Source organism: Hylemonella sp. GW821-FHT12C09, assembly GCF_058807395.1.
This window is the reverse complement of sequence record NZ_JBXAQQ010000001.1, coordinates 1-54,328: the sequence shown is the minus strand read 5'-3', so window position 1 is coordinate 54,328 and position 54,328 is coordinate 1. Positions and strand designations below refer to the sequence as shown.

Here is a 54,328-nt window from a genome sequence, read left to right as displayed (position 1 = left end):
TGACCTTGTTGCGCTCCAGCGCGGCACTGAGCTGGCGCAGGGTGGCTTCGGCACCTTCGCGGATCTGCTCGGGCGTGGCGTCCTTGATGTTCAGGCCGGCTTCCAGGCTGTCGGTCACCGGCAGCAGGCTTTCGGCGAAGCTTTCCACGGCGAACTTGCGGGCCTTGGTGATCTCGTCCTCGGCGCGGCGGCGGGCGTTTTCGGCCTCGGCCTTGGCGCGCAGGAACTGGTCGGCCAGTTCAGCGCTTTTCGCCTTGAGTTCGGCCAGCTCGGCCTGGACCTGTGCCAGTGCCTCGGCATCGGTGCTCGCGGGGGCATGCCCCGGTTCTTGATCGGGGGTGGGGGTGGCTTGCGTGTCAGACATGCTTGGAAGGTTGGAAGGAAGGTCAGCCGCGGACATGGGGGCGTCGCCGACCATTTCAAGAGCGCTCCGACAGGAACCGGCCGCCGGGTGGCGGCCGGCAGGGGGGTCAGGCCAGGGCCAGCAGTTCGACTTCGAACTTCAGGGTGGCGTTGGGCGGAATCACGCCGCCGGCGCCGCGGGCACCGTAGCCCAGGGCTGCGGGGATGATCAGCACGCGGGTGCCGCCGATCTTCATGCCGGCCACGCCCTCGTCCCAGCCGCGGATCACCATGCCGCCGCCCAGGGAGAATTCGAAGGGGTCGTTGCGGTCCTTGCTGGAATCGAACTTGGCACCTTGGGTGCCGTTGTTGTAGAGCCAGCCGGTGTAGTGAACAGTCACCGTCTGGCCGCGGGTCGCCTCGGCACCCGTGCCGGGGATGGTGTCTTCGTACTGGAGTCCGGAGGGGGTGGTGGTGATGGCCATGGCGCGGTCCTTCTCGCTATTTATTTGATAGCTGACGGTGCCGGTCTGAAGCCCGCACGCCAGCTGGCGAAGGGCGAATTATGCCAGTTGGGCGCGATCCGGCGGCGCGGTTGCCGGCGCTTGGGGCTCAGCGCGCCTTGCGCGCCTGGCTGGCCAGCCATTTGCTGGCAAAGGCGGGCAACTCGCCCATGCGACGGGTCAGTTCGGTGCCGCTGGTGGTGAGCAGGTAGCCGTCGCTGCCGTGGTTGAGCAGGCCGGCCTCGCGCAGTTCCTTGATGCGGGTGTTCAGGGTGTTGGGGGTGATGCCGCCGACGCTGTCCTGCAGCAGGCGGAAGGTCTGGGCATGGCCGTCACGCAGGGCCCACAGCACACGCATGGCGTAGCGCGACTCCAGCAGAGCCAGCAGCTGACCAATGGCGGCGTTTTCCTTGTAGCTCATTCCACAGCACTCCTTGAAACGCCATGCCTGAGGCCTGGCGCACCCTCCCTGTGCCTGCTTGCCGCCGCTATACAGCAGACAGACGAGGCGAAGGCGGACTATAGCGCAGATTCCGGACTGCTACAAGATTAATAGCTAATGGGTTTTCTCGAAGCACGGAGGCGGCCGGTCGGAGGGCCGGGCGGCGTGAAAAATTGCATCAAATGTAGATTTTTTTCAACAGCTGCATGAGCATTTTCCGTTCGGCGACGGTCAGCCGGGCAGTGGTGGCTTCCTCCAGTTCGGACGCCGTCACCTCGGCCTGCTTCACCATCTTCTTGCCCGTGGCCGTCAGGTGCAGGCCCATGGCGCGGCCGTCGTGCGGGTGGGGCCGGCGCGTGATGAGCTCGCGTCTTTGCAGCTGGTTGATCATGCCCACCAGGTTGGGGGGCTGGATGTTGAGCGTGGTGCAGAGCTGGCGCGAGGTGATGCCCGGGTTGTGCGCGATCAGCGACAGCACGGAGAAGTCGACCGGGCGCAGGCCATAGACCGCCATATTGCGCAGGAAGGCATCGACGATGACCAGGGTGGCGCGGCGGGCGTTGTAGCCGACCAGGCTTTCCAGGTAGCTGGTATCGACCTGTTCGATGGCGGTGTCGGGGCTGAGTTTGCGAGTGGCCATGGTGGGGTGTTGGTTCAGGCGGCCGCCGGTGCCGGGGCGGCGGTTTCGGTGTCGGCCAGCTGCTGTTCGATGATCTGCAGATGCATGGCGAACGCGGGCAGCACCCAGGTCTGCAGGGCGTGCGCCGGGGCCAACCAGTGCGCCTGTTTGCTGGTGATGCGCGCACCGGCCCAGCCCAGCAAGGCCAGGGCCAGGGCCTGCAGGAAGTCGTCGGCGACCCAGTAGGCCAGGTCGGCGCGGTAGGTCGCGGCCTGGGCCAGGCGCACGGCCAGCTGGCGCAAGGCGTCGAAGCGCTGTTGCACTTCCAGGGGCAAGGGGTCCTCGGTCGCCAATTGATCGAACAGCGCGCCCAGCGCGTCGCCGCCGTCGGGCAGCACCTTGCGCAGCAGCAGGTCGATGGCCTGGATCTCGTTGGTGCCCTCGTAGATCATGGTCACGCGCGCATCGCGCACGATCTGCTCGATGCCCCATTCGCGCACATAACCGTGGCCGCCGAAGACCTGCAGGCAGGCGCTGGCGCCATGGAATCCCTGGTTCGTCCAGGCGGCCTTGAGCACGGGCGTGACCAGGCTGCACCAGCGCTGCGCGGCGTCGCGCCGGCCTGGATCGGCGTGGTGCCTGGCCGCATCCAGTTCGATGGCCGTACGGTAGGCCAGCAGGCGGCCGCCGTCGATCCAGGCGCGCTGGGTCGTGAGAATGCGCTGGATTGCGGGGTGGTCCTCGATCAGGCTGGTCTGCGTGGCACCGGGCGCGCGCATCTGGCGCCGCTCCTGCGCGTAGGCGCTGGCTTTTTGCCAGGCGGCTTCCAGCAGGCCGATGCCCTGCAGGCCCACGTGCAGACGCGCCGCGTTCATCATGACGAACATGGCGTTCAGGCCGCGGTGCGGTTCGCCCACGAGCCAGCCCGTCGCGTCCTCGAAACGCATCACGCAGGTCGGGCTGCCGTGCAGGCCCATCTTTTCCTCGATGCGCTCGCAGAACACGCCGTTGCGTGCGCCAGCGGGCAGCACCTTGGGCACGAGGAAGAGCGAGAGTCCCTTGGGGCCGGGCGCCGCATCGGGCAGGCGCGCCAGCACCAGGTGCACGATGTTGTCGCTGAGGTCATGCTCGCCGCCGGAGATGAAGATCTTGCTGCCGGAAACCAGGTAGCTGCCATCGGTCTGCGGCAAGGCTTTCGTGCGCACCAGGCCCAGGTCGCTGCCGGCCTGCGGCTCGGTCAGACACATGGTGGCCAGCCACTCCCCGGTGGCGATCTTTTCCAGGTAACGCGCCTTGAGTTCATCGCTGCCGTGGTGCTTGAGGCATTCATAGGCGCCATGCAGCAGGCCCGGCGCCATGGTCCAGCCATGGTTGGCCGCGCTCAGCATCTCGTAGAGCACGGCCTCCAGCACGGCGGGCAGTCCCTGGCCACCATCCTCAGGGGCACAGGCCAGCGCGGGCCAGCCGCCCTGCCAGAAGGCCTGGTACGCGGCACGAAAGCCCGGCGGCATGGTGACGCGACCGGCCTCGAACTGCGCACCGGTTTCGTCCCCCACGCGTTGCAGCGGCGCGATCTCGCTGGTGACGAACTTGCCGGCCTCTTCCAGCACCTGGCGCATCAGTGCATCGTCGACTTCGGCATACGGTGGCAGCGCCTGCAGCTGTGAGGGGGCATCGAGCACACTCATCAGCAGCTGCTGGATGTCATCGAGTCGGGGCTGGTAATCCATGGGCTGAACTTATTGGCAAATGAAGCTGCTCGCGTCTTCCAGCGAACCCTGGCCCTTGTAGCGCGCCACGGCCGGGTAGGCGCACAGGGGGCGGCTGCGCGTGGCAGACCAGTCTGCGGGCAGTTCGGTATTCACGCCGCCCGCATTGCCCGCGCCGCGCGCCGTGGCCGGCACGGCTTGAGGTGGAACACCCTGTTCCACCCACAGCACCAGCGGACCGAGCAGGTCGAACTGGTCGGTGGCCGGGCCGCCGCTGCAGTGGTTCATGCCGGGCACGGGGAAGTAGCGGGCGAAGTCGTCGACCGGGCCGCTCAGGGCCTTGCCCAGCCTCTCGATCCATTGCCGGGTGTCCTCGGCCGAGAACACCGCGTCACTCACGCCGTGGTAGAGCAAGATCTTGGCGCCGCGCGCGCGCAGCGGGGCCAGGTTGCCGGGCTGTTCATGGCCCGGGGGTGTCATGAGGGACAGGCCCGATTCCTTGTAGGTGGTGTCGGTGGCGTTGAGCAGCGCCAGGCGCGCGCCCAGGTCTTCCTTGAGCGCATCGACCCGGCCCGGTGGCACGCTGAACACGGTGCCCACCGACAGCGGGTCCAGCGCCAGCGAGTTCACGAACTTCCAGGTGCCCCAGTTGGCGCCGACCAAGCCATTGTCGTAGGGGAAGGGCGCATACAAGGGCTGGCCGCTGTTGCTGCGCGCACCGCTGAAGAGGGCGCCGATGATCTGCTTCTGTGCCGTGCTCAGGCACTGGCCATGGCGTTCGCCGCTGCAGCTGGGTACATCGGTCTGCAGATGGAAGCGGGCCTGGCAGGCCTGCACGTCCTGCACCAGACCGTCACGCGCGCCGTCCAGGGCGTCGCATTGGGCCAGGATGGCCTGGGCCACGGTCTGGCGCTCCTGCGGCGTGAAGGCACTGCTCAGGTCGGGGATGCGCCCCTGTGGCGCGAGGGGGTGGGGCGCGGTAGCACCCGGTGTGGCCAGGGTGCTGAACTGCTGGGCGCCCCAGAGCTGGGCCAGTGCGGCATGGGGCAGGCGGTAGCCCGGTGCGCCAATGAGGTAACCGTCGTACTGTTCGCCCACGCGCGCAGCCGTCACCATGGCGTGGCGCCCGCCGTTGGAACAGCCCCCGATGTAGGAACGGTCTGGTCCCTTGCCGTAGGCCGTGCGGATCAGCGCCTTGGCCATGGGCGTGAGCTTGGCCACGGCCTGGTAGCCGTAGTCCAGCCGCGCCTGTGGTTCCAGGCCGAAGACCGTGGTCTGCGCGCCGGTGTGACCAGCATCGGAGCTGATGACGGCAAAACCCTGAAACAGCGCGCCCGTCAGCGGCCCGCCGCCCAGCGCACCGAGCGCGGGCTGCACATTGCCATCCAGCCCGCCGTTGCCCTGGTAGTAGAAGCGGCCGTTCCAGGCCTGGGGCAGGCGCATCTCGAAGCCGATGGCGTAGTCGCGCCCGTCGCTGCCCTTGCGTTTGTGCATGCTGCCCTTGACCAGGCAGTGGGCCGGCATGGCTTGCGCGCCCAGCTTGAGCGCACCCTCGGCCACGGCTGTCACCGCATCGATCTGCGTCTGCTCATGACGGAAGCCGGCCAGCAGTCCTTCGCAGTTCTGCAGCGTGGCAGCGCGGCTGGCGCCCAGCACCGGCGGCGTGGCGGGCGGGCTCGTACTGCAGGAGGCCAGCAGCAGGGCGGCCGGCACGAGCAGCAGGAGGGGGCGGGGACGATGCTTCATGGGACAACTCCAGAAGTTCAGGGTTCAAGGCACAGGCAGCCGGTCCCGCCGGTAGGCGGGAGTAGCTTGTTGACGCGGACGCCGTAGCGGGAAACCGGGCCACGCGTGCAGCCCGGTCTTCATCAGGACTCGGACGTGAAGCCGATCTGCTTGACCAAGGGTCCCCAGCGCTCGTACTCGGCCTTCTGGTCCGCGGCCATCGCCTGCGGCGTGCTGGGGAAGGCGACGAGACCGACGAGCGCCAGTGCATCGACCACTGATTTGTCCTTCAGCGCCTGTGTGATGGCGGCATTGGCCGCGGCGATGGTGGCCGCCGGCGTCTTGGCGGGCGCGTAGAAGCCGAACCACTCTTCCGAGGTGATATCGGGGTAGCCGAGTTCGGTGAAGGTCGGGACGTCCGGCAGGTAAGGCGAGCGCTTGCGGCCCGAGGTGGCCAGCACGCGTACGCGGCCGGTCTTCATGTGCTGCAGGTAGTCGCCGCTCGGGTTCATCGCCGCGGCGATCTGGCCGCCGACCAGGTCGGTGATGCTGGGCACTGTGCCGCGGTAGGGGACGTGCTTGAGTTCCACGCCGGCGCGCATGCCCAGCAGTGCGCCCAGCAGGTGGGGCATGGAGCCGGCGCCCGGTGAGCCGTAGTTGGCTTGCGTGGGATTGGCCTTGGCCCAGGCGAGGAAGTCCTTCAGCGTCTTGACTTCCGCCGGCACGGCCGGCCCGACGGCCAGGCCGTGGAACATGATGGCGCCGATCGACACCGGTGTCACGTCCTCCGGCTTGTAGGCCAGCTTGGGATAGATGTAGGGATAGACGGACAGGGCCGACACCGGCGCCAGGGCCAGTACCGAGCCGTCGGCCGGCGAGTTCTTCAGGGTCTCGACCGCGATGCGTCCACCGGCGCCCGGCTTGTTTTCAACGAAGCCGGCGATCTTGCTGTACGGCGTGCCTCCGATCTTTTCGGCGACGCGACGTGCGACGCTGTCACCCGCGCTGCCGGCGGGGAAGCCGTAGAAGATCTTGACCTGGTCCAGCGCCTGCGCGAGGGCGGCGAAGGGCGTGAGGGCGCTGAGCGCTGTGGCGCCAGCGGCGGCCTGGATGAGTTGTCGACGTTGCATCATGGTTTGTCTCCTGTGCAGTGGTTGGTGATGGGAACGGGAACAGAAACTGTTTTCAGCGCGGCGCCATGCGCAGCGCGCCATCGAGGCGGATCACCTCGCCGTTGAGGTGGCCGTTGGTCACGATGTGGCAGGCCAGCTGGGCGAATTCCTCAGGGTGGCCCAGGCGCTTGGGGAAGGGGATGGAGGCGGCCAGGGTGGCCTGGACTTCCTCGGGCAGTTCCTTCATGAGCGGCGTGGCGAAGAGGCCGGGTGCGACGGTGCAGACGCGGATGCCGTGCTGGGCCAGGTCGCGTGCCATGGGCAGGGTCATGCCGACCAGGCCGCCCTTGGAGGCGCTGTAGGCCTGCTGGCCGACCTGGCCGTCGAAGGCTGCCACGGAAGCGGTGAACATCATCACACCGCGTTCGCCATCGTCCAGCGGCGCCAGCTTGACGCAGGCCGCCGCAAACAGACGGCTGATGTTGTAGCTGCCGACCAGGTTGACGTTGATCACGCGTGTGAAGTCCTCCAGCGGCGCGGGCGAACCGTCCTTGGCGACGATGCGCTTGGCGCTGCCGATGCCGGCGATGTTCATCAGGATGCGCGCCGGCCCGTGGGCCGCGGCGGCCTTGGCCAGCGCGGCGGTGACGCTGTCGGTGTTGGTGATGTCGCAGGGGCAGGCGACGCCGCCGATTTCGGCGGCGACCTTTTCGGCCAGCGCCGCATTGACGTCGAGCACGGCGACCTTGGCGCCCAGGCGCGCCAGTTCACGCGCCGTGGCTTCGCCCAGGCCGGAGGCGCCGCCGGTGACGAGTGCTGCTTGTCCTTGGATGTTCATTTCAGTGACTCAGATGAATGAGGGGATGTCAACCCAGAGCACCCGCAGAACCGGCTTTGCCGGGCTGCTGGGTGCGCCCCCTTTGAGGGGGAGGCGCCGAAGGCGCTTCGGGGGTGTTTCATGGTTGAGGTTTGAGAATGCCGGCGGCCGTGTCGTCGTGCAGGGCCTGCACGAGCGCATCGCGGTGCTTGAGCACGGCGCGCTGGTTGATGGAGCCCTTGTCGGTGACCTCGCCCTTGTCGATGGAGGGCGGCTCGACCAGCAGCAGGGCACGTGCGATGCGGTTGGCGCTGCCGGTGGCTTCCCGCGCCAGCTGGTTGATCACGGCCTGCAGGCGCTGGCGCACCGGTTCGCTGGCCAGCACGGCTTCCCACGGCGCATCGGCACCCAGGCCGCTGACGCTGCGGCAGGCAGGCGAGGGGAAGATCAGCGCGCCGACTTCCTTCATGTTCAGACCGGTGAGCACCACGTCCTGCACATAGGGCGCACCGGTTACGATGACCTTGGCGCGCATCGGCCCCACGCTCACGAAGGTGCCGGTGGAGAGCTTGAAGTCCTCGGCGATGCGGCCGTCGAACTTCAGGCCGCGGTGCACATCCTGGGGGTCGATCCACTGCACGGCGTCACCGGTGCACAGATACCCTTCCTCGTCGAACGCGTCGCGCGTGGCCTGCTCCGAACGCCAGTAGCCGGGCGTCACGTTGGGGCCGCGGTAGCGCACCTCGGTCTTGCCGTCCACGTCGATCAGCTTGAGCGTCATGCCAGGTACGGGGGTGCCGATGTCGCCGGCCTTCACGTTGGGACTGTTGGTGAACATGGCCGAAGGTGCGGACTCGGTCATGCCCAGGCCGGTGGCCATGACGATGCGCTCTCCCACCTCGGCCTCCGCCGTCTGGTGCAGGCTGTCCCAGACCGGCTGGGCCAGGCCGGCGCCGGAGTAGAAGAACATGCGCACGCGCGAGAGCAGCTTCTTGCGCAGTGCCTCGTCGGTCTTCATGGCCTGGGCGATCATTTCGAAGCCCGTGGGCACGTTGAAGTACAGCGTGGGCGCGATCTCGCGCAGATTGCGCAGGGTCTCGCCGATCAGCGCGGCGGTGGGCTTGCCGTCGTCGATGTAGAGCGTGCCGCCGTGTTTCAGTGTCAGGCCCACGTTGTGGTTGCCGCCGAAGGTGTGGTTCCAGGGCAGCCAGTCCACGAAGACCGGCGGCGCTTCGGCGATGACCGGCATGGACAGGGTGATCTGCTGCAGGTTGGCGCACCACATGCGATGGGTGTTGATCACCGGCTTGGGCATCTTGGTCGAGCCCGAGGTAAACAGGAACTTGGCGATGGTGTCCGGGCGCACGGCATGCATGGCGTCGTCCACGGCTGCCGTGGGTGCGGTGTTACGCAGCGTCTCGAAGGAAGAGGTCGCACGACCTTCGATGGTGCCCTGGGCCAGCACCACTTCGACATCGGTGCCCACGGTGGCGGCAATGGCGCGGCCATAACGCGCTCCGTCGGCGGCGAACACCAGGCCCGGGGTCAGCGTGGTGAGCACATGCCTGAGCTTGTCGTAATCCTGGCTGATCGTGGCATACGCGGGCGAGACCGGGCAGTAAGGCACGCCGGCGTAGAGGCAGCCCAGCGACATCAGCGCATGCTCCAGCGTGTTCTCGCTCAGGATCACCACGGGGCGCTCGGCACTGAGCTTGCGGTCCAGCAGGGCCTGGCCGATGCGGCGTGCGCCGTCCAGGGCCTGGGCATAGCTGATGCGCTGCCAGTCGCCGGTGCGGCCCTCGCCCAGCTGGGCCCGGCGGGCCATGAAGGTGCGCTCGGGCTCGGCCTCGGCCCAGTGCACCAGGAAGTCGCTCAGGCGGCGGGCGTAGGCGCCCAGCGGCAGCTCGGCTTGCACATAACGCGTGCCGGGCGCGCCTTCGCGCACCTGGACACGGGTCACGCCAAAAGGCACGGGGCGGTAGCGCGGGGTGGTCTTGGTCGTCTCGCTCATGGGTCGTTTCGTGTCGGGGGAGATGTCAGCCCTTGCTGACCTTGGCGGCCTTGCCGTCGAGAAAGGCGCGCACGCGTTGTTTGGCTTCGGGGGCGCTCTGGGCGATGGCAGCCATCATGGCCTCGGTCAGGAAACCCTGGTCGGCCGGCTGCTCGGCAATGCGTGGCAGGGCGTGGATGAGCGCGTAGTTGGTCAGCGGGGCGTTCTGCGCTACGCGCACGGCCAGTTCAAAGGCCTTGTCGAAGGCGCTGCCCTGCGGTACCAGGTACTGCGCCATGCCGATCTTTTCGCCGTCCTGCGCGTTGTAGACGCGGCCGGTCAACATCATGTCGGCCATGCGCGAGGCGCCGATCAGGCGCGGGATGCGCACCGCACCGCCGCCGCCCACGAAGATGCCGCGCGAGCCTTCGGGCAGGGCGTAGAAGGTGGATTCGTCAGCCACGCGGATGTGGCAGGCGCTGGCCAGCTCCAGGCCGCCGCCGACCACGGCGCCGTGCAGCGCGGCGATCACGGGCACCGGGCCGTATTGCACGCGCTCCAGCGCGGCATGCCACATGCGGGAGTGGTGCAGGCCCTGGCCGGCGTCGCGTTCTTTCAGTTCGCTCAAGTCCAGGCCGGCGCAGAAGTGCTCACCCTCGCCGTCGATGACGGCGGCGCGCACGCCTTCGGGCAGGTTTTCGAACAGGTCACGGATGGCCAAGATCAGCGCGTCGTTGAGCGCATTGCGCTTGGCGGGTCGCGTCAGGCGGATGACAGCAACTTCCTGCTGCTCGCCGCGGCGCTCGAAATGGAGGTCGGGGTTCTTCATATTGCGTTTCTTTCTGGAATCGATTATGGTTATGAAATATAACCAATTCAAGCGAGCGACACTCGCTTTTCATCAGTGTTTACCCTAGGATGTTGAGCTCGACATCCCCCGCCAGGAGACGGTCATGGACCACAAGAACCTCATCGCCATCGATGTCCACACGCATGCTGAAGTCAGCTGCTGGAACCCTTTCGACAACTACGGCGAGGAGTACGACCGCGCGGCGGACAAGTACTTCCGTTCCAACCGCCGCCCGACCATCGCCGAGACCATCGCCTACTACCGCGAACGCAAGATCGGCCTGGTGATGTTCACGGTGGACAGCGAGTCCCAGCTGGGCCGCCGCCGTATCCCGAACGAGGAGATCGCCGAGGCTGCCAAGGCCAACAGCGACATGATGATGGCCTTCGCCAGCATCGACCCGCACAAGGGCAAGATGGGCGCGCGCGAGGCGCGCCGCCTGATCGAGGAGCACGGCATCAAGGGCTTCAAGTTCCACCCCACGGTGCAGGGCTACCACCCCTACGACAAGATGGCCTGGCCCATCTATGAAGTGATCGCCGAGCACAAGATGCCGGCCATCTTCCACACCGGCCACAGCGGCATCGGCAGCGGCATGCGCTGCGGTGGCGGCCTGCGCCTGGAGTACAGCAACCCCATGCACCTGGACGACGTGGCGATCGCCTTCCCCGACATGCAGATCGTCATGGCCCACCCCAGCTTCCCCTGGCAGGATGAGGCGCTCTCCGTGGCCACGCACAAGCCCAACGTCTGGATCGACCTGTCGGGCTGGAGCCCCAAGTATTTTCCGAAGCAGCTGGTGCAGTACGCCAACACCCTGCTCAAGGACCGCATCCTCTTCGGTTCGGACTATCCGCTGATCACGCCCGAGCGCTGGATGAAGGATTTCGAGGAAGCGGGCTTCAAGCCGGAGGTGATGCCCGGCATCCTCAAGGGCAATGCGGTGCGCCTGCTGGGCCTCGCTTGAAGGTGCGTCAGGCGCGTGGCCTTGTCAGGCCGCGCCCGACCTGCTAAGGTCACCGGCAGTTCCCTGGAGACTTTCATGATCAGCAATTTCGAGCAGGTCCATAACTACTACGAGCGCCTGGTGTTCGAGGAAGTCCTGCGCCGTTCGGCCCGCTGGCCGGAGATGACCCCCGACATGCTGGCCGACGTGGCCTGCGTGGCCCTGAACCGATTGCCTGCGCGTTATGTGCGCCACGACGTGGACCTGATGTTCTACCTGACCGAACACGAGCGCCACGCCATCGAGCTCTCGCTCGAAGCCGCCCTCGACTTCGGCTACAACTTCGTCAAGGATCGCTCGGCCAAGGCCGTCGCATAAAAAAGGCGGCCCGCAGGCCGCCCGTGTTCTGGTACCGGCCTGGTGTCAGGCCTTGCCCCAGACTTCCTGGGCCGTTTCCACCACCAGGCGCAACTTGGCGCGCTGGTCTTCCACGGCAATGTCGTTGCCATGCACCGTGCTGGAGAAGCCGCACTGCGGCGACAGGCAGAGCTGGTCCATGGCGACGTATTTGGCGGCCTCGTCGATGCGGCGCTTGAGTTCGTCCTTGGTCTCAAGCTTGCCGAACTTGGTGGTCACCAGGCCCAGCACCACGATCTTGCCCGGGGCCAGGAAACGCAGCGGGCGGAAGTCGCCGCTGCGGTCGTCGTCGTACTCCAGGAAGTAGGCGTCGAGGTTCATCTCCTTGAGCAGGGCTTCTGCGACGGGCTCGTAGTTGCCCGAAGCCGCGTGCGTGCTCTTGAAGTTGCCGCGGCACAGGTGCATGGCCAGCGTCATGCCGGCCGGCTTCTGTGCCACCACCTTGTTGATGAACATGGCATAACGATGCGGCAGCTCGTTGGGGTCGTCACCGCGCTGGCGAGCCGCCTCGCGCATCTTGTCATCGCACAGATAGGCCAGGTTGGTGTCGTCCATCTGCACATAGGTGCAGCCCGCTGCTGCGAGTGAGCGCAGTTCGTCGCCATAGGCCTTGGCCACATCGTCATAGAAGGCCGGGTCCAGCTCGGGGTAGTGCTCCTTGCTGATGCCGGCGCGGCCGCCACGGAAGTGCAGCATGGTGGGCGAGGGGATGGTCACCTTGGCCACGGCGCCGCGGCCCGGGGCGATCTGGCTCTTGAGGTACTGGAAGTCGGCGAGCTGGATGTCCTTGACGTGGCGCACCTTGTCGATCACGCGCATCACGGGCGGGGCCAGCTCCTTGGTGCCGTCGGGCTTGACGATGGTCACGGGCACGTCGGTGCGCACGCCGCCGATCTGTTCCAGGAAATCGATGTGGAAATAGGTGCGGCGGAACTCACCGTCGGTGATGCTCTGCAGGCCCACGTCTTCCTGGAACTTCACGATCTCGGTGATGGCCTTGTCTTCCACCTTGCGCAATTGCTCGGCGGTGATCTCACCCTTGGCTTTCTGCTCGCGCGCTTCCAGCAGGTACTTGGGGCGCAGGAAACTGCCGACGTGGTCGGCGCGAAAGGGTGGTGTGGCACGCAGTGTCATGGTTTTCTCCTCTGTAGGGCGCACATTGAAGAGGGTGGGGGATATGCCCGGCTCATTCAGTATACGTACTATTGATCGGTTATAACCCCTGGGGTTTCAAGGCATCAGATATTTCACATTGTTATCGGACAGGCGCAGGCACGAGATATGCGTCTGACGTATCTTGAAGTCCGTCAAAGCTATCGAAGGAACGCAAATATGCGAGGCATGTCAACGATCACCAAACGAGCTGCCATCGTCCTCCTGGGGATGGCAGGCTGGCTCGCGGTATCGCAGGGCGCCCAGGCGCAGGACATCGTCATCGGCCAGATCGGGCCTTTCTCGGGCCTGCCGGCGCCCGATGCACCCCAGCTCAGCCAGGGGGCCAAGGCCTACTTTGCCCAGCTCAACAAGGCCGGCGGCATCAACGGGCGCAAGGTGGCCTTCTTCGAACTGGATGACACCTACAAGCCGGACGGTTTCGTCGCCGCGTTCGAGCAGGCCATGCAGCGCAGGCCAGTGGCGCTGATCTCGCCGGTCGGCTCGGCCTCGCTGCAGCGCATGTTTGCTGACAAGCTGCTCGACAAGCACGATGTTGTCATCATGAATGCCGTGCCGGGCGCGGAGCCCTTCCGCAACCCCGGTCATCCGCGCCTGTTTCATGTGCGGGCTGGCGACAAGCAGCAGATCGAGAAGATCGTGAACCACGCCCGTACCCTGGGCATACTCAAGCTGGCGGTCATGCACCAGGACATTCCGATGGGAACGGGGGGCGTCAAGGTGGTGGCTGACGAGGCGGCTCGCCTCACGGGCATGGACGTCAAGGGTTACCAGTCGGTCTTCAAGCCCGAAGAGCAGGCCAAGGCGGCCGAAGAGGTCTTCAAGTCCAACCCCCAGGGCGTCATCGTGATCGGGGCGCCGCCCTTCACGGCCGGCAGCGTGGCCGCCTTGCGCAAGGCCGGGGTGACGCAATCCATCTTCATCCTGGGCGATACGGCCCCCGGCATGCTGGCCAAGGTGGCGGGCGCCGAGCTGGCGCGCGGCGTCGGCATTGCCCAGATCTACCCGAACCCCAATGGCAGGACCAGGACCCTGGTGCGCGAGTTCCAGGCGGCCATGCAGGCGGCCCACCCCGACATCAAAAGCTACGCCGCTTTCCACATGGAGGGGTATCTCTCGGCGCGCATCCTGGGCGAAGGCATGCGGCGTATCCGGGGCGAAATCACCCCCACGGCCCTGGCCAAGAGCCTGCAGGCCATGGGCGAAATCGATTTCGACGGCTACCGCATTGATTTTTCCAAGGGCAATGCGGGCAGCCGCTTTGTCGACATCGCCGTGATGGACCAGGAGGGGCGGCTGCGTTACTGAGGTGCCGTGCACCGGTTCAATTGTCAACCCAGCCCGACGCCGGTCGGGCTGAGTTTTGTTTTTTCCGTGAATGTGAGCGGTTAAGATATTTCAAACTGCTATATCTATCAGTCTGAAATTTGACTTGCGCATGATCTGGTTTGAGGCGAAAGTAATGAACCTTCGCGATACTGGTTTCTTCTGCGTGCCAGCGGATCGGGTGCGTGAAGTCATAAAACCTATTTAGGAGCCTTACATGAAAAAGCGTGAGTTTCTGAGCGCATCCATCCTGGCGTTGGCGGCGGTTTCCTCCCCGGCCGTGCTGGCCCAGGACAACACCTTCAAGATCGGCCTGATCCTGCCCATGACCGGTCAGCAGGCTTCCACCGGCCGCCAGATCGAGGCGGCTGCCAAGCTCTACATGGCCCAGCATGGCGACACGGTCGCCGGCAAGAAGATCCAGCTGATCGTCAAGGACGACACCAGCGTGCCCGACGTCACCAAGCGCCTGGCCCAGGAGCTGGTGGTGAACGACAAGGTCAACGTGCTGGCCGGCTTTGGCATCACGCCCTCGGCCTTTGCCACCGCGCCGATCGCCACCCAGTCCAAGACCCCGATGGTGGTGATGGCTGCCGGTACGTCCAGCATCACCCAGTCCTCGCCCTACATCGTGCGCACCAGCTTCACGCTGGCGCAGTCCTCGGTCGCCATGGCCGACTGGGCGGTCGCCAAGGGCGGCATCAAGAAGGTCGTGACCCTGGTCAGCGACTACGGCCCCGGCCACGATGCCGAGAAGTACTTCAAGGACCGCTACCTCTTCAACGGCGGTACCGTGGTCGACACCCTGCGCGTGCCCATGCGCAACCCCGACTTCGCCCCCTTCCTGCAGAAGGTGCGTGACGCCAAGCCCGATGGCCTGTTCGTCTTCGTGCCCTCGGGCGCCGGCGCGGCCGTCATGAAGCAGTTTCTGGAGCGCGGCATGGACAAGGCCGGCATCAAGCTGATCGGCCCGGGCGACATCACTGACGACGACCAGCTCAACGACATGGGCGATGGCGCCCTGGGGGTGGTCACGGCGCACCTCTATTCGGCCCACCATCCCTCGGCCACGAACAAGAAGTTCGTCGAAGCCTTCAAGAAGGCCAACAAGGGCATGCGCCCGAACTTCATGGCCGTCGGCGGTTATGACGGCATGCACCTGATCTACACGGCGCTGAAGAACAGCAAGGGCCAGGGCGGTGGCGACGGCCTGCTGGCCGCCATGAAGGGCCAGGTCTGGGAAAGCCCGCGCGGCCCCATGTTCATCGATGCACAGACCCGTGACGTCGTGCAGAACATCTACCTGCGCAAGGTGGAGAAGGTGGGCGGCGAACTGCACAACGTGGAATTTGACGTGATCAAGGACGTCAAGGACCCGGGCAAGACGAAGTGATGCCCGACCCGTGGATGCCTCCGGTCAGGGGGTGTCCATGGGTTTTTTTTTGCCCTGACCGGACCTGACCCGAGCCATTCATGCTGACGATTCTGTTTGACGGCATTGCCTACGGCATGCTGCTGTTTATCCTGGCGGTCGGCCTGTCCGTGACCATGGGTTTGATGAACTTCATCAACCTGGCCCACGGCGCCTTCGCCATGGTGGGAGGCTACGCCACCGTGCTGCTGATGCAGCGTTATGACGTGCCTTTCCTCGTGTGCCTGCCGGTGGCCTTCGTGGGCGTGGCCCTGCTGGGTGCCGTGCTGGAGCGCACGCTCTACCGTCCGATGTACAGCAGGCCGCACCTGGACCAGGTGCTGTTCTCCATCGGCCTGACCTTCATGGCCGTGGCCGCCATGGACTACTTCATGACCTCCAGCCAGCAGATCATCCATCTGCCCGAGTGGCTCAAGGGGCGCACCGAGATCGGCGACGGCCCCTGGATGCTGGGCATGGGGCATTACCGGCTCTTCATCATCGCCATCTGCGCGGCACTCACCATCGGCCTGCAGTACATCCTGGCGAAAACCCGTTTCGGCAGCCGCCTGCGCGCATCGGTGGACGACCAGCGCGTGGCCGCCGGCCTGGGCATCAACGTCAACGTCGTGTTCCTGCTGACCTTCGCGGTCGGCTCCGGCCTGGCCGGCCTGGGCGGTGCGCTGGGCGCCGAGGTGCTGGGCATGGACCCGAGCTTTCCGCTCAAGAACATGATCTATTTCCTGATCGTCGTGGCCGTCGGTGGCACCTCGTCCATCACCGGGCCCCTGCTGGCCGCGCTGCTGCTGGGCATTGCCGACGTGGCCGGCAAGTACTACATCCCGCGCTTCGGCGCCTTCATCGTCTATTTCCTGATGATCGTGATCCTGATCTGGCGCCCGCAGGGCCTCTTTGTGCGCAAGGGGGGCAAGGCATGAAAAACGCAATGCAATCCCTTCATGACCTGCAGCGCTGGAAGCTCTGGGAGCCTGCCTTGTGGCTGCTGGCCCTGGCCTCTCCCTGGCTCCTGTCCAGCCACGCGCTCATCATCAACGAGATCGCCATCGTCGCGCTGTTCGCCGCGTCGCTGGACCTGATCCTGGGTTACGCGGGCATCGTGTCGCTCGGTCATGCGGCCTTCTTCGGCATGGGCGCGTATGCGGCGGCCCTGTTCGCCAAGCTGGTCATGCCCGACCCGCTGGTGGGCCTGGCCTTTGCCATTGCCGTGTCCACCCTGCTGGGCGCGGTCTGCTCGCTGACCATCATGCGTGGCACCGATCTCACCCGGCTCATGGTGACCATGGGCGTGGCCATGATCCTGATGGAGCTGGCCAACAAGCTGGACATCACCGGCGGGGCCGACGGCCTGCAGGGCGTCATCATGGGCCCGCTGCTCGGCCGTTTCGAATTCGACCTGCAGGGCCAGACGGCGGCCTGGTATTCCATCGGGGTGCTGCTGGTGCTGTTCGTGCTGGCGCGCCGGCTGGTGCACTCGCCGCTGGGCGGCACGCTCAAGGCCCTGCGCGACAACCGCTTGCGCGCCATGGCCATCGGCATTCCGGTGACCTCGCGCCTGGCCGTGATCTACACCATCGCCGCCGGCGTGGCCGGCGCAGCCGGTGGCCTGATGGCGCAGACCACGAGCTTTGCCTCGGTGGACCTGTTCGCCTTCGACCGCTCGGCCGACCTCATGCTGCTGGTGGTCATCGGCGGCACCGGCTGGCTCTATGGCGGCGTGGCCGGTGCCATCGTCTTCAAGGTCATGCAGGACTGGATTTCCTCCATCACCCCGCAGTACTGGACCTTCTGGATCGGCCTCTTCCTGGTGGTGCTGATGCTGGTCGGTCGGGACCGCCTGATCCGTCCCCACACCTGGTTCGGGGGCAAGAAATCATGAGTTCTCCTGAAATCGTTCTCTCCGCGCAGAACCTGGTCAAGCGCTTCGGCGGCATCACCGCCACCGGCAACGTCAGCCTGGACCTGCACAAGGGCGCGCGCCATGCGCTGATCGGCCCCAATGGCGCCGGCAAGACCACGCTGATCAACCTGCTGACCGGCGTGCTGGAGCCCACCGAAGGCCGCATCCTGCTCGAAGGGCAGGACATCACCGATCTGGCGCCGCACCAGCGCGTGCGTCGCGGCATGGTGCGTACCTTCCAGATCAACCAGCTCTTCGACACGCTCACGCCGCTGGAGACGCTGGCACTGACCGTCTCGCAGCACCGCGGCCTGGGCACGCGCTGGTGGCAGCCCCTGGGCAAGCGCCCGCAGGTGGTGGAGCGTTGCGAGCAGCTGCTCGAACAGTTCCACCTGACCGAGGTGATGAACCAGAAGACCAATGTGCTGGCCTACGGCAAGCGCCGCCTGCTGGAAATCGCCATCGCCCTGGCCTGCGAGCCGCGCGTGCTGCTGCTCGACGAGCCGGTGGCCGGTGTACCCGCGGGCGAGCGCGAGGAACTGCTGCAGACCGTGGCAGCCCTGCCGGCCGATGTGTCGGTGCTCCTGATCGAACATGATATGGATCTCGTCTTCAGTTTTGCCAAGCGCATGACCGTGCTGGTCAATGGCACCGTGCTCACCGAGGGCGACCCCGAGACCATCGCCAACGACCCGCAGGTCAAGGCGGTGTACCTGGGGCACGGCGAGGAGATGGCCCATGGCTGAGCTCCTCAAGGTCGAGAACTTAAGTGCCGGCTACGGCGAGGCCGTGGTGCTGAACAACGTGTCGGTGAGCCTGGACCCCGGCCAGACCCTGGCGCTGCTCGGTCGCAACGGCACCGGCAAGACCACCTTCATGAACACCCTGGCCGGCGCCACCCGCCAGCACGGCGGCAGCATCACCTTCGACGGTGTGGCCCTGCACAAGGTGCCGCTGCACCTGCGGGCCAAGGCCGGCATCGGCTGGGTGCCGCAGGAACGCAATATCTTCAAGTCGCTCACGGTGGACGAGAACCTCACCGCCGTGGCCCGCCCGGGCCCCTGGACGCCGGCGCGCGCCTACGAGATGTTCCCGCGCCTGGCCGAACGCAAGACCAACCTGGGCACCCAGCTCTCGGGCGGCGAGCAGCAGATGCTGGCCGTGGCCCGCGCGCTGGTGCTCAACCCCAAGCTGCTGCTGCTGGACGAGCCGCTCGAAGGCCTGGCGCCCATCATCGTGCAGGAACTGCTGCGCGCCATCCGCCGGATCACGCGCGAAGAAGGCCTCTCGGCCATCATCGTCGAGCAGCATCCGCAGGCCATTCTGGCCATCTCGGATGTGGCCGCGGTGCTGGACCGTGGCACCGTGGTGCATTCGGGCACGGCACAGTCGCTGCTGGACCAGCCCGAACTGCTGGACCGTCTGCTGGGCGTGGCGCGCTGATCGCCGCCGTTCTTTTTTCTACACAAGGAGATCACCCATGAACCTGCTGAATCGCCGTGCCCTCTTGGCTGTGCTGGCTGCAACCCTGACCTCCACCGGCTGGGCCCAAGCCTTCCCGAGCAAGCCCCTGCGCATCATCGTCCCCTTCGGCGCCGGTGGCGTGGCCGACCTGACGGCCCGCACCGTGGGCCAGAAGCTGAGCCAGACCCTGGGCCAGCCGGTGGTGATCGAGAACAAGCCCGGCGCCGGTGGCGTGGGCGCTTCCGACACCGTGGCCAAGTCGGCACCGGACGGCCATACCCTCCTGCTGATGTCCAACGCCAGCGCGGTCACCGCCACGCTGTTCAACAAGCTGCCCTATGACACGGTCAAGGACTTCACGCCCGTCAGCACCCTGGGCTTCTTCGACATCGCGGTGGTGACCGCGACCGAATCGAAGTTCAAGACCCTGGGGGAAGTGCTGGCCTATGCCAAGGCCAATCCCGGCAAGCTCAATGTCGGCAGCATCAATATCGGCAGCACCCAGAACCTGGCGGCCGAGCTGTTCAAGTCCAATGCGGGCGTGGATATGCAGATCGTGCCTTTCAACGGCACGCCGGCCGTTGTCAATGCGCTGCGCGGCGGCCAGATCGACGTGGCCGTCGAGATCGTCTCGCCCATCATGGGGCAGATCAAGGGCGGGGCCCTGCGTGCCCTGGCCATCACTGACACGGAGCGTTCGGCCCTGCTGCCGGATGTGCCAACCACCAAGGAAGCGGGCCTGCCCAACTACCAGGCCTCGTCCTGGAATGCGCTGGCCGTGCCCGCTGGAACACCCAAGGACGTGGTGGCCCGCCTGCACCGTGAGATTGCCGCGGCGGTCAAGGACCCCGAGGTCAGCAAGAGGCTGCGCGATCTGAACATCGAACCCCGCTCCAGCACGCCGGAGCAGACCCAGGCCTTCCTGCAGAGCGAAATCAAGCGCTGGGGTGATGTGATCGTCAAGGCCAACATCCCCCGCCAGTAAGACAGCCGGGCCCACCCGCGCAGGCCGTCGCCGAGTTGATCGGCGACGGCCTTTTTGCATCCGGCCTCACGTGCCGGTCTGCTGATTTGCTGTGGGTCAGCGATTGCCATGGGATTGATAGTCGTGATCTATTAACCCTAAAGCGCGATTAATTGATGCGTGGGATACTTCGCCCCGGTCAGATTCAGGGCGCCGTGCTTCCTGGTCAATACCTAGGAGAAACCACTTGAACACCACCCACACCACGCTGACTGTTCAGCAACGCCTGGCCGCTGGTTTCGGCCTCATCCTGTTGATCCTGGTCACGCTCAGCGTGATCGGCCTGGTCGAGGTGCGGCAGATCCGCGCCGCTCTGGAGGAAAACGCCAGCAAGAACTCGGTGATCCAGCGCTACGCGATCAACTTCCGCGGCAGTGCGCACGACCGGGCCATCGCCATCCGTGACGTCGCGGCTTCCACCTCGGACGAGGAGCTGCGCCGCGAGGTGGCCGAGATCGAACGCCTGAGCGCCTTCTACGCCGCTTCCGCGCGCCCGCTGGACCAGATGCTGGCGCAGGACAAGAGCCTGCCGCCGGAAGTTGGCCGCCTCTACGCTGGTATCCAGGGCGTCGAAGCCCGTGTGCTGCCGTTGATCGCCAAGGCCATCGAACTGCGCCGGGCCGGGCAGCGCGAGGAGGCTCAGCAGATTGTCTGGCGTGACGCCAAGCCCCTGTTCGTGCAGTGGCTGGCCAGCATCAACGCCCTGATCGACTTCGAGGAAAAGATCATCCAGGAACAACTGGCCCTGGCCCAGCGCGTGGCCGGCAGCTTCACCACCGTCATGCTGAGCCTGACGGCCATCGCCGTGCTGGTTGGCGCGCTGGCGGCCTTCCTGCTCTCACGCTCGATCCGCCGCGCGCTCGGTGCGGAACCCTGGGAGGTCAAGGCCGTGGCCGATGCCGTGCGCGCAGGCGATCTGGCCTCGCCCATCCGCGTGAACGGTGCGGCGGAGGGCAGCGTGATCGTGGCCATGCAGGCCATGCGCGACAGCCTGGTCAGCGTGGTCGGTGGGGTGCGCACCTCTTCGCAGCGCGTGGCCACGTCCGCGGCCGAGATCGATCGCGGCAACCGTGACCTGTCCAGCCGGACCGAAAGCCAGGCCAGTTCGCTGGAGCAGACCGCCGCCTCCATGGAGGAACTGGGCTCCACCGTGAAGCAGAACGCAGACAACGCCCGCCAGGCCAACCAGCTGGCCCAGACTGCCAGCACGGTGGCCATGCAGGGCGGTGAAGTGGTGGCCCAGGTGGTGGACACCATGAAGGGCATCAATGATTCGAGCAAGAAGATCGCCGACATCATCAGCGTGATCGACGGCATCGCCTTCCAGACCAACATCCTGGCGCTGAACGCGGCGGTGGAAGCCGCACGGGCCGGCGAACAGGGCCGTGGTTTTGCCGTGGTGGCGTCCGAGGTGCGCTCACTCGCCGGGCGCAGCGCCGAGGCGGCGCGCGAGATCAAGTCGCTCATCTCGGCCAGTGTCGACCGCGTGGAACAGGGCAGCGCCCTGGTGGACCGCGCCGGTGCGACCATGAACGAAGTGGTGGGCGCCATCCGCCGCGTCACCGACATCATGGGCGAGATCAGCACGGCCAGCGTCGAGCAGAGCCAGGGCGTAAGCCAGGTGGGTGAGGCCGTCACCTTGATGGACCAGGCCACCCAGCAGAACGCCGCCCTGGTCGAGCAGATGGCTGCTGCCGCCGCCGGCCTGAAGGATCAGGCCCAGGACCTGGTGCAGGCCGTTGCGGTGTTCAAGCTTGCCGACGACCGCTCGGGCATGCTGCAGCTGGGCATGGGCTGATCCGAGGGTTTTCCGGCGCCGCCGGTCCGGGCTCGCGGCCCGGAGCGGTGCCCTTGACGCTTACCAGCTGAACTTCTCGCCAGGCTCCAGGGGGATCACCTTGGTGGAGGTCTGGCCCAGGGCCTCCATGTACTGTTGCGGCGTGCCGCGGTTCAACGGGTTGGTGCCGTAGTGCATGGGGATGGCAAAGCGCGGCTTGATGAACTCCCGCGTGGCGTAGGCGGCATCCACTGGCGCGGTGGTGAAGTTGCCGCCAATGGGGATCAACAGCACGTCGGGCTTGTAGTACTCGCCGATGAACTTCATGTCGCCGAACAGGCCCGTATCGCCCATGTGGTAGATCTTCTGGCCGTTCTCCAGCTCGATGATGAAACCCACCGGCTCACCGCCGTAGTGCGACTCGATCTTGCCGGTCTGGGGGTTTTTCCAGGCAAAGAGCGAGGAGTGTTCGGCCTTGACCATGGTGATCTTCAGGCCCGGCACCTCTGGGAAGGGCACGATCGTGCCGCTCTTGTTCATGCGCGGCGTCAGCTCGGGCGGCAGCACGCCCAGGGTGTTGAGCACCATGTTCAGATCGCCCGGGGCGATGACCCGCGCCTTGTTCATCAGGGCCAGGTCCGGGGCGTCGGCGATGTGGTCGCCGTGGGCATGGGTGACGAGGATCAGGTCCACCTTGCCCAGTTTGCTCAGGTCCTTGTACTCGGCCGGCGTCTTGGGGTTGGGGCGCAGCCAGGGGTCGGTCACGATGACCTTGCCGCTGGGCGTGGTCAGGCGGAAGGCGGACTGGCCCAGCCAGAGCAGTTCAGCCTTGGCCTGGGTCGCCCCCGGTGCTGCCGGCTGCGGCGTGATGGCACAGGCGGCCAGCAGTGTGCTTGCGAGTACGGTAAACAGACGGAGCAGGGGCGTGCGCATGACTTGCCTTTCAGGTCGTTGGAGTCGTCGCGGCCGAGGTTAGGCGCGTCGGCCGGGCGGGGCAAGTAGGGCTAACGCTGGGCTGGGCTGCCACGTCACGATAGGCCCATCACAAATTGTGATGGGATCATGGGCTCAGAGCGTGGCTTCGATCAAGCGCCGCAACTCCGGCGTCACCTCGGGGGTCACGCCGAACCAGCGCGCAAAGGCCGGGCGCGCCTGGTTCAGCAGCATGCCCAGGCCGTTGACGGTGGGGTTGCCGCGTCGTCGTGCGGCGGCCAGCAGCGGTGTTTCCAGTGGCACATAGATGACGTCGCAGACCAGGGCGTGCTGGGGCAGCCGGTCGAGCGACAGGGGCAGCGGGTCCTGCCCCTTCATGCCCAGGCTGGTGCTGTTGACCAGCAGGGCTGCGCCGTCCAGTGCCTCTTCGCGCTGCTCCCAGGGGTAGGCGTGGATCGGCCCGCCGAATTCGGCGGCCAGGGCCTGGGCCTTGTCCAGGCCGCGGTTGCACAGTCGGATCTCCTTGGCCCCGCGTTCGGCCAGCGCGACCAGGATGGCGCGTGCTGCGCCGCCCGCGCCCAGCACGGTGACGGGGCCGGCGTCGGCGCGCCAGTCCGGCTGCGCATCGAGCAGGCTCTGGATGAACCCATAGGCGTCGTTGTTGTAACCGCTCAGCGTGCCATCGGGCTCGACGACGATGGTGTTGATGGCGCCGATGCGCGTGGCGAGCGGGTCGATGCGGTCCATCAGCGGCATGGCCGCCACCTTGTGCGGGATGGTGAGGTTGCAGCCGGCAAAGCCCAGGGCGCGCAGTCCGCGCACGGCGTCGGCCAGACGGTCGGGCATCACGGGCAGCAGCACGTAGTCGCCCTTGAGTTGGTGGTGCTGGATCCAGTGCTTGTGGATGGCGGGCGAGCGCGAATGCGCCACCGGCCAGCCCATCACGCCGGCGAGGGTGTAGTGCTTGTCAGTTGCCATGGTGTGGTTGGATTTCATGCGGGTGTGGGGGCTGCACCAAAGACTTCGCTGGCCACCTGCTGTATCAATTCCAGCATGGCCTGCTGCGTCATGGTCGTGGTGCGGCCTGCTGCCGTGGCCAGTGCCAGGCGGCTGGCCAGGCGGGGTTTATCGATGGGCCGCGCCTGGTAGGCCTCGGGCCGCTGCGTGGTGGCCAGCGCGTACTTGGGCAGCACGGCATAACCGGCGCCATCGGCCACCAGGTCCAGGATGGCGGCCACGCCGTCGATCTCCAGGCTGATGTCGGGCTTGCAGCCGATGCCGGCCATCTCGGTCTCCACCACCATGCGGATGGCGTTGGGCCGGCTCGGGATGACCAGGGGCAGGGCGCTCACTTCCTTGAGGCTGACGGGGTGCGTCGTGGCCTTGCCGCGGGGCGGGCGCAGGCCGATCAGGAACAGCTCTTCGTCCATCAGCGGCAGGGTGTTGAGTTCAGGGCTGGCCGGGGGGTTGTAGAGCAGGGCGATGTCCAGGCGCCCGGTCAGCAGGCCTTCCTGCATGGAAATCGTCAGGCCCTCGCTGATGGACAGCGCGGCACTGGGCAGACGCTTGCGGAAGGCGCGCGTGAGCGGCACCGTCAGCATGCGGGCGATGCTGGGCGGCAGGCCCAGGGCCACGCGCCCGGCCAGGGCGCCGCGCACACGGCCCAGGTCTTCGCGCGCGCGCTCCACCTGGTGCAGGATGCCGCGGCCGTGCTCCAGCAGCAGCTTGCCGGCGTCGGTGGTGGTGACACCGCGGCCGTTGCGCAGCAGCAGGTTCTGCCGCAGTTCCACCTCCAGCAGGCGCACCTGGCGGCTCAGCGCCGGCTGGGCGATGTTGAGCACCCCCGCGGCGCGCGTGAAACTGCCCAGCTCGGCGACGCGCACGAAATACTCGAGTTGTTTCAGGTCCATGGTTTGCGGGATAGCTTGCCATGGATTATGCCGAAATGCGATACCTGCTAGAAACCGCCCCGCCTTGGCACAGCGGGGCAGGGTGGCCACAATCGCTGTCTGTTCTTATCAATTCCCGGTCCCTCTTCCATGAGCGTTCCTATCCTGGGCATTTCCTCCATGGCGACCCGCCAGGTGCTGGCCGAACTGGTCGACGCCTACCAGCAGCACTCGGGTCAACGCGTGACCATCGAGTCGGTTGGGGGCGTGGATGCGGCCAGGCGCGTGGCGGCTGGCGAGGCCTTCGACGTCGTGATCCTGGCATCCGACGCGATCGACAAGCTCGTCGCCTCCGGCCATGTGCTGGCCGGCAGCAAGGTGGACCTGGTGCATTCGGGCGTGGCCGTCGCGGTGCGCAAGGGTGCCCCCCAACCCGACATCTCCAGCGAAGACGCGGTACGCCAGGCCATCCTGGCGGCGCGCAATATCAGCTACTCCACCGGCCCCAGCGGCGTGGCCCTGGCCAAGCTCTTTGAGCGCTGGGGCATCGCCGAGCAGATCAAGGACCGCATCGTGACCCCTCCGCCGGGCATCCCGGTAGGCAGTCTGGTGGCCAAGGGCGAGGTGGCCCTGGGGTTCCAGCAGCTCAGCGAGATGTTGAACCTCGAAGGTCTTCGTGTGCTGGGCCCGCTGCCGCCGGCCATCCAGATCACCACTACCTTTGCGGCCGGTGTCTGCGCCAGCAGCCAGCAGGCCGAAGCCGTGCGCGCCATGCTGGCCTATATGGCGTCGCCCGCTGCGGCCGTGGCCAAACGCCGCCAGGGCATGGACCCCGCCTGAACCGAATCTGAATCCCAGGAGACCGTTATGAAAAAACCCATGATCATCGACATCCACGGCCACTACACCACGGCCCCCAAGGCGCTGGAGAACTGGCGCAACCAGCAGATCGCCGGCATCAAGGACCCGGCGTCCATGCCCAAAGTGGCCGACCTCAAGATCAGCGACGACGAGCTGCGCGAGTCCATCGAGACCAACCAGCTCAGGCTGATGAAAGAGCGCGGCTCCGACCTCACCATCTTCAGCCCGCGCGCCAGCTTCATGGCCCACCACATCGGCGACTTCAATGTTTCAAGCACCTGGGCCGCCATCTGCAACGAACTCTGCTACCGCGTCAGCCAGCTGTTCCCGGACGCCTTCGTGCCCGCCGCCATGCTGCCGCAGTCGCCCGGTGTCGACCCCAGGACCTGCATCCCCGAGCTGGAGAAGTGCGTCCAGCAATACGGCAACGTCGGCATCAACCTGAACCCGGACCCGAGCGGCGGCCACTGGACCAGCCCGCCCCTGACCGACAAGCAGTGGTACCCCATCTACGAAAAGATGGTCGAGTACGACATTCCGGCCATGATCCACGTCTCCACCAGCTGCAACGCCTGCTTCCACACCACGGGCGCGCACTACCTGAACGCCGACACCACGGCTGTCATGCAACTGATCCAGGGTGACCTGTTCAAGGACTTCCCCACGCTGAAATTCATCATCCCCCACGGCGGCGGCGCTGCGCCCTACCACTGGGGCCGTTTCCGCGGCCTGGCGCAGGAGATGAAGAAGCCCCTGCTCAGCGAGCACCTGCTCAAGAACATCTATTTCGACACCTGCGTCTACCACCAGCCCGGCATCGACCTGCTGACCAAGGTGATCCCGGTGGACAACATCCTGTTCGCCTCCGAGATGATCGGCGCCGTGCGCGGCATCGACCCCGAGACCGGCGCCTACTACGACGACACCAAACGCTACGTGCAGGCCACACCGCACCTCAATGACGAGCAGCGTTTCAAGGTCTACGAGGGCAACGCACGCCGTGTGTTCTCGCGCCTGGACGCCCAGCTGAAGGCCAAGGGCCGCTGATTCACGAACCACACCACCGATACCGAGGAAACACCATGAGCGTCAACGCACCCCTGGGCATCGTCAAGCGCAACATCGTGCGCGCCGACGCCGCCGCTGTCGAGAAAATGGGCCAGTACGGCGTGGCCACCGTGCACGAGGCCCAGGGCCGCATCGGCCTGATGCAGACCTATATGCGTCCCATCTATTCCGGCGCCAGGATTGCCGGCCCCGCCGTGACCGTGCTGCTGCACCCGGGCGACAACTGGATGCTGCACGTGGTGGCCGAGCAGATCAAACCCGGCGACATCGTCGTCGCGGCCCTGTCCTCGCCCAACACCGACGGCTTCTTCGGCGACCTGCTGGCGACGTCCTTCAAGGCCCGCGGCGCACGCGGCCTGATCATCGACGGCGGTTGCCGCGACATCGCCGAGCTCAAGTCCATGGACTTCCCGGTCTGGAGCCGCGCCATCAGCGCCAAGGGCACCATCAAGGCCACGCTGGGTTCCGTCAACATCCCCGTGGTCTGCGCGGGCATGATCGTCAACCCCGGTGACGCGATCGTGGCCGACGACGACGGCGTGGTCGTCGTCAACGCCGCTGACGCGCAGAAGGTGGCCGACGCCGCCGCGGCCCGCGAATCCTTCGAGGGCGAGAAGCGCGCCAAGCTGGCTTCGGGCGTGCTGGGCCTGGACATGTACAAGTTCCGCGAGCCACTGGAAAAGCTAGGCCTGAAGTACATCGACTAAGTTCTCCGTCTGCACACCACAAGAGGGGACACGTATGAACATGCTGCGCAGAAGCTGCTTCCTGGGCCTGCTGGCCGCGCTCACGCTGCTGGCCGGCTGTGCCGTCACGCCGCCCCCGGCGCCCACGCCCCAGGCGCGCGCCGCGCTGGCACCCGACGGCAAGCTGCGCGTCGGTGTCTACTCGGGCAGCCCGACCTCGATGGTGACGGACAAGAACGGCAAACTCACGGGCGTGGCCTACGAACTGGGGCGCGAACTCGCGCGCTGGCTGAACGTGCCGCTGGAACTGGTGGAGTACAAACGTATCGCCGAAGTGCTCGAAGCCATGAAAAACGGCGAGGTGGACTTCACATTCACCAACGCCACCGAGGCGCGCGCCCGTGACATGAACTTCACCCTGCCCCTGGTCAGCCTGGAGCTGGGCTACCTGGTGCCGGCCGGCAGCCCGCTGCAAAGCGCCAGCGAGATCGATCGCGCAGGCATCCAGGTCGGTGTCAGCCAGGGCAGTACGTCCCAGGGTGTGCTCACGCGCACCTACAAGCAGGCCCGGGTAGTGCCGCAGCCCACCCTCAAGGCCGCCGCCGAGCAGCTGGCCGCGCGCAAGATCGATGCCTTCGCCACCAACAAGGGCATCCTTTACGAAATGGCCGACGGCCTGCCCGGCGCGCGCGTGCTGGACGGCCGCTGGGGCCTGGAGAACCTGGCCATTGCCACCCCCAAGGGGCGCGAGGCCGGCCTGTCCTACCTGAGCAGCTTCGCCTTGACCGTGCGCCGTGACGGCACCCTCCAATCGGCGATCGACCGCGCCGGCCTGCGCGGCACGGCCGAACCGGCCATGCGCTGAAAAGACCCAACATCATCCGAGAGAACCATGAGCAAACCCACCACAGGCCCCTTCGAAAAAACCAACGGCTGGATGGACTGGTACACCGGCCCCAGCAAACCGCGTTTCACGCTGCCCGCGGGCGCGGTGGACGCGCACTGCCACGTCTTCGGCCCCGGCGCCGAGTTCCCCTACGCGCCCGAGCGCAAGTACACGCCCTGCGACGCCAGCAAGGCGCAGCTCTTCGCCCTGCGCGACCACCTGGGTTTTGCGCGCAACGTCATCGTGCAGGCCACCTGCCACGGCGCCGACAACCGCGCCCTGGTCGACGCCTGCTTGTCATCCAATGGCAAGGCGCGTGGTGTGGCGACGGTCCGCCGCAGCGTGACGGACGAGGAACTGCAGCAGCTGCACGCCGCCGGTGTGCGCGGCGTGCGTTTCAACTTCGTCAAGCGCCTGGTGGACTTCACGCCCAAGGACGAGCTGCTGGAGATCGCCGGCCGCATCAACAAGCTGGGCTGGCACGTGGTGATCTACTTCGAGGCCGTGGACCTGCCCGAGCTGTGGGACTTCTTCACCGCGCTGCCCACCACCGTGGTGGTGGACCATATGGGCCGCCCCGACGTGAGCAAACCCGTGGACGGCCCTGAGTTCGCGCTTTTCCTGAAGTTCATGCGCGAGCACAAGAACGTGTGGAGCAAGGTCAGCTGCCCCGAGCGTCTCTCGGTGGCCGGCCCCAAGGCCCTGAACGGCGAGCAGGCGGCCTACCGCGACGTGGTGCCCTTTGCACGCAAGATCGTGCAGGAGTTCTCCGACCGCGTGCTCTGGGGCACCGACTGGCCGCACCCCAACCTGAAGGACCACATGCCCGACGACGGCCTGCTGGTGGATTTCATCCCCCACATCGCGCCCACGCCCGAGCTGCAGAAGAAACTGCTGGTGGATAACCCCATGCGCCTTTACTGGCCGGAGGAAGCCAAATGATTTTGCGGGACAGACCAGGATTTGCGCCGCAAATCTGCTCTGTCCTCAACTGATTGGAGGAATCTATGTCACTCGAAAAACCCTATCTGGACGTGCCTGGCACGACCATCTTCGACGCCGAACAGTCGCGCAAGGGCTACTGGCTCAACCAGTTCTGTATGAGCCTGATGAAAGCCGAGAACCGCGAACGCTTCAAGGGCGACCAGCGCAAATACCTGGACGAATGGCCGATGACGGAAGAGCAGAAGCAGGCCGTGCTGGCTGCCGACCTCAACAAGGCCATCTCCCTGGGCGGCAACATCTACTTCCTGGCCAAGCTGGGCGCCACGCATGGCAAGAGCTTCCAGCAGATGGCGGGCTCCATGACCGGCATGACCGAGGAAGAGTACCGCGACATGATGATCAAGGGCGGCCGCTCCGCCGAAGGCAACCGCGTCGTCGGCGAGAACGGTACCGCCCAGGCCAAGAACCAGCCGCAAGGCCATGGCACCGGCAAGCTCCTCTGAAAGAAAAGACATGGCCAAGATCACCGCATCCGTCTACACCTCGCATGTGCCCGCCATCGGCGCGGCCATCGACTTGGGCAAGACCTCCGAACCCTACTGGCAGCCCCTGTTCAAGGGCTACGAGCCCACCAAGCAGTGGTTCAAGGACCACAAGCCCGACGTCATCTTCCTGGTCTACAACGACCACGCCACGGCCTTCAGCCTGGAGATGATCCCCACCTTTGCCATCGGCACCGCCGCCGAGTTCCAGCCGGCTGACGAGGGCTGGGGCCCGCGCCCCGTGCCCACCGTCAAGGGCCATCCGGACCTGGCCGCGCACATCGCGCAGTCCGTCATCCAGCAGGACTTCGACCTCACCATCGTCAACAAGATGGACGTGGACCACGGCCTTACCGTACCCCTGTCCCTGGTCTGCGGCACGCCCGACAAGGCCAAATTCGAATGGCCCTGCCCGGTGATCCCCTTCGCTGTCAACGTGGTGCAGTACCCCGTGCCCAGCGGCCGCCGTTGCTTCGAGCTGGGCAAGGCCATCCGCAAGGCCATCGAGTCCTATGACGAACCGCTCAATGTGCAGATCTGGGGCACGGGCGGCATGAGCCACCAGCTGCAGGGCCCGCGCGCCGGCCTGATCAACAAGACCTGGGACAACGCCTTCCTCGACCGCATGATCGCCGACCCCGACGACCTGGCCGGCATGCCGCACATCGACTACGTGCGCGAAGCCGGCAGCGAAGGCATCGAACTCGTCATGTGGCTCATCGCCCGCGGCGCCATGGCCGACGTGGCTGGCAAGGGCAAGGCCCCCAAGGTCGCGCACCGCTTCTACCACGTGCCCGCGTCCAACACGGCCGTCGGCAACCTGATTCTGGAAAACCAATAAGAGGACTTTCGTCATGACCATCAAAGTCGCACTCGCCGGCGCCGGCGCCTTCGGCATCAAGCACCTGGACGGCATCAGGAACATCAAGGACGTGGAAGTCGTCTCCCTGATCAGCCGAGATCTTGAGAAAACCAGGGAAGTGGCCGACAGGTACGGCATCAAGCACGTCACCACCGATCTGGCCGACAGCCTGAAGATCAAGGAAGTGGACGCCGTCATCCTGTGCACGCCCACGCAGATGCACGCCGCGCAGACCAAGGCCTGCCTGGAGGCAGGCAAGCACGTGCAGGTGGAGATTCCCCTGTGCGACGTGCTCAAGGAGGGCGAAGAAGTCCTGGCCCTGCAGAAGAAGGCGGGCAAGGTCGCCATGGTCGGCCACACGCGCCGCTTCAACCCCAGCCACCAGTACGTGCACAAAAAGATCAAGGCCGGCGAGTTCAACATCCAGCAGATGGACGTGCAGACCTATTTCTTCCGTCGCACCAACATGAACGCCCTGGGCCAGCCGCGCAGCTGGACCGACCACCTGCTGTGGCACCACGCCGCCCACACCGTCGACCTGTTTGCCTACCAGTGCGGCAGCCCCATCGTGAAGGCCAATGCTGTCCAGGGGCCGATCCACCCGACCCTGGGCATCGCCATGGACATGAGCATCCAGCTCAAGGCTGCCAACGGTGCCATCTGCACGCTGAGCCTGTCTTTCAACAACGACGGTCCGCTGGGCACCTTCTTCCGCTACATCGGCGACACGGCCACCTACCTGGCCCGCTACGACGACCTGTTCAATGGCAAGGAAGAGAAGATCGACGTGAGCAAGGTCGACGTCTCCATGAACGGCATCGAGCTGCAGGACCGCGAGTTCTTCGCCGCCATCCGCGAAGGCCGTGAACCCAACAGCAGCCTGGCCCAGGTGCTGCCCTGTTACCAGGTGCTGCATCAGCTGGAGCAGCAGCTGAACGCAGGCTGATCCGGTACCATCGTTGCCATACCCGAGGGGTTGGATCGCTCGCCTGCGGCGACGTGGTCTGACCCCTTTGCACTTTCTTCGAGGAAAAGAACATGCAACAACGCAAACTCGGCCCCTTCCAGGTGTCGGCCCTGGCCCTGGGCTGCATGAGCCTGAGCCATGCCTACGGCCAGCCGCCGTCGCCCGAGCACAGCGAGCGTCTGCTGCTCAGTGCGCTGGACGCCGGTGTCACGCTGTTCGATACCGCCGCGCTTTACGGTTTTGGCGCCAACGAAACCCTGGTGGGCCGGGTGCTCAAGGCCCATCGCAGCAAGATCACGCTGGCCAGCAAGGGCGGTATGGCCGGTGTGGACGTGGCCGGTGACGGCAGGCTCGTGCGCGTGATCGATGGCCGGCCCGAGGCCATCCGCCGCAACTGCGAAGACAGCCTGCGCCGCCTGGGCACCGACGTGATCGACCTCTATTACCTGCACCGCTGGGACAAGAAAGTGCCCGTGGAAGACAGCGTGGGCGAACTCTCGCGCCTGGTCGAGCGTGGCCATTTGCGCGCCATCGGCCTGAGCGAAGTGTCGGCGACCACCGTGCGCAAGGCCCATGCTGTGCACCCCATCGCCGCCGTGCAGACCGAGTACTCGCTCTGGACGCGCAACCCCGAGATCGCCGTGCTGCAGACCTGCCGCGAGATCGGGGCCGCCTTCGTGGCTTTCAGCCCCGTGGCGCGCGGTTTTCTCACGGGCAGACTGCGTGATGTGAAGGCCCTCGACGCCAAGGACATCCGCCACGGCATGCCGCGTTTCGAGCCCGCCCACTACGCGGGCAACCTCAAGCTGCTGCCGGCTTACGAGGCCGTGGCGCGTGAAGCGGGTTGCACCCCCGCCCAGCTGGCCCTGGCCTGGCTGCTGCACAAGGCACCGCACATCATTCCGCTCTTCGGCACCACCAACTTCGACCATCTGGCCGAGAACCTGGGCGCCGCCAACGTGAAGCTCACGCCGGCCCTGATGGCCCAGGTGGAAGCCGTGGTCAACCAGCAGACCGTGGTGGGCAACCGTTACAGCGAGCAGAGCAATCGCGAAGTCGATACGGAAGTGTTCTGACCATGCAAGCCACCCTGATGCTTTTGCCTGGCCTCAACTGCGATGCCGCGGTCTGGGCGCCGCAGGTCGCCGCTCTCCAGGGGCTGGCCGATTGCCGCATCCCCGCCTGGGGCCTGCGCGACACACTGACCGCCATGGCCGAGCAGGTGCTGGACGAAGCCCCGACCGAACGCTTCAGCCTGGCCGGCCACTCCATGGGTGGCCGTGTGGCGCTGGAAGTCATGCGCTTGGCCCCGCAGCGCGTGGAGCGCCTGGCTCTGCTGGACACGGGCACACATCCGCTGGCGGCCGGCGAGGCGGGCGAGAAGGAAAAGGTGGGGCGCATGGCCCTGTTGAAGATCGCGCAGGAGCAGGGCATGCGTGTCATGGCCCAGGAGTGGGCCAAGGGCATGGTGCACCCGGACCGCATCGGCGGCCCCATCTTCGAAGAAGTGCTGGCCATGTTCGATCGTGGCAGCGCCGCGCAATACGCCGCGCAGATCAACGCGCTGCTGACCCGCTTCGACGCGGCCCCGCTGCTGCCGGGCATCACCTGCCCCACGCTGGTCCTGACGGGCCGCCAGGACGCCTGGGCCAGCCCGGCCCAGCACGAAACCATGGCCGCGGCCATTCCTGGCGCGCAGCTGGTCATCGTGGAGGACAGTGGTCACATGAGCACCATGGAGCAGCCGCAGGCGGTGAGTGCGGCGCTGGCGGACTGGTTGCGGCGCTGATCTGCACGTCGGCATGGCCGGCGCTTGCCACGCACGCGGTACGCCATCAGAATGGCGCGATGTTTGCACCCATCCCCTTGGCCTTGGGCGTGGCTCTGGCGCTGGTCCTCATGGCCTGGCGCACGGGTGAGCGGCGCTGGCGGGTACTGGCTGGGGCCTGGGCGCTGTACGCGGCTTATGAGGCCTTGATGTATGCGCGCGTGCTCTGCTCGGGGGAATGCAATATCCGGGTCGATCTCTTGCTGATCTATCCCGCGCTGGTGCTCAGCACGGTCTGGCTGGCCCTGGCAGCGGCCCAGCGAGCCCTCGGGCGCCGGCGCGATGCGCAGCCCCCCGATTGATCGCGCGCACCGGGCGCGCCTTATTTCGGCACCAGCGCGTTCAGATCAAATCCCGCATCCCCTGCCTGCGCTGGTGTCGGCGAGATGCCCAGGTCCATGAGCTTGCGCACCAGCAGATGCTCCTTGGGGCTGTTGACGTTGTCGATGGCGATCAGCTTGCCGCCTTTGTAGTGGAAGAGGGCAAAGGCGCCGCTGGCCATGTCACCACGCAGCACCTGCTGGTCCGCGCCAGCGGACAGGCCCGCCATCTGCAGTTTCTTGTCGTACTGATCGCTCCAGAACCAGGGCGTGGCGGTGAAGGGGCGTTCCTGGCCCAGCAGGGCGGCAGCGGCGCTTTTGCCCAGCTCGGTGGCGTTCTGCACGGACTCCAGGCGGATGAGGCTGCCGTCGGGCAGGCGGCGTGCGGTGCAGTCGCCGGCGGCCACGATGCTGGGGTCGCTGGTGCGGCCGCAGGCGTCGACCACGATGCCGCGCTCGCACTCCAGCCCGGCGGCACGGGCCAGTTCTTCATTGGGGTTCACGCCGATGCCCACCAGCACCAGGCCGGCGGGGTGCACGGTGCCGTCATTCAGTCGCACACCGGTCACGTAGTTGTCGGCGTCGTGTTCGATGGCTGCGATCTGCGCGCCCAGCAGCAGTTGCACGCCGTGGCTGCGGTGCAGTTCGGCGTACCAGTCCGAGAGCTGGGGCAGCAGCATGCGGGCCAGCAGGCGCGGCGCGGCTTCCAGCACGGTGACGGCCAGGCCCTTCTTGCGTGCGGTGGCGGCCACTTCGAGGCCGATGACACCACCGCCGATGACGACCAGGGGCAGGTTCTTCTCAAGGCACAGGGCCATGCGTTGGGCGATGGCGTCGGCATCATCACGTGTGCGCAGGGCCAGCACGCCCTGCGCATTGGCGCCCGGCAGCGGCAGCGTGCGCGGTGTGGCGCCGGTGGCCAGCAGCAGGCCGCCATAGGGCAGGGTGCTGCCGTCGGCCAGCGTCACGGTTTTCGCGGGGCGGTTGATGGCGGTGGCTTTGGTGCCGGTGCGCAGCTCGATGTTTTTGCCCGCCAGCATCTCGGGTGTGCGCATGGGCAGGCGTGCGGCGTCCATCTCGCCGGCCAGGTAGGCCTTGGAGAGCGGGGGACGGTGGTAGGGGGCGTGGGGCTCGTCGCCGAGGAGGGTGAGGGGGCCGGTGTAGCCGCCGCTGCGCAGGGCTTCGGCGGCCATGATGGCGGCCTGGCCGGCGCCGATGATGAGGATGGGTGCGTTCATGCCCGCCATCTTAGGGCCTGCTCGTGCAGTCCCTAGTGGGCCAGGGCCGGTGCCACCACGGCGTCCAGCTGCGCGCGCAGCCAGCGGTGTGCGGCGTCCTGCTGGTAGCGTGCGTGCCAGATCGCGTACATGGGGTTGCTGGGGCAGCTCACGGGCGGCGTGCAGCTGGCCAGGCCGGTGAAGGTCTGGCGCGCCAGCAGGCCGGGCACGGTGGCCAGCAGCGGCGTGCCGCGCAGGAAAGGGGGCAGGGCGCTGAAGGAGGGCGCCATGACCGTGAAACGACGGTGCAAACCCTTGGCCGCCAGGAGCTGGTCCAGGTCCAGGCTGCGGCGGGGTTCGTAGACCACGGTGGCGTGGTCGGCGGCCAGGTATTCCGCTTCGTCGCGCGGGGCGGCGCGCACGGCGGGGTCGTAGAAGACGCGGTACTGGTCTTCGAACAGGCGCTTCTGCACGATGTCGCTGCCCTCGGGCGGGCGCGGGCTGATGACGAGCTGGCATTCATCGTTGCGCAGCATGTCCAGGCGTGGGATGGCCGAGGGGATGATGCGCAGCGCCACACCGGGCGCGCTGAGCCTCAGGCGCGCGGCCAGGGCGGGCAACAGCAAGTCACGCTGGAAGTCGTTGGCGGCGATGGTGTAGGTGGCTTGCCAGCGGGCGGGGTCGAAGTCTTCGCTGTGGGCGAAGTGCTGCAACTGGCGCAGCAGGGCGCGGGCTTCGGCCGCCAGTTCCTCGGCCCGGGCCGTGGCCACGATGCCGCGCCCGCTTTTGACGAAGAGCGGGTCACCCGTGATGGCGCGCAGCTTGTCCAGCAGGTGGCTGACGGCGGACTGGGTCACCCCCAGGCGCTGGGCGGCCCCGGTGACCGAGCCGGCCTCCACCACGGCCAGCAGAAGCTGCAGCAAATGGCCATCCAGGTCCAAATGATCGAATTTGCTCATGAGTCATATCTTGATTCATGTATTTATTTTGGTCAATGCCTTAGGAATACTCGCTTTCACACCCCTTTTGACCCCAGTCAACCACGGAGACCGAAATGAGCACCTGCAGCGCCGAAAAGCCGATTCCCGGCACCACCCTGTTTGACGCGAATCAAGCCCGCAAGGGCTACGCGCTCAACAAGATGTGCTTTTCCTTCAACTCGGAAGAGAACCGCAAGGCCTTTGTGGCCGATGAAGAGGGCTATATGCGCAAGTACGGGCTGAACGAGCAGCAGGCCGCCGCCATCCGCGCGCGCAACGTGCTGCAGCTGATCGCGGCCGGCGGCAACGCCTACTACCTGGCCAAGTTCGCCGGGATCTTCAAGCTGGATATGCAGGACATCGGCGCGCAGCAGACCGGGATGACCAAAGAAGCCTTCCGGGCCAAGCTGGTCGCGGCCGGCCAATAAACACCTCAGGAGAAACAGACATGGCAAAACTCATCGGCGGCCTCGGTACCTCGCACATTCCCGCCATCGGCGGCGCGATCCACAAGGGCCTGCAGCAAGAGCCCTACTGGAAGCCTTTCTTCGACGGCTTCCCGCCCATTCGCGAGTGGCTGGCAAAGAACAAGCCCGACGTGGTGGTGATGTTCTACAACGACCACGGCCTGAACTTCTTCCTCGACAAGATGCCGACCTTCGCCGTGGGCGCCGCCCCCGAGTACAACAATGCCGACGAAGGCTGGGGCATCCCCACCCTGCCGCCCTTCAAGGGCGAGCTGGACCTGTCCTGGCACCTCATCAACACCCTGGTCGAGAAGGAGTTCGACGTGGTGACCTGCCAGGAGATGCTGGTGGACCACGCCTGCACCCTGCCGCTCAAGCTGTTCTGGCCCGAGGGCGATTGCCCGGTGACGGTGGTGCCGGTCTGCATCAACACCGTGCAGTTTCCCCTGCCGAGCGCGAAGCGGACCTATGCCCTGGGCAAGGCCGTGGGCGAAGCCATCAAGTCCTGGGACAGCAGCAAGAAGGTGGCGGTGATCGCCTCCGGCGGCCTGAGCCACCAGCTCGACGGCGAGCGTGCCGGTTTCATCAACAAGGCCTTCGACCTGCAGTTCCTGGACAGCCTGGTCTCCAACCCCGAGTGGGCCACGCAATTCACCATACACGAACTGGTGGAGAAGACCGGGACCCAGGGGGTGGAGCTGCTGATGTGGCTGGCCATGCGCGGGGCCCTGGCCGCTGCGGGCGGCTCCAGCGTGCGTCGCGTGACGGGCAACTACCACATCCCGATTTCCAACACCGCCACGGCAGCGCTGGCGCTGGAGACCGTGGATTGAACAGGACCGATTGAGTGTCACTCGTGCCGTCTTCAATCGACGGCTAGGGCGCCCCGGCAGACTGCGGGGCGTTTTTTTATGACGTTCAGTCCTTGGGACGGAACACGATGGTCATGGGTGAGGGCACCACGCCCTCTTCGTTGCGCGGCAGCGTGTCGGTCTTGTCGATGGCCTTGAGCACGGCCTCGTCCCAGCCGGGCACCCCGCTGCTCTTGAGCAGCTTGCGCCCGACGATGGTGCCGTCGGGCGAGGTGCGCACCTCCACCTCGGCGCTCGGATTGGTGGCCAGTTCATCAGGGAAGACGATGTTGGGCTTGATGCGTGCACGGATGCGGCCGGCGTAGCTGGACGAGATGCCGCCGGCGGATTTCTGGGCGTTGCCCGTGGCGGTGGGCGAACCCGTTGCGCCAGCCAGGCCGGCCATGCGCTTGAGGTTCTCCTGGCGATCTTTTTCGCGCTGCTTGGCTTCCGCCTCTTCCTTGCGTTTGGCTTCGAGTTCCTTCTTTTTCTTTTCCTCGGCCAGCTTCTTCTCGCGCTCCTGTCGCTCGCGTTCCTTTTCGCGCGCGAGCTTCTCTTTCTCCAGCCGCGCCTGCTCCAGTTTCTCCCTGGCCTGGCGCTCCTTCTCGCGCGCCAGGGCGATGTCGGCTTCGCTCTGGCGGGGTTCCTCGACCTTGGGTGGCGGCGGGGGCGCGGGTTCAGGGGCCGGTTCGGGCTCGGGTTCGACCAGGGGCGGGGCTGCCTGCTGTGGGACCGCCGACCAGAGTTCGGCCTCGACCGCAAGGCTGGTGTCGCTGCGGCGCCAGTTCACGCCCCAGGTCAGCGCGGCCAGCAGCAGGCCGTGGATGAGGAGGGCCAGGCCGTAGGCCCGCAACAGGCCCTGGCGGGGCTGGAGGCTGTCGTATTCAAAACGGCTGGCAGCGTGCATGGCCTGGAAATCAATTCACCATCTGAACCGACAGGCCCACGCGTTGCACACCGGCGCGTTGCAGCGTGTCCATGACCCGGACCACGGTCTCGTACTTGACGCTCTTGTCGGCACTGATGACCACGGCGCTGCTGGCGTCCTTGCCGGCAGCGGATTGGAGGCGCTTGACGTTGACGGCGAGCTCGCCCAGTTTGATGCGCGAACTGCTGTCCTGCGCCCTGAGCGTGAGGCCTTCGTCCTTGCCGACGACGATCTCGATCACCTGGTCGGGCTTGCGCGCAGCCTTGCCCACGCTGGGCAGGTCCACCACGCTGGGGGTGATGAGCGGGGCCGTGACCATGAAGATGATGAGCAGCACCAACATCACGTCGATGAAGGGCACCATGTTGATCTCGTTGATGGTGCGCCGTCCGCGCCCGCGACTGACCAGGGTGGGCATGGTGCGGTCCTTAGTAAGTCGAAGCCTGTGCGGCCGCGGGCTGGGCACCGACGTTGCGTTGCAGGATGTTGGAGAACTCCTCGATGAAGGTCTCCAGCATGATGGCCACGCGGTCGATCTCGCGCGCGAATCGGTTGTAGGCCACCACGGCAGGAATGGCCGCGAACAGGCCGATGGCCGTGGCCACCAGGGCCTCGGCGATGCCGGGCGCCACGGTGGCCAGGGTCACCTGCTGCAGCGAAGCCAGGCCCGTGAAGGCGTGCATGATGCCCCAGACGGTGCCGAACAGGCCCACATAGGGGGAGACCGAGCCGACCGAGGCCAGGAAGGAGAGATTGGTCTCCACCACGTCCATCTCGCGCTGGAAGTTGGCCCGCATCGCGCGGCGCGCACCATCCAGCAGGGTGCCGGCGTCGGTGATGCGGCGCTCGCGCAGCTTCTGGTATTCGCGCAGGCCGCTCACGAAGATGCGTTCCATGGGGCCGCTGGCGTGGCCCTTCTGGGCTGCCGTGGCGTACAAGGTGTTGAGATTGGCGCCGGACCAGAAGTCGCGTTCGAATTTCTCGTTGAGTTCGCGCACACGCCGCAGCGAGAAGAGCTTGCTGAAGATGGCGGCCCAGCTGGTGATGGATACCAGCACCAGCAGCAACATCACGGCCTGCACGACCCAGCTCGCGTGCAGGACCAGCTGGATGATGGAAAGATCTTGGCTCATTGGAGGGTTTCCATTACGTTGATTGGAATTCTTTCAGGTTTCATGGTCACCGCGCTGACCCATCCGATGCGGATGATGCCCTCGCACAACAGTTCTGGGGCGCCTGCTGCCTTGCGCCACGCCTGCTGCGCGATTGTGAGGGAAGCACGACCGCTCTCCTGGAGGCGAGCTGTAACCAATAGTTCATCGTCCAGGCGGGCCGGGCGATGGTATTTGATGGCCGTTTCGCTGACCACGAACATGCCGCCCGTGGACTCGCGCAGGGCCTGCTGGCCGATGCCCAGGGAGCGCAGCCATTCGGTGCGGGCCCGCTCGAAGAATTTCAGGTAATTCGCGTAGAAGACGATGCCGCCGGCACCTCCTTACCTGCGTGTTTGTAAGCTGTGGACAATTAGAAAGATGTTTAAAAACAAATAGTTAGGAAGGTGCCGTAATGTCCATGGGGCTATCAATTTTCTGCGGATTTATGGCGGTCAATGTCCATGCCAATGGGTAGTCAAACCAACCTTTAAGGTCGCGAAGTGGAGCCGGGATTGCTTGATTTTGCAGCAGAGCTCAACAAGTTGACGCGGGAGAGAATCATTAATGCTTGACGTCAACCTCTTCAACCGACTGTTTACGGTGGTGACAGCAACAACGCCACGTCAACCTTTAATGCATTGGCGATCTTTTCGATGTTGTCGATGGAGACGTTGCGTTCCGACCTCTCAATCCCACCTATGTAAGTTCTGTCGAGGCCGGCAAGGTGGGCCAAGGCTTCTTGCGAAAGACCAGCACTCAGCCGAACGACACGCATCTGCATAGCGAGTCGCCCACGCGCAGAGATGTGAATCTTCGTACTACTAGACATGTGTCCGGTAGCATCTCTGCATTGACGACTTTGAGTCTACGGACTATAAGTATCATTTTTCATATTATGGGGTTCGGATGCTGCAGACATTGAGACCAAAATCAACAACCGAGCTGGCGTCGCTTAGTAGATTTGCTGAGAGCAGGCCCTTAGAAGAGCTTCTTCCTTCAAAGTTAAGCGAGTCGATCTTGCTGTCCCTTGCGTTGGATCTTCGTCGTGTCGAATTGATGGTGAAACAGGACGCCGAAGCCTCGAGCAGCCTGAGCGTAGCGGTGTATCTCATTCTGAAGTACCTCATGCTTCTTACATCTCCGAAAGGAGATCGCGAGATATCGATTCCAGAGGAGTCACTCTTTCAGGCTGTACAGATCCTTTCTATTACCGTGGAACGCGAGATCGTGACGCGAATCATCGGGGTAAGTGACCAGAATGGGGACGAGTACCTTTTAAGCGCGTTGAAAACAATTAGGGTTTAGTCTCTCTGCGGCCGAAGATTCTCTGAAGAAAAGCCATGGCTGACGTTCCAGTCGACTTTCCTCGTGGGTGTACCGCGCCAAAGGTTCCTGGAGCTCAAATCAAATTCATGGCTCGAAAGATTGATGGCCGATATCTGGTGGGACTACTCCATCCTGAGGCCAAGATCGAGCTTTCCACTAACTGGGTACAGACCTACCAAACCAGCGAAACTGCCCGCAAGCTTGGCCCGTCTCTTCGACCATGGATGATCGGAGCGGCGTATCACACCGGCATTGCTCGAGAAGGACTCAGAGATATGCCACGAGGTCTGCAGGAGATGGGAGATGTTGCACTGCGCCAGCCGGCCTCCTGGTCGGCCCTGGATGACGATCCCACGGGCTGGCCATCCGATGCACGGAGCAAACTGGTTCTAACCCATGGACTTCATGGCCTTGGAGAGGAGCGAGCACAGCTGGAGTTGAAGGCCAAGCTGAGGGCGCTGGCTTCAAACTAGACCACCTGAACCCGCTTTACATGACGAATCGTGTCCACAAATTGTTGAAACAGGACATGGACGAACTTCGTATCACCGAATTCGACCGAGATCGGGCCGACGCATTACGTCGGATATGGTTCGTGGGGGATGTGCACGGGGAATTCAAATACCTAGCCCAGACCTTGTTGCAAGCCCAAGTGCGCCCACGCTGGATCGTGTTTGTCGGGGACATCGACATCTTCCACAAGCCCTTCCGGGAGATCCTGGAACCACTACGCCGGTTTGATCCGCATCTGGGCATCGCCTTCATTCACGGAAATCACGACGCGGATACTCACCAGCATTGGGAGATGCTTCACGACGCCGGCGATGCGATCGTGTTTCATGGCCTCGTCGCGAACCTCTCCGGCATTTGGGTGGCGGGTCTGGGAGGTTACTTTCTCCGGCCTATCTGGATGCCCCCGGCAAGACCGGCCTTCGCCACCCAGCAGGCCGCCATGAGCGCCGATGTGTTCCGGTTTCGAGGAGGTCAGCGCCCATCGCCGGAATATCTCGCTGCCATCTACCCGGACGATCTGGACCGCCTGGCGGCTGAACGTGCAGACATCCTGGTAACCCATGAGGCGCCCAGCTGCCATCCGCGTGGATTTGAGGTTCTGGATGATCTCGCACGACGATTGGGCGTGATCAGGAGCTTTCACGGCCACCACCATGATGACCTGACTGCTGATTACGCCCGACACCGCAGCCGGCTTGGATTTGATGCTATCGGTCTGCGCTATTGCCAGATCAAGAACGGGCTAGGGGAAGAGATCTTCGAAGGAGTGCCCGGCTGGTGATGCCTTGACCATGCCTCCTGGGTGAGCTGCCCTCCTCCCATTTTGACGTAGCTGGATAGTCCTGTGGGCGCATGCACGCCTAGGTAGTCAACTAGACGACGTTCTGTAAGATTGCCAGAAAACCAACCGCTGGGATCTACATGGCAAACATCGCAAGCTTCCTGAAATCTGAAATTTCTCGTCTGGCCCGCAAAGAGATCCGCGCCGAAACGGAGAGCCTGAAGAAGGCATCAGCCCAGTACCGCAGCGATATTGCAGCTCTCAAGCGGCGCCTGGCCGAGCAGGACCGCCTGATCGCCCATTTGCGTAAAGGCAAGCCCGCCAACGATGCCAAGGGTGCGGAAGACAGTCCATCCTTGCGCTTTCGTGCCGATGGATTCGCGAGCATGCGCAAGAAGCTCGATCTGTCGGCCGCTGAAATGGGCAAGCTACTGGGCGTGTCGCTGCAAACGGTCTATCACTGGGAAAAGGGTCAATCCAAGCCTCGCTCTAGTCAGCTGAAGGCGATTGCTGAAGTTCGGAAGCTTGGGAAGCGCGGAGTGGCAGCTCGACTGAATGGGGCGACCTGAGCTTCATGACGCCCGACCAGGCCAAGGTTCTGACAGTTGCGGCATTGCGAGCCGGCGCTGCTCTGCAACTAAGCGATGATGAACTGGCTCAGGTAATTGGCGTCGAAAAGCACGCGATTGAGCATCTCAAGATCGGGCAAGAAATGATTCCGGTGAATTCGGGCGCCGGCCTACGATGCCAGATGCTGATACGGATGTTCCGCGCGCTTGAACATCTGGTCGGTGGAGATCAGGAAATGTGCAGGCAATGGCTCCGAGGCCGCAGTGAAGCTGTTGGCGGAAATCCCGCAGCGGTCATAGTCAATCCAGACGGACTACGAGAGGTTGTGGAGTACTTGGAGGCCATCGTCGAGAGATAGTTGGACACCTTCCTGTACTGTCAGCAGGCCAACATACTTAGATGCTGCTATGCAGCGGTTGCTGCCGTTCGTGGTCCCGCCGTCACGGCACGGTTTCGGCCTCACAACAGTCATTCGGATGTACTCGCCTTTGCCGATCAGACGGTCCGTTTCTGGTGAATCAGCCGTCGGTTCCGCCACCATAGAGGTCTAGTCCTAACCGGGAGAGCCAGTTTTCCACCGCGCACACGTAGCTGCCGTTCAGTTCGAAAGCCAACCTGCTCCATAGCCACCTTCAGGCACTGCGTCCCAACAACAAAGATTCGAGGGGCAAAAAGGGATCGCAGGATCGGGATTCCGCCTTGCGATAGCGGAAGCCCAACAACAGGCCGGTTTGGAATATGTCAAATGCGTGCCAAGTTGGTGTAATTTGGCGCCCTGTTTTGAACCATTTTTGTGCGCTTGGTTATGCAGATTTCCCAGCATAATCAATATGTTATCCGTCATTAACATAGGGCGAAAAATGGAAGCAAGCAATGCGGAGGCAATGCCCGATCCGAAAGCAAGCCGCACCTGGCGACTTGTTGCAGCGTTGGACCAAATGCGCGATGCATTCACGCAAGCTGGCCTGCTGTTGCGCGATATTCAATTCGAGCAGGTCTCTGAGCTTCGTGCCTCGGCAGAAGCTGAATCCCAAGCCCTTTGTCAAAAATTCAACCTGAACTAAAGCGGAGCATCAACATGAACTTCATCAAGAACCTCAAAATCGGTGCCCGCCTTGGTCTGGGGTTTGGCTTCGTTCTCTTGCTGTTGGCCATCGTGGCCGGATTGGGTGTGACCCGCATGGCAGCCATCAACGGCGCGCTGGAGGAGATCACCCAGGTCAACAACCCTGAAACCCGGCTGGCCGTCACCATGCGCATTCAGCTCAATCGCGTGGGTTCGGCGGTGCGTGATCTGGTGCTTCTGACCGATGAAGCCGAAATGGCCAAAGTGAAAACGTCCCTGGACGCCGCGCGTGCCGCCTACGATGCCGCCGAGGAAAAACTGGGCAAAATGTTCGACACCTTGTCCGGAACCACGCCCAAGGAAAAAGAACTGTTCGCCAAGATCAAGGAACTGAAAGCCAAAGGCAATCCGCCGTTGGTCAAGGTGGCCGAGTTGGGCTTGGCCAACAAGTCGGAAGAAGCTACCAATGTCTTCATGAAAGAGGCATACCCGGCGCAGGCCGTATGGTTGAACGCATTGGGTGAACTGGCCGACTTCGAGGACAAGCTCAATGAGGAAGCAGCCGAGGCAGCATCGCAAGCGTACAAAACTGCGCGTGCTATGGTTATTAGCTTGAGTCTGGTAGCCATCGTTCTGGGCGTTTTGGCGGCGATCCTGATTACCCGCTCCATCGTTGCGCCCATCGGACAGGCGGTCAAGGTGGCCGAGACGGTGGCGCAAGGAGATCTCACCTCTCGCATTCAAGCCGACAGTCGTGACGAAACCGGCCAGTTGCTGCGCGCCATGAAAACCATGCAAGACAGCTTGATTCAGGTTGTCTCTCGCGTGCGCCAAGGCTCCGAATCAGTCTCCACCGCCAGCGCCGAGATTGCCTCGGGCAACACCGATCTATCGGCGCGCACCGAGTCCCAAGCCAGCGCACTGGAAGAAACCGCTGCCTCGATGGAAGAGCTTAACTCGACAGTCAAGCAAAACGCCGACAATGCCAAGCAGGCCAATCAACTGGCGCAAAGCGCTTCCGGTGTGGCTGTGAAAGGCGGTGAAGTTGTGGCCCAAGTGGTTGGCACCATGAGAGAAATCAACGACAGCAGCAAAAAGATTGCCGACATCATTAGCGTGATCGATGGCATTGCCTTCCAGACCAACATCTTGGCCTTGAACGCGGCGGTGGAAGCTGCCCGGGCCGGCGAGCAGGGCCGTGGCTTTGCAGTGGTGGCTGGCGAAGTGCGCTCACTTGCTGGGCGTAGTGCCGAAGCAGCCAAGGAAATTAAGGGGCTGATTGAAGCGAGCGTGCAGCGCGTTGAGCAGGGTACGGTTCTCGTGGATCAAGCCGGCCAAACGATGCAGGAGGTCGTTGGTTCAATTCGTCGCGTAACCGACATCATGGGCGAGATCAGCGCGGCTAGCGCCGAGCAGAGCGCAGGGGTGGCCCAGGTAGGCGAAGCGGTAAGCAACATGGACCAAGCAACGCAGCAGAATGCCGCACTGGTGGAGGAGATGGCCGCAGCTGCTTCTAGCCTGAAGGGGCAGGCGCAGGATCTGGTGCAGACCGTGGCGGTGTTCAAGCTCAGCCAAGGGTCGATCAGCGCGTCAATGCACAAGGCAGCTTCCTCGCGCGGAGCTGGTCAGGGTTCGCCCCATTCCCCTTCGGCGATTGCGCCGCCCTGGGTCTATAGATCGAAAAACTACGCACGGGGCGTCGAACGCGACATGGCAGGAATCGGCCGCGAATCGAACGCTGAGGCGGTGCGGTGATGGCGACGCTATTGCCGCGTACATGAAAGAAGACTCGTTGACCGATCTCGAAGTCTTGAATCCGGACCGGCCACACAACCCTACCGTCAGAGAGGTCGATTCAGTTGAGGCAGGTCAAGGATCCGATGTTTCCTCTCCCTAGAATCGGACCAGGCGATGTTTCCTGAAGGGCATTGCCGAGTCTACAGTCTGCATCCATGACAGCCACCGAACTTTTCGCCTTGATTTCTACCGCGCTGCTTCTGCAGCTGGCGGCGGGAATCGGTTGGACGGTCTGGCGGCAGCGTGCTACCGATGCCAGCGCTAAGCCGGCGACACCGACCATGGCTCCCCACAAGTCCGAGGCGGCGTGGGCGGGTTGGCGAGATTTCCGGGCCGCGCAGCGTGTGTTCGAGGATGAGGCGCAGTCACAGTGTTCGTTCTATCTGCAGCCTATGGACGGCCGGCCGCTGCCTCCTTTCAAACCAGGCCAGTTCCTCACTTTCGCAATCGACGTAGCATCTCGTCCCTTGGATGGGGTGGCCGCCTTGCAGCCGATCACGCGTTGCTACTCACTGTCGGATCGACCCGATCCTGCGTACTACCGGGTGACGATAAAGCGAGTGCCTGCATCCGCCCCCGAGTTCCCGCCCGGCCTGTCATCCAACTACTTCCACGATCACATTCAGGTAGGCGATGTCCTGCGCGTCAAGGCCCCGGCCGGGCACTTCTTCATCGACCCTGATCCGAACGTGCCAGCAGTGCTCGTCGGCGGCGGCATCGGCATCACACCTATGATGAGCATGCTACGCTGGTGCATAGCCCAGCAGCCGCAACGGCTGGTGCACCTCTACTATGGGCTGCGCAACAGCCGAGAGCATGCCTTCAAGCGGTTGATCGAGGAGATGGCTGCGGCGCACCCGGCACTGAAACTGAACGTTGTCTACAGCCGTCCCTGCGATTCCGACCTGCAAGGGCGCGACTATCAGCACCAAGGGCATGTGGACTTAGATCTGCTGCGCCGCACATTGCCGCATGGACGCCACCAGTTCTATGTCTGCGGTCCACCCGCCTTGATGCAAACCCTGGTGCCAGCGCTGGCTGAGTGGGGTGTACCTGTCAGTGACGTCCACTACGAGGCCTTCGGTCCTGCGTCCGTTAAGCTGCCTGGCGCAGCCGGATCTGGTGAACCCGTTGCCATGGACATCGAGGTGAAGTTCCACCGTTCCGGGCGCACGCTGACTTGGGACGGACGGGATGCTTCGCTGCTTGACTTCGCGGAACGGCACGGTATCACTGTCGAGTCCGGGTGCCGCTCAGGCAGTTGTGGCAGTTGCGAGACTCGGATGCTGGAAGGCACCGTGCAGTACGAACACGCTCCTGACCACGATTTTCCGTCGGGCCATTGCCTGCTGTGCGTTGGCCGGCCCTCGTCAACACTGGTGTTGGAGGCCTGATGCCAGTGCCTGCCCGCCTCCTCAGCCGCGAGGTTCTTCCCTTCCTGGGAAGTTTTACGGCGCTGACACTCTTGGCGTTGTCCATCGACGGCCTGCTGCACCTTTTTGATCTGCTGTGGGTCGGCCGCTGGCTCGGAATTCCCGGTACGCTGCTGATCATCGGTTCCACGGTCTATTCGCTGCGCAAGCGCAAAGTCATCCACCGTGGACACCCGGCCAAACTGCTGCGCTGGCACGAGTTGCTGGCATGGTTCGGATCGCTACTGGTCCTTGTGCACGCAGGCGTCCATTTCAACGCCATCCTCGGATGGCTCGCCGTTTGGGCGATGTTGATCAATGTTGGTAGCGGTCTGACGGGTAAATTCCTGCTGGATCGCTCACGCCGGCGTATGGAGGAAGCCCGGCGACGTATGCGCGAGCGCGGTCTCGGCGAGGAGGAACTTGAAGACCGCCTGTACTGGGACAGCCTGACCTTTGACGTGGTCAAGCAATGGCGCTTGGTGCACTTCCCCATCACACTCGCCTTTTCAGTTCTTGCCACGGCGCATATCGTCGCCATCTTTCTGTTCTGGGGCTGGAAGTGAAAAGGCGCCCAGTTCTTTTCATCGTCATCACGCTCAACCTGCTCGTGTTGGTGGCGCTGGCCTTCGTCTATCCCCACCTCATGGTGAGCCCCGGGCCACTTGTCAAGGGGCACGAGAAACTCGCGTCCGATTGCTTCGCCTGCCATGCCGCCTGGCGCGGTCCTTCATCGGGGCAATGCATCGAGTGCCACGCCATCGCGGACGTCGGACTGAAAACCACAAAGGGTGTGCCGATTACCAAGGGAACCATTAAGGGGTCGTTCCACCAGGAACTGGTCGAGCAGAACTGCATAGCCTGTCACAGCGACCACCAGGGACCGAAACTCACCAAGCGAAGCCGCAAACCGTTTTCACATGGCCTGCTAAAGGTGGCGGTGCGGGATGCGTGCTCTTCGTGTCACGCGTCACCGAAGGACAAGGTGCATCGCGGGTTGAAGGTGGAATGTTCGAGATGTCACGCGAGAAAGGCCTGGACGCCGGCGCACTTCGACCACGCTCTGCTGGTCAAGGCTGAGCTGGACCGATGCGATAGCTGCCACAACGCGCCGACCGACCGGTTGCATCGACAGATTAAGGGCAGCTGCAAGTCCTGCCACAATTCCGAGGCCTGGAAACCGGCGACGTTCGACCACAACAGGTACTTCGTGCTAGATCGCGATCATGCAACCAGTTGCGATACCTGCCACAAGAACAACGACTATAACCAGTACACCTGTTACGGCTGCCATGAGCATTCGCAGGCAAATATTCGAGCCGAGCATGTCGAGGAAGGTATACAGAACTTCGAGAACTGCGTGGAATGTCATCGCGATCCGCGCGTAGAGCCCGACAAGCGAGCAGGGCGAATTGGGCGAGGTGTCGGTCGAGAAGAGCGGGACTAAAGTGAACGGATGCCTACCGACAATGGCTTAAATGAGGTGGTTTGCAGTCGCTGGTTTATTGGATTTCAACGACAGCTCCCAGCCTGAAGCAGGTACTCGTCCGCCGACGGCTGGTCTGCAGCGGTTGCTGCCGTCGGTGACCGCGTCGTTGCCCAACGGTTTTAGACCAAGAGCAGTCATCTCGCAACAAGCGGAATCGCCAACGCAACGACCGGTTTCCGCGGTCCAGCCGACATTGGGGGCCTACCGCGGCAAGAAGAATTATTGATAGCTGCTGACCTTGCTGCAAGAAAATTCCCTCCCCCTGTAATGACGCGTGAGGAGGTAGGTCCGCAAGCTGGGGGGCACGTCGGCCACTACTCGGTTGTACTCGCGCTCCAGAATGCTTGGCGTATGCCTGGTAAGGTGGCAAGGCGGTCTACGAGTGCATCCAGCTCTTCTCCATTTACGGACGTAGCCGCAAGAGTCGCCTCGATTTCGACTTCGTTCTGGCCGAAACTATGCAGATCAAGGTCTCTAACCGGGTGATTGCTAAGCTCCAACTCTCCCTCAAGCTGCGACATCACAATCTTCTGATGGCTGCGCTCCGCGATCACGTAGACCGTATTCGTGACCTCCACGGACGCGTCATCGAGCGGCTTGCGATTAATTGCATTAACGATAGGGCGCAGCAGGGTGTTTGCCGCTAACACGAACAAAGTCGCCACCACGGCCTCTGGAATCAGATCAGCTCCCGCCGCCCCACCGACCGCAGCTGAGGCCCAAAGCGTTGCTGCGGTGTTCAGGCCACGCACATTGCCTTCTTCGCGCATGATCACTCCGGCTCCCAGGAAGCCGATCCCGGAAACCACATACGCCAGCACGTGAACCCCACCGGCGTGGCCATCTAGCCGATTGGCAAGATCTACAAAGACCGCAGAGCCCACCGCGACCAGCACATTGGTTCTTAAACCAGCCGTACGCTGGCGGTATTGACGCTCCAGACCGATTAATCCGCCCAAGAAGAACGCAGTAGTCAAGCTAACCAGCGTGTCAAGCAGTGAACTCAGGTTGATGTTGTGAATTGCTTCCATTTCGATCTCCTTATTGCCACCCGTAGCGGCGGGCGTACATCCCTTTCATGGCTTGCGTCAAGCCCATATAGGCCAGCAAGATCAGGGGCAACAGCGCAAAGTACAGCGGCGGCAGCGCCTGCAGTTTGAAATAGTTTGCAAATGGCCCCATGGGCAAGAAGATCCCTACGGCAATGATGATGCCCGTCGTCAGCAAAAGCGGCGTGGCGGCCCGACTTTGAATGAACGGCAATTTGGGTGTACGGATCATGTGCACGATCAGCGTCTGAGTCAGCAAACCCACTACAAACCAGCCCGACTGAAACAGGGTCTGGCTTCCGGGACTATTCGCGCCAAATACAAACCACATCATGGCGTAGGTCGTGATGTCGAAGATCGAGCTGATAGGGCCAAAGAACACCATGAAGCGCCCAATGTCGTCGGGCTGCCAACGCTGCGGCTTTTGCACCAGCTCTTCGTCTACGTGGTCAAACGGGATGGCAATTTGGGAGATGTCATAGAGCAGGTTCTGCACCAGCAGATGCATGGGAAGCATGGGAAGGAATGGAATGAATGCGCTGGCTACCAAGACGGAGAAGACATTCCCGAAGTTTGAGCTGGCTGTCATCTTGATGTACTTCAACATATTGGCGAAGGTTCGGCGCCCCTCGACCACCCCTTCTTCCAGAACCATCAGGCTCTTCTCCAGCAGGATGATGTCCGCAGCCTCTTTGGCGATATCGACGGCGGTGTCGACTGAAATTCCAATATCAGCCGTTCGCAAGGCAGGGGCGTCGTTAATTCCATCCCCCATAAAGCCGACGACATGGCCGTTGGTCTTCAGCATGCGAACAATGCGCTCCTTCTGCGAAGGCGTCAGCTTTGCAAAGACATTATTCTTCTCGACAGCGACGGCCAGTTCCTGGTCGCTCATGCGCTCGACATCACTGCCACGCAATACCCCATGCTGCTGCAAACCGACTTCGCGGCAGATCTTCGCTGTCACCAGTTCGTTGTCACCCGTCAGAATCTTGACAGCGACACCATGCTCTTCCAGCGCCTTGATCGCGGGCGCGGTGGATTCCTTGGGTGGATCAAGGAAGGCAACGTAGCCGACCAACGTCAAGTCGCGCTCATCAGCAACACCGTAGACCTCTTGCGTTGGCGGAATTTCTTTGGTGGCAACCGCCACCACCCGTAGCCCTTCTTCGTTGAGGTCCTCCGTGACGGCCCGGATCTTGCGCAACAGCTGCTCGCTGAGCGGCTCCAGGACTTCGCCATGCCGGACTCGGCTACAGACCGCCAGGATCTCTTCCACGGCTCCCTTACAAATCAACTCGTGGTGATCCTCGCGTTCGCTCACAACCACCGACATGCGCCGGCGTGTAAAGTCAAAAGGAATCTCGTCTACCTTGCGGTAGTTACTGGCTGGATTGAGCTCCTGGTGCACTTCCACATGCTCCAGGACCGCAACGTCCAGGAGATTTTTCAATCCAGTCTGGTAGTAGCTGTTCAGATACGCCATCTCCAACACTTCGTCGGATTCCTCACCCCAGACGTCGACATGCCTGGTCAGGAAGATCTTGTCCTGCGTCAGCGTCCCTGTTTTGTCGGTGCACAGGACATCCATGGCTCCAAAGTTCTGGATGGCGTCCAGGCGCTTGACTATGACTTTTCGGCGCGACATCAGTACCGCCCCTTTTGCCAACGTCGACGTGACAATCATCGGCAGCATTTCCGGAGTGAGGCCAACGGCTATCGAAAGCGCAAACAGCAACGCCTCCATCCAGTCATGCTTGGTGACGCCATTGATCAGCAGAACCAGCGGCGCCATGACGAACATAAACCGAATCAGAAGCCAGCTAACCTTGTTGACACCGGCCTGAAAGGACGTTGGCGCACGATCTGTGGTGGTCAAACGACCCGCTAGCGCACCGAAATACGTGCTCCCGCCCGTACTCAGCACAATCGCGGTGGCAGAGCCGGAAACGACGTTAGTCCCCATAAACAGGATGTTGTCCAGCTCAAGGACGCCGATGTCGTTTCCATCGCTCAAGTGACCGAACTTCTCAACCGGCATAGACTCACCCGTCATGGCCGCCTGGGAAACAAAGAGGTCTTTCGCCGACAGGACACGGCAGTCGGCAGGAATCATGTCACCGGCCGATAGAACGATGATGTCGCCCGGCACCAGCAGCTTGATCGGTAGCTCGGCCCGGTGCGCCGGTTTGACGTGGAGCTGGACACCAAAATATCTCCCCGCATCAGACGCGGCATCGGCAGAGATGTCCCGTCGAATCACGGTCGCCGTTGTGCTGACCATGGCCTTCAAGGCGTCCGCAGCCTTGTTCGATTTCGCCTCCTGCCAAAAGCGCAGCAGGGTGGACAGGACCACCATTGCGCTGATCACCACCGTCGCTTTCAGATCCTCCGTAACGTAGGACACCCCGGCCAGCAGGGTCAGAAGGAGATTGAAGGGGTTCTTGTAGCAATGCCAAAAGTGCACCCACCAGGGCAGCGGCTTCTCATGGTCTACCTCGTTGAAGCCGACTTCTTCTCGAATGACATCGGCTTGCGCATCTGTCAACCCTTCCGGGTTACTTGAGAACTTTCTGTAGAGGGCGCTGGAGTCGGCAAGAGACGAGTCAATCAGTAGCCTGGTGACCGCGGGCGGAACATCTCGACTGATTTCTGTCTGCGTAAGCCCTTCGAACAAGGCGAGCCTGCGGAAGTGCCTGCCCATATGCCTGGCCCGAACAAAGCCGGCGAAAAATTCTTTCAAGAAACTGAAGTTCATTCTTTTGCCCTCACGTATGGGGTGATTCGCCATTTCAGCGAGTCAATTCAACCATTCAAGATCCAGTCGCAAAGCGAGTATGCCTAGCGAATTTGACGAAATCGCAGTCTGTCGGCGGCTTCCTTAAAATTCCATGTGCAGGCGCAGTCCCCAGACATCCACCGGACCTCGGTCCGGGTTGTAGGCCGGGTTGGTGATACGCTGCCAATCCAGCGTCAGGTGGGTCTGCTGGCTCAGACCAATCAGGTAATACGCCTCGATGATCTGCTCATTACCGTAGCGAACTGGTCCGTAGGGATTGGGGCCATCGCCAATAAACAAGGCATACAGACCCCGCCCCAGATACGCTTGCCGGTCCGCGCTCGCATACTGATTGGAAAACCCCAGTCCAGCCGCATCGAACGGGCGCCCCCAAACCTGCCCCTGGGCCACGACGCCAGCGCTTAGACTCGAATCCGCTTCTGTGAAGGCCATGGTCTCGCCGTCGCTGTGCGTCGTCATGCCACGCGCGAAGATGCTTAGCGCAGGTGCCAAGACCTGCTCGATGTTGAAACCCACTCCGGTTTTCGTGCGGTCGATCCGGGGATTGGCGCCGTTCTCATCAAAGCCACTGTCGATGCTGGCGATATTGGCCGTGCTGGCATAGGTGCTCAGGCGCATGCGGTTGGAGAACCAGACCAGTCGGACGGCGCCAGTCGCCCAGCGCTTTTCCAATTCCAGGTTGTAGCCCACACGGTTCTTCCACCAGCCCTCGAAATCCAGATCCAGTTGATTGGGCAAGACGGGCATGAGGTAGCGGCCGAATCGAATGCTGTAGTCGTCCCATGCCAGTTCGCCCGTGATACCGAAGGTGTAGCCCCGGGCATCGGCCGCGAAGTCAAACGCGCTGCTGGTCATCAGGGACCAGTTCAGGAAACCGTTGGGTCCCTTATGGGCGTAGCTGTTGTAGTCATAGATGCCCAGCAGGTCTTGTTTGCCGACCGTCAAGGTAAAGCGCCGGGACTTCGCTGCCTGGGCAAAGTGCATGTTGTCCTCCTCCAGGTCGGCAGAGCTACCGCCCAGGTCGAACCGGTGCCGCACGTATGCCAAGGCCGTGTAGTACATGAAATCAGGCTGGATCACACGCTGCAGGTCGCTGTTGGTCAGGCCAGCCAAGCCTCCTGCATCGCTCAGCGCTACGCCGCGAATCGCCTCGGCCCGGTACCAGAACTCGGTATTGCTGGAGTTGCGATAGCCAATGTTCAGCCCCAGCATGGTGGTCTGCGAACGCTCGGGCGCCGATTGCAAGCTGTTGCCGCCCTGGTCGGGCGTGCTTTCGTACAGACTGGGAAAGCTATCGTGAAACTGACCGATCAGGTTTACGTCGCCATGAAGGCGCCACGGCGAATCGCCCCCAGGCAGGCGCAGCCAGTTATCGGGCCCGGCATCAGCCGCCCATGCGTAGGGCAGGCAAGCCCAGAGCAGTACGAATTTGCAGACGAACCGCATGTTCCTTCTCCTGTGGTGAACAGGGAGAGACCGCGGGGATGTGATTCATCCAGGCGAAGGCCAAGCCACCCAGCAGCTTGGCAATGCTTAGAAGAACAGCTTGGAAGAGAGAAATCCCGACGACTCGGGATCAGGAGCAAGCGGCCTGAAAGGCCACTGCGCAGAAGATTTCTGTGCGGGGTCCGATCAGGCAGCCGAGCGCAAACTCAACCGACTACTGTCACTGGAACCATTACCCACAAGAAACCCCGAAAGTTGATGACGGCGGGATTGTAATTGTGCGACGCAGCACGGTCAACCAGGCAAGTTCTTATGACCGACAAAGCGCGAACGGGCGACGGCTACCTGGCTAAATTGGGCTGGCTTCGGGACTTATTCCTTGGAGATTTCAGGGACTCTGGCTACCATAGGAAATGTAAAGATATGTATACCAACGTCTCCGCCACCGCTAGGCCCAAGGCTGGGCGCCTGCTCAAATGGTTTCCTGTACTCGTTGTCGGGGGAGCAGGCGTGTTGGGCGTCATCGGCCTGCTTTGGCTCTGGCGGGGCAAGCCGCCATCGATGGCGGCCGCGTACTGGAGTCTGATCAGTTTCGCCGCCATGGTGCTCTATCTCGTTGCGGAGTCTTTCCGCCCCAGCAATCCATGGTTCGCCGCCTGGCTGAAGCTGCCGCTGCTCGTCAGAGCCGCGCTGCCAATCGGCGTCGGCGCCGTGACGCTGTACTTCGGCCTTCAGACCTGCGCGAAGCAATAAGCCGAATCAAACCGCTTCCTATTTTGGGGGCGTCGTCCGGCGCTGCCTTTGGATCCCACTTCGCGCAATTGGCTGCGCTTGGGCAATTGGCCGCGCACCAATCACTGAGGCTTGGCACAGAGACCAGCATCCGGCCGTCACGGCAGACGACGGGCTAGGGGTAATTGCCGAGCCGGCCGGCTCTTTCCCGGCATAGGCATGGTCGCCTCGAATCGTCGCGCCCGCGAGCGGCAACCGCGCCAAGGCCAAGCTCAGCAAAACTACAAAAAGAACTGTCCGTTTCTTCATGGTCATCCTCCATGGGCTTCCCCCGATTCCCCGGACGGTTTGCTTAGCCCTTTAAGCCTTCTTCAAACTGGACCGGGCTGAGGAAGTCT

The 54,328-nt window shown here is 63.8% G+C and carries 58 protein-coding genes (1 of these 58 cut by a window edge); 34 read left to right on the top strand and 24 right to left on the bottom strand.

From position 1 onward, the window contains the following. The 10 genes from grpE to AC1RRP_RS00245 all read right to left on the bottom strand — a co-directional run. Positions 1 to 364, bottom strand: the 5' portion of a protein-coding gene (gene grpE / locus AC1RRP_RS00290) for a nucleotide exchange factor GrpE (RefSeq protein WP_493032101.1). Its footprint begins 173 nt before the window's first position; the window shows 364 of its 537 coding nt (coding positions 1-364); its start codon is at positions 362 to 364; its stop codon lies off the left edge, out of view. 106 nt (positions 365 to 470) lie between these two features. Further along, the gene (locus AC1RRP_RS00285) at positions 471 to 827 is read right to left on the bottom strand and encodes an FKBP-type peptidyl-prolyl cis-trans isomerase (protein ID WP_493032100.1); all 357 of its coding nucleotides are present in this window, start codon (positions 825 to 827) and stop codon (positions 471 to 473) included. A 127-nt stretch (positions 828 to 954) separates the two neighbouring features. Next, positions 955 to 1,266, bottom strand: coding sequence for a winged helix-turn-helix transcriptional regulator (locus AC1RRP_RS00280; protein ID WP_493032099.1), 312 nt, complete (start codon positions 1,264 to 1,266; stop codon positions 955 to 957). Positions 1,267 to 1,465: 199 nt separating this feature from the next. Next, entirely contained in the window at positions 1,466 to 1,927 is a 462-nt protein-coding gene (locus AC1RRP_RS00275) for a MarR family winged helix-turn-helix transcriptional regulator (RefSeq protein ID WP_493032098.1), read from the bottom strand. Between the two features lie 14 nt (positions 1,928 to 1,941). After that, positions 1,942 to 3,636, bottom strand: coding sequence for an acyl-CoA dehydrogenase family protein (locus AC1RRP_RS00270; RefSeq protein ID WP_493032097.1), 1,695 nt, complete (start codon positions 3,634 to 3,636; stop codon positions 1,942 to 1,944). Positions 3,637 to 3,645: 9 nt separating this feature from the next. Further along, positions 3,646 to 5,361, bottom strand: coding sequence for a tannase/feruloyl esterase family alpha/beta hydrolase (locus AC1RRP_RS00265; protein WP_493032096.1), 1,716 nt, complete (start codon positions 5,359 to 5,361; stop codon positions 3,646 to 3,648). 122 nt (positions 5,362 to 5,483) lie between these two features. Next, entirely contained in the window at positions 5,484 to 6,473 is a 990-nt protein-coding gene (locus AC1RRP_RS00260; protein WP_493032095.1) for a tripartite tricarboxylate transporter substrate-binding protein, read from the bottom strand. A gap of 52 nt (positions 6,474 to 6,525) precedes the next feature. Beyond that, complete coding sequence (locus AC1RRP_RS00255) at positions 6,526 to 7,290, bottom strand: SDR family NAD(P)-dependent oxidoreductase (RefSeq protein WP_493032094.1); 765 nt, start codon at positions 7,288 to 7,290, stop codon at positions 6,526 to 6,528. 118 nt (positions 7,291 to 7,408) lie between these two features. Next, positions 7,409 to 9,280: a feruloyl-CoA synthase gene (locus AC1RRP_RS00250; RefSeq protein ID WP_493032092.1), complete on the bottom strand. Its 1,872-nt coding sequence runs from the start codon at positions 9,278 to 9,280 to the stop codon at positions 7,409 to 7,411. A gap of 25 nt (positions 9,281 to 9,305) precedes the next feature. Next, complete coding sequence (locus AC1RRP_RS00245; RefSeq protein ID WP_493032091.1) at positions 9,306 to 10,088, bottom strand: crotonase/enoyl-CoA hydratase family protein; 783 nt, start codon at positions 10,086 to 10,088, stop codon at positions 9,306 to 9,308. A 124-nt stretch (positions 10,089 to 10,212) separates the two neighbouring features. Between AC1RRP_RS00245 and AC1RRP_RS00240 the strand changes: the two genes are divergently transcribed. Continuing rightward, complete coding sequence (locus AC1RRP_RS00240; protein WP_057675414.1) at positions 10,213 to 11,076, top strand: amidohydrolase family protein; 864 nt, start codon at positions 10,213 to 10,215, stop codon at positions 11,074 to 11,076. Positions 11,077 to 11,151: 75 nt separating this feature from the next. Next, positions 11,152 to 11,433, top strand: a complete 282-nt coding sequence (locus AC1RRP_RS00235) for a late competence development ComFB family protein (RefSeq protein WP_493032090.1) — start codon at positions 11,152 to 11,154, stop codon at positions 11,431 to 11,433. A gap of 45 nt (positions 11,434 to 11,478) precedes the next feature. Here AC1RRP_RS00235 and AC1RRP_RS00230 read toward each other — a convergent pair whose 3' ends face one another. Further along, entirely contained in the window at positions 11,479 to 12,606 is a 1,128-nt protein-coding gene (locus AC1RRP_RS00230) for a 5-methyltetrahydropteroyltriglutamate--homocysteine S-methyltransferase (protein WP_493032089.1), read from the bottom strand. Positions 12,607 to 12,813: 207 nt separating this feature from the next. Here AC1RRP_RS00230 and AC1RRP_RS00225 point away from each other — a divergent pair, with 207 nt between their 5' ends. The 8 genes from AC1RRP_RS00225 to AC1RRP_RS00190 all read left to right on the top strand — a co-directional run bounded on the left by AC1RRP_RS00225 (position 12,814) and on the right by AC1RRP_RS00190 (position 21,586). Next, positions 12,814 to 13,953 (top strand): ABC transporter substrate-binding protein, encoded by a 1,140-nt coding sequence (locus AC1RRP_RS00225; protein ID WP_493032088.1) that lies wholly within the window; start codon positions 12,814 to 12,816, stop codon positions 13,951 to 13,953. A gap of 235 nt (positions 13,954 to 14,188) precedes the next feature. Continuing rightward, the gene (locus AC1RRP_RS00220; protein WP_493032087.1) at positions 14,189 to 15,364 is read left to right on the top strand and encodes an ABC transporter substrate-binding protein; all 1,176 of its coding nucleotides are present in this window, start codon (positions 14,189 to 14,191) and stop codon (positions 15,362 to 15,364) included. 80 nt (positions 15,365 to 15,444) lie between these two features. Further along, positions 15,445 to 16,320, top strand: coding sequence for a branched-chain amino acid ABC transporter permease (locus tag AC1RRP_RS00215; RefSeq protein ID WP_057675419.1), 876 nt, complete (start codon positions 15,445 to 15,447; stop codon positions 16,318 to 16,320). Between the two features lie 8 nt (positions 16,321 to 16,328). Then, the gene (locus AC1RRP_RS00210) at positions 16,329 to 17,279 is read left to right on the top strand and encodes a branched-chain amino acid ABC transporter permease (RefSeq protein ID WP_493032086.1); all 951 of its coding nucleotides are present in this window, start codon (positions 16,329 to 16,331) and stop codon (positions 17,277 to 17,279) included. After that, positions 17,276 to 18,046, top strand: coding sequence for an ABC transporter ATP-binding protein (locus AC1RRP_RS00205; protein ID WP_493032085.1), 771 nt, complete (start codon positions 17,276 to 17,278; stop codon positions 18,044 to 18,046). Before AC1RRP_RS00210 ends, AC1RRP_RS00205 begins: the two co-directional genes overlap by 4 nt. Beyond that, positions 18,039 to 18,743 carry an ABC transporter ATP-binding protein gene (locus AC1RRP_RS00200; RefSeq protein WP_493032084.1) on the top strand — a complete coding sequence of 235 codons (705 nt, stop codon included), beginning with the start codon at positions 18,039 to 18,041 and terminating at the stop codon, positions 18,741 to 18,743. The genes AC1RRP_RS00205 and AC1RRP_RS00200 overlap by 8 nt, the downstream gene beginning before the upstream one ends. A gap of 37 nt (positions 18,744 to 18,780) precedes the next feature. Further along, positions 18,781 to 19,749, top strand: coding sequence for a Bug family tripartite tricarboxylate transporter substrate binding protein (locus AC1RRP_RS00195; RefSeq protein WP_493032083.1), 969 nt, complete (start codon positions 18,781 to 18,783; stop codon positions 19,747 to 19,749). A 226-nt stretch (positions 19,750 to 19,975) separates the two neighbouring features. Continuing rightward, positions 19,976 to 21,586, top strand: coding sequence for a methyl-accepting chemotaxis protein (locus AC1RRP_RS00190; protein WP_493032081.1), 1,611 nt, complete (start codon positions 19,976 to 19,978; stop codon positions 21,584 to 21,586). A gap of 60 nt (positions 21,587 to 21,646) precedes the next feature. On the opposite strand, the gene AC1RRP_RS00185 is transcribed toward AC1RRP_RS00190, so the two are convergent. The 3 genes from AC1RRP_RS00185 to AC1RRP_RS00175 form a co-directional block, all read right to left on the bottom strand. Continuing rightward, positions 21,647 to 22,498 carry a metal-dependent hydrolase gene (locus AC1RRP_RS00185; RefSeq protein WP_493032079.1) on the bottom strand — a complete coding sequence of 284 codons (852 nt, stop codon included), beginning with the start codon at positions 22,496 to 22,498 and terminating at the stop codon, positions 21,647 to 21,649. 135 nt (positions 22,499 to 22,633) lie between these two features. Then, positions 22,634 to 23,494, bottom strand: a complete 861-nt coding sequence (locus AC1RRP_RS00180) for a shikimate dehydrogenase (protein WP_493032077.1) — start codon at positions 23,492 to 23,494, stop codon at positions 22,634 to 22,636. Further along, positions 23,491 to 24,408 carry a LysR substrate-binding domain-containing protein gene (locus AC1RRP_RS00175; RefSeq protein WP_493032075.1) on the bottom strand — a complete coding sequence of 306 codons (918 nt, stop codon included), beginning with the start codon at positions 24,406 to 24,408 and terminating at the stop codon, positions 23,491 to 23,493. The genes AC1RRP_RS00180 and AC1RRP_RS00175 overlap by 4 nt, the downstream gene beginning before the upstream one ends. A gap of 129 nt (positions 24,409 to 24,537) precedes the next feature. Between AC1RRP_RS00175 and AC1RRP_RS00170 the strand changes: the two genes are divergently transcribed. The 11 genes from AC1RRP_RS00170 (at position 24,538) to AC1RRP_RS00120 (ending at position 33,334) form a co-directional block, all read left to right on the top strand. Then, the gene (locus AC1RRP_RS00170) at positions 24,538 to 25,227 is read left to right on the top strand and encodes a substrate-binding domain-containing protein (RefSeq protein ID WP_493032073.1); all 690 of its coding nucleotides are present in this window, start codon (positions 24,538 to 24,540) and stop codon (positions 25,225 to 25,227) included. Positions 25,228 to 25,266: 39 nt separating this feature from the next. Continuing rightward, a complete protein-coding gene (locus tag AC1RRP_RS00165) occupies positions 25,267 to 26,295 on the top strand; it encodes an amidohydrolase family protein (RefSeq protein WP_493033406.1) in 1,029 nt (342 codons plus the stop codon). A 35-nt stretch (positions 26,296 to 26,330) separates the two neighbouring features. Continuing rightward, positions 26,331 to 27,023: a 4-carboxy-4-hydroxy-2-oxoadipate aldolase/oxaloacetate decarboxylase gene (gene ligK, locus AC1RRP_RS00160; RefSeq protein ID WP_057675426.1), complete on the top strand. Its 693-nt coding sequence runs from the start codon at positions 26,331 to 26,333 to the stop codon at positions 27,021 to 27,023. Between the two features lie 34 nt (positions 27,024 to 27,057). Then, on the top strand, positions 27,058 to 27,867 hold the full coding sequence (locus AC1RRP_RS00155) for a transporter substrate-binding domain-containing protein (protein WP_493032070.1): 810 nt from the start codon (positions 27,058 to 27,060) through the stop codon (positions 27,865 to 27,867). Positions 27,868 to 27,894: 27 nt separating this feature from the next. Then, positions 27,895 to 28,830: an amidohydrolase family protein gene (locus AC1RRP_RS00150; protein WP_493032068.1), complete on the top strand. Its 936-nt coding sequence runs from the start codon at positions 27,895 to 27,897 to the stop codon at positions 28,828 to 28,830. A 65-nt stretch (positions 28,831 to 28,895) separates the two neighbouring features. Next, positions 28,896 to 29,336, top strand: coding sequence for a protocatechuate 4,5-dioxygenase subunit alpha (ligA, locus tag AC1RRP_RS00145; RefSeq protein ID WP_493032066.1), 441 nt, complete (start codon positions 28,896 to 28,898; stop codon positions 29,334 to 29,336). Positions 29,337 to 29,346: 10 nt separating this feature from the next. Further along, positions 29,347 to 30,216 carry a class III extradiol dioxygenase subunit beta gene (locus AC1RRP_RS00140; RefSeq protein WP_493032064.1) on the top strand — a complete coding sequence of 290 codons (870 nt, stop codon included), beginning with the start codon at positions 29,347 to 29,349 and terminating at the stop codon, positions 30,214 to 30,216. Positions 30,217 to 30,229: 13 nt separating this feature from the next. Beyond that, the gene (locus tag AC1RRP_RS00135; protein ID WP_493032062.1) at positions 30,230 to 31,183 is read left to right on the top strand and encodes a Gfo/Idh/MocA family oxidoreductase; all 954 of its coding nucleotides are present in this window, start codon (positions 30,230 to 30,232) and stop codon (positions 31,181 to 31,183) included. A 92-nt stretch (positions 31,184 to 31,275) separates the two neighbouring features. After that, positions 31,276 to 32,280, top strand: coding sequence for an aldo/keto reductase (locus AC1RRP_RS00130; protein ID WP_493032060.1), 1,005 nt, complete (start codon positions 31,276 to 31,278; stop codon positions 32,278 to 32,280). A 2-nt stretch (positions 32,281 to 32,282) separates the two neighbouring features. After that, positions 32,283 to 32,993 carry an alpha/beta fold hydrolase gene (locus tag AC1RRP_RS00125; protein ID WP_493032058.1) on the top strand — a complete coding sequence of 237 codons (711 nt, stop codon included), beginning with the start codon at positions 32,283 to 32,285 and terminating at the stop codon, positions 32,991 to 32,993. Positions 32,994 to 33,052: 59 nt separating this feature from the next. Then, on the top strand, positions 33,053 to 33,334 hold the full coding sequence (locus tag AC1RRP_RS00120) for a hypothetical protein (protein WP_493032056.1): 282 nt from the start codon (positions 33,053 to 33,055) through the stop codon (positions 33,332 to 33,334). Between the two features lie 20 nt (positions 33,335 to 33,354). On the opposite strand, the gene AC1RRP_RS00115 is transcribed toward AC1RRP_RS00120, so the two are convergent. Both AC1RRP_RS00115 and AC1RRP_RS00110 read right to left on the bottom strand, forming a co-directional pair. Continuing rightward, positions 33,355 to 34,590, bottom strand: coding sequence for an NAD(P)/FAD-dependent oxidoreductase (locus tag AC1RRP_RS00115; RefSeq protein ID WP_493032054.1), 1,236 nt, complete (start codon positions 34,588 to 34,590; stop codon positions 33,355 to 33,357). A 32-nt stretch (positions 34,591 to 34,622) separates the two neighbouring features. Next, positions 34,623 to 35,528, bottom strand: a complete 906-nt coding sequence (locus AC1RRP_RS00110; RefSeq protein WP_493032052.1) for a LysR family transcriptional regulator — start codon at positions 35,526 to 35,528, stop codon at positions 34,623 to 34,625. 95 nt (positions 35,529 to 35,623) lie between these two features. Here AC1RRP_RS00110 and AC1RRP_RS00105 point away from each other — a divergent pair, with 95 nt between their 5' ends. Beyond that, positions 35,624 to 35,977, top strand: a complete 354-nt coding sequence (locus tag AC1RRP_RS00105) for a protocatechuate 4,5-dioxygenase subunit alpha (RefSeq protein WP_493032050.1) — start codon at positions 35,624 to 35,626, stop codon at positions 35,975 to 35,977. A 20-nt stretch (positions 35,978 to 35,997) separates the two neighbouring features. Next, positions 35,998 to 36,849, top strand: coding sequence for a class III extradiol dioxygenase family protein (locus AC1RRP_RS00100; RefSeq protein ID WP_493032048.1), 852 nt, complete (start codon positions 35,998 to 36,000; stop codon positions 36,847 to 36,849). 85 nt (positions 36,850 to 36,934) lie between these two features. On the opposite strand, the gene tolA is transcribed toward AC1RRP_RS00100, so the two are convergent. From tolA to AC1RRP_RS00075, 5 genes are all read right to left on the bottom strand, one after another. Further along, a complete protein-coding gene (gene tolA, locus AC1RRP_RS00095; protein ID WP_493032046.1) occupies positions 36,935 to 37,774 on the bottom strand; it encodes a cell envelope integrity protein TolA in 840 nt (279 codons plus the stop codon). 10 nt (positions 37,775 to 37,784) lie between these two features. Continuing rightward, the gene (locus AC1RRP_RS00090; RefSeq protein WP_493032044.1) at positions 37,785 to 38,213 is read right to left on the bottom strand and encodes a biopolymer transporter ExbD; all 429 of its coding nucleotides are present in this window, start codon (positions 38,211 to 38,213) and stop codon (positions 37,785 to 37,787) included. 10 nt (positions 38,214 to 38,223) lie between these two features. After that, positions 38,224 to 38,928 carry a protein TolQ gene (gene tolQ, locus AC1RRP_RS00085; RefSeq protein WP_493032042.1) on the bottom strand — a complete coding sequence of 235 codons (705 nt, stop codon included), beginning with the start codon at positions 38,926 to 38,928 and terminating at the stop codon, positions 38,224 to 38,226. After that, a complete protein-coding gene (locus tag AC1RRP_RS00080; protein WP_493033404.1) occupies positions 38,925 to 39,275 on the bottom strand; it encodes a YbgC/FadM family acyl-CoA thioesterase in 351 nt (116 codons plus the stop codon). The genes tolQ and AC1RRP_RS00080 overlap by 4 nt, the downstream gene beginning before the upstream one ends. 269 nt (positions 39,276 to 39,544) lie before the next feature. Then, the gene (locus AC1RRP_RS00075; protein WP_493032040.1) at positions 39,545 to 39,730 is read right to left on the bottom strand and encodes a helix-turn-helix domain-containing protein; all 186 of its coding nucleotides are present in this window, start codon (positions 39,728 to 39,730) and stop codon (positions 39,545 to 39,547) included. Between the two features lie 125 nt (positions 39,731 to 39,855). Here AC1RRP_RS00075 and AC1RRP_RS00070 point away from each other — a divergent pair, with 125 nt between their 5' ends. The 10 genes from AC1RRP_RS00070 (at position 39,856) to AC1RRP_RS00025 (ending at position 47,861) form a co-directional block, all read left to right on the top strand. Continuing rightward, a complete protein-coding gene (locus tag AC1RRP_RS00070; RefSeq protein ID WP_493032038.1) occupies positions 39,856 to 40,254 on the top strand; it encodes a hypothetical protein in 399 nt (132 codons plus the stop codon). A gap of 107 nt (positions 40,255 to 40,361) precedes the next feature. Further along, a complete protein-coding gene (locus tag AC1RRP_RS00065) occupies positions 40,362 to 40,748 on the top strand; it encodes an HAD domain-containing protein (RefSeq protein ID WP_493032036.1) in 387 nt (128 codons plus the stop codon). Positions 40,749 to 40,804: 56 nt separating this feature from the next. Further along, positions 40,805 to 41,569, top strand: a complete 765-nt coding sequence (locus tag AC1RRP_RS00060; RefSeq protein WP_493032034.1) for a metallophosphoesterase family protein — start codon at positions 40,805 to 40,807, stop codon at positions 41,567 to 41,569. Between the two features lie 140 nt (positions 41,570 to 41,709). Continuing rightward, positions 41,710 to 42,138, top strand: coding sequence for a helix-turn-helix domain-containing protein (locus AC1RRP_RS00055; protein ID WP_493032032.1), 429 nt, complete (start codon positions 41,710 to 41,712; stop codon positions 42,136 to 42,138). A gap of 5 nt (positions 42,139 to 42,143) precedes the next feature. Then, entirely contained in the window at positions 42,144 to 42,497 is a 354-nt protein-coding gene (locus AC1RRP_RS00050) for an antitoxin Xre/MbcA/ParS toxin-binding domain-containing protein (RefSeq protein ID WP_493032030.1), read from the top strand. A gap of 472 nt (positions 42,498 to 42,969) precedes the next feature. Then, complete coding sequence (locus AC1RRP_RS00045; protein WP_493032028.1) at positions 42,970 to 43,203, top strand: hypothetical protein; 234 nt, start codon at positions 42,970 to 42,972, stop codon at positions 43,201 to 43,203. Between the two features lie 14 nt (positions 43,204 to 43,217). Then, positions 43,218 to 44,960, top strand: a complete 1,743-nt coding sequence (locus AC1RRP_RS00040; protein WP_493032026.1) for a methyl-accepting chemotaxis protein — start codon at positions 43,218 to 43,220, stop codon at positions 44,958 to 44,960. A 197-nt stretch (positions 44,961 to 45,157) separates the two neighbouring features. Next, positions 45,158 to 46,396, top strand: coding sequence for a 2Fe-2S iron-sulfur cluster-binding protein (locus AC1RRP_RS00035; RefSeq protein WP_493032024.1), 1,239 nt, complete (start codon positions 45,158 to 45,160; stop codon positions 46,394 to 46,396). Further along, positions 46,396 to 46,980, top strand: coding sequence for a hypothetical protein (locus AC1RRP_RS00030; RefSeq protein WP_493032022.1), 585 nt, complete (start codon positions 46,396 to 46,398; stop codon positions 46,978 to 46,980). The genes AC1RRP_RS00035 and AC1RRP_RS00030 overlap by 1 nt, the downstream gene beginning before the upstream one ends. Continuing rightward, positions 46,977 to 47,861: a cytochrome c3 family protein gene (locus AC1RRP_RS00025; RefSeq protein WP_493032020.1), complete on the top strand. Its 885-nt coding sequence runs from the start codon at positions 46,977 to 46,979 to the stop codon at positions 47,859 to 47,861. The genes AC1RRP_RS00030 and AC1RRP_RS00025 overlap by 4 nt, the downstream gene beginning before the upstream one ends. Positions 47,862 to 48,217: 356 nt before the next feature. On the opposite strand, the gene AC1RRP_RS00020 is transcribed toward AC1RRP_RS00025, so the two are convergent. From AC1RRP_RS00020 to AC1RRP_RS00010, 3 genes are all read right to left on the bottom strand, one after another. Further along, positions 48,218 to 48,934 (bottom strand): MgtC/SapB family protein, encoded by a 717-nt coding sequence (locus AC1RRP_RS00020; RefSeq protein ID WP_493032018.1) that lies wholly within the window; start codon positions 48,932 to 48,934, stop codon positions 48,218 to 48,220. A 10-nt stretch (positions 48,935 to 48,944) separates the two neighbouring features. Further along, positions 48,945 to 51,710, bottom strand: coding sequence for a magnesium-translocating P-type ATPase (gene mgtA / locus AC1RRP_RS00015; protein WP_493032016.1), 2,766 nt, complete (start codon positions 51,708 to 51,710; stop codon positions 48,945 to 48,947). Between the two features lie 123 nt (positions 51,711 to 51,833). Further along, entirely contained in the window at positions 51,834 to 53,198 is a 1,365-nt protein-coding gene (locus AC1RRP_RS00010) for a carbohydrate porin (protein ID WP_066709746.1), read from the bottom strand. 423 nt (positions 53,199 to 53,621) lie between these two features. Between AC1RRP_RS00010 and AC1RRP_RS00005 the strand changes: the two genes are divergently transcribed. Next, entirely contained in the window at positions 53,622 to 53,951 is a 330-nt protein-coding gene (locus AC1RRP_RS00005) for a hypothetical protein (RefSeq protein WP_157077155.1), read from the top strand. Positions 53,952 to 54,328 lie beyond the last annotated feature (377 nt).

Excerpts from the sequence above, each read along its gene's own strand:
- AC1RRP_RS00210 (WP_493032086.1), top strand. The coding sequence starts at position 16,329 with ATGCAATCCCTTCATGACCTGCAGCGCTGGAAGCTCTGGGAGCCTGCC.
- AC1RRP_RS00040 (WP_493032026.1), top strand. The coding sequence starts at position 43,218 with ATGAACTTCATCAAGAACCTCAAAATCGGTGCCCGCCTTGGTCTGGGG.
- AC1RRP_RS00120 (WP_493032056.1), top strand. The coding sequence starts at position 33,053 with ATGTTTGCACCCATCCCCTTGGCCTTGGGCGTGGCTCTGGCGCTGGTC.
- ligA (WP_493032066.1), top strand. The coding sequence starts at position 28,896 with ATGTCACTCGAAAAACCCTATCTGGACGTGCCTGGCACGACCATCTTC.
- AC1RRP_RS00245 (WP_493032091.1), bottom strand. The coding sequence starts at position 10,088 with ATGAAGAACCCCGACCTCCATTTCGAGCGCCGCGGCGAGCAGCAGGAA.
- AC1RRP_RS00115 (WP_493032054.1), bottom strand. The coding sequence starts at position 34,590 with ATGAACGCACCCATCCTCATCATCGGCGCCGGCCAGGCCGCCATCATG.
- AC1RRP_RS00155 (WP_493032070.1), top strand. The coding sequence starts at position 27,058 with ATGAACATGCTGCGCAGAAGCTGCTTCCTGGGCCTGCTGGCCGCGCTC.
- AC1RRP_RS00110 (WP_493032052.1), bottom strand. The coding sequence starts at position 35,528 with ATGAGCAAATTCGATCATTTGGACCTGGATGGCCATTTGCTGCAGCTT.
- AC1RRP_RS00250 (WP_493032092.1), bottom strand. The coding sequence starts at position 9,280 with ATGAGCGAGACGACCAAGACCACCCCGCGCTACCGCCCCGTGCCTTTT.
- AC1RRP_RS00055 (WP_493032032.1), top strand. The coding sequence starts at position 41,710 with ATGGCAAACATCGCAAGCTTCCTGAAATCTGAAATTTCTCGTCTGGCC.
- AC1RRP_RS00285 (WP_493032100.1), bottom strand. The coding sequence starts at position 827 with ATGGCCATCACCACCACCCCCTCCGGACTCCAGTACGAAGACACCATC.
- AC1RRP_RS00255 (WP_493032094.1), bottom strand. The coding sequence starts at position 7,290 with ATGAACATCCAAGGACAAGCAGCACTCGTCACCGGCGGCGCCTCCGGC.
- AC1RRP_RS00030 (WP_493032022.1), top strand. The coding sequence starts at position 46,396 with ATGCCAGTGCCTGCCCGCCTCCTCAGCCGCGAGGTTCTTCCCTTCCTG.
- AC1RRP_RS00090 (WP_493032044.1), bottom strand. The coding sequence starts at position 38,213 with ATGCCCACCCTGGTCAGTCGCGGGCGCGGACGGCGCACCATCAACGAG.
- AC1RRP_RS00035 (WP_493032024.1), top strand. The coding sequence starts at position 45,158 with ATGACAGCCACCGAACTTTTCGCCTTGATTTCTACCGCGCTGCTTCTG.
- AC1RRP_RS00135 (WP_493032062.1), top strand. The coding sequence starts at position 30,230 with ATGACCATCAAAGTCGCACTCGCCGGCGCCGGCGCCTTCGGCATCAAG.
- AC1RRP_RS00265 (WP_493032096.1), bottom strand. The coding sequence starts at position 5,361 with ATGAAGCATCGTCCCCGCCCCCTCCTGCTGCTCGTGCCGGCCGCCCTG.
- AC1RRP_RS00235 (WP_493032090.1), top strand. The coding sequence starts at position 11,152 with ATGATCAGCAATTTCGAGCAGGTCCATAACTACTACGAGCGCCTGGTG.
- AC1RRP_RS00130 (WP_493032060.1), top strand. The coding sequence starts at position 31,276 with ATGCAACAACGCAAACTCGGCCCCTTCCAGGTGTCGGCCCTGGCCCTG.
- AC1RRP_RS00020 (WP_493032018.1), bottom strand. The coding sequence starts at position 48,934 with ATGGAAGCAATTCACAACATCAACCTGAGTTCACTGCTTGACACGCTG.
- AC1RRP_RS00150 (WP_493032068.1), top strand. The coding sequence starts at position 27,895 with ATGAGCAAACCCACCACAGGCCCCTTCGAAAAAACCAACGGCTGGATG.
- AC1RRP_RS00010 (WP_066709746.1), bottom strand. The coding sequence starts at position 53,198 with ATGCGGTTCGTCTGCAAATTCGTACTGCTCTGGGCTTGCCTGCCCTAC.
- tolQ (WP_493032042.1), bottom strand. The coding sequence starts at position 38,928 with ATGAGCCAAGATCTTTCCATCATCCAGCTGGTCCTGCACGCGAGCTGG.
- AC1RRP_RS00270 (WP_493032097.1), bottom strand. The coding sequence starts at position 3,636 with ATGGATTACCAGCCCCGACTCGATGACATCCAGCAGCTGCTGATGAGT.
- AC1RRP_RS00165 (WP_493033406.1), top strand. The coding sequence starts at position 25,267 with ATGATCATCGACATCCACGGCCACTACACCACGGCCCCCAAGGCGCTG.
- AC1RRP_RS00230 (WP_493032089.1), bottom strand. The coding sequence starts at position 12,606 with ATGACACTGCGTGCCACACCACCCTTTCGCGCCGACCACGTCGGCAGT.
- AC1RRP_RS00005 (WP_157077155.1), top strand. The coding sequence starts at position 53,622 with ATGTATACCAACGTCTCCGCCACCGCTAGGCCCAAGGCTGGGCGCCTG.
- AC1RRP_RS00105 (WP_493032050.1), top strand. The coding sequence starts at position 35,624 with ATGAGCACCTGCAGCGCCGAAAAGCCGATTCCCGGCACCACCCTGTTT.
- AC1RRP_RS00100 (WP_493032048.1), top strand. The coding sequence starts at position 35,998 with ATGGCAAAACTCATCGGCGGCCTCGGTACCTCGCACATTCCCGCCATC.
- AC1RRP_RS00180 (WP_493032077.1), bottom strand. The coding sequence starts at position 23,494 with ATGAAATCCAACCACACCATGGCAACTGACAAGCACTACACCCTCGCC.
- AC1RRP_RS00170 (WP_493032073.1), top strand. The coding sequence starts at position 24,538 with ATGAGCGTTCCTATCCTGGGCATTTCCTCCATGGCGACCCGCCAGGTG.
- AC1RRP_RS00175 (WP_493032075.1), bottom strand. The coding sequence starts at position 24,408 with ATGGACCTGAAACAACTCGAGTATTTCGTGCGCGTCGCCGAGCTGGGC.
- AC1RRP_RS00240 (WP_057675414.1), top strand. The coding sequence starts at position 10,213 with ATGGACCACAAGAACCTCATCGCCATCGATGTCCACACGCATGCTGAA.
- AC1RRP_RS00225 (WP_493032088.1), top strand. The coding sequence starts at position 12,814 with ATGTCAACGATCACCAAACGAGCTGCCATCGTCCTCCTGGGGATGGCA.
- AC1RRP_RS00065 (WP_493032036.1), top strand. The coding sequence starts at position 40,362 with ATGGCTCGAAAGATTGATGGCCGATATCTGGTGGGACTACTCCATCCT.
- ligK (WP_057675426.1), top strand. The coding sequence starts at position 26,331 with ATGAGCGTCAACGCACCCCTGGGCATCGTCAAGCGCAACATCGTGCGC.
- tolA (WP_493032046.1), bottom strand. The coding sequence starts at position 37,774 with ATGCACGCTGCCAGCCGTTTTGAATACGACAGCCTCCAGCCCCGCCAG.
- AC1RRP_RS00275 (WP_493032098.1), bottom strand. The coding sequence starts at position 1,927 with ATGGCCACTCGCAAACTCAGCCCCGACACCGCCATCGAACAGGTCGAT.
- AC1RRP_RS00050 (WP_493032030.1), top strand. The coding sequence starts at position 42,144 with ATGACGCCCGACCAGGCCAAGGTTCTGACAGTTGCGGCATTGCGAGCC.
- mgtA (WP_493032016.1), bottom strand. The coding sequence starts at position 51,710 with ATGAACTTCAGTTTCTTGAAAGAATTTTTCGCCGGCTTTGTTCGGGCC.
- AC1RRP_RS00195 (WP_493032083.1), top strand. The coding sequence starts at position 18,781 with ATGAACCTGCTGAATCGCCGTGCCCTCTTGGCTGTGCTGGCTGCAACC.
- AC1RRP_RS00045 (WP_493032028.1), top strand. The coding sequence starts at position 42,970 with ATGTTATCCGTCATTAACATAGGGCGAAAAATGGAAGCAAGCAATGCG.
- AC1RRP_RS00185 (WP_493032079.1), bottom strand. The coding sequence starts at position 22,498 with ATGCGCACGCCCCTGCTCCGTCTGTTTACCGTACTCGCAAGCACACTG.
- AC1RRP_RS00260 (WP_493032095.1), bottom strand. The coding sequence starts at position 6,473 with ATGATGCAACGTCGACAACTCATCCAGGCCGCCGCTGGCGCCACAGCG.
- AC1RRP_RS00060 (WP_493032034.1), top strand. The coding sequence starts at position 40,805 with ATGGACGAACTTCGTATCACCGAATTCGACCGAGATCGGGCCGACGCA.
- AC1RRP_RS00140 (WP_493032064.1), top strand. The coding sequence starts at position 29,347 with ATGGCCAAGATCACCGCATCCGTCTACACCTCGCATGTGCCCGCCATC.
- AC1RRP_RS00070 (WP_493032038.1), top strand. The coding sequence starts at position 39,856 with ATGCTGCAGACATTGAGACCAAAATCAACAACCGAGCTGGCGTCGCTT.
- AC1RRP_RS00220 (WP_493032087.1), top strand. The coding sequence starts at position 14,189 with ATGAAAAAGCGTGAGTTTCTGAGCGCATCCATCCTGGCGTTGGCGGCG.
- AC1RRP_RS00200 (WP_493032084.1), top strand. The coding sequence starts at position 18,039 with ATGGCTGAGCTCCTCAAGGTCGAGAACTTAAGTGCCGGCTACGGCGAG.
- AC1RRP_RS00280 (WP_493032099.1), bottom strand. The coding sequence starts at position 1,266 with ATGAGCTACAAGGAAAACGCCGCCATTGGTCAGCTGCTGGCTCTGCTG.
- AC1RRP_RS00205 (WP_493032085.1), top strand. The coding sequence starts at position 17,276 with ATGAGTTCTCCTGAAATCGTTCTCTCCGCGCAGAACCTGGTCAAGCGC.
- AC1RRP_RS00215 (WP_057675419.1), top strand. The coding sequence starts at position 15,445 with ATGCTGACGATTCTGTTTGACGGCATTGCCTACGGCATGCTGCTGTTT.
- AC1RRP_RS00075 (WP_493032040.1), bottom strand. The coding sequence starts at position 39,730 with ATGCAGATGCGTGTCGTTCGGCTGAGTGCTGGTCTTTCGCAAGAAGCC.
- AC1RRP_RS00125 (WP_493032058.1), top strand. The coding sequence starts at position 32,283 with ATGCAAGCCACCCTGATGCTTTTGCCTGGCCTCAACTGCGATGCCGCG.